At 38.7% G+C, this 41,255-nt stretch carries 36 protein-coding genes and 3 pseudogenes; 16 read left to right on the top strand and 23 right to left on the bottom strand.

Annotated elements, in window-relative coordinates; all coding sequences use genetic code 11:
- Positions 1 to 85 precede the first annotated feature (85 nt).
- Positions 86 to 1,003, top strand: coding sequence for a DMT family transporter (locus tag I8752_RS28555; RefSeq protein WP_214435595.1), 918 nt, complete (start codon positions 86 to 88; stop codon positions 1,001 to 1,003).
- A gap of 806 nt (positions 1,004 to 1,809) precedes the next feature.
- Positions 1,810 to 3,585, top strand: coding sequence for an alpha/beta hydrolase (locus I8752_RS28550; RefSeq protein WP_214435592.1), 1,776 nt, complete (start codon positions 1,810 to 1,812; stop codon positions 3,583 to 3,585).
- 676 nt (positions 3,586 to 4,261) lie between these two features.
- Here I8752_RS28550 and I8752_RS28545 read toward each other — a convergent pair.
- Positions 4,262 to 4,663 carry a type II toxin-antitoxin system VapC family toxin gene (locus I8752_RS28545; RefSeq protein ID WP_214435591.1) on the bottom strand — a complete coding sequence of 134 codons (402 nt, stop codon included), beginning with the start codon at positions 4,661 to 4,663 and terminating at the stop codon, positions 4,262 to 4,264.
- Entirely contained in the window at positions 4,644 to 4,907 is a 264-nt protein-coding gene (locus I8752_RS28540) for a hypothetical protein (protein WP_214435590.1), read from the bottom strand. Before I8752_RS28540 ends, I8752_RS28545 begins: the two co-directional genes overlap by 20 nt.
- 201 nt (positions 4,908 to 5,108) lie before the next feature.
- On the opposite strand from I8752_RS28540, the gene I8752_RS28535 reads away from it, so the two are divergent.
- Positions 5,109 to 5,444, top strand: coding sequence for a DUF433 domain-containing protein (locus I8752_RS28535; RefSeq protein ID WP_214435589.1), 336 nt, complete (start codon positions 5,109 to 5,111; stop codon positions 5,442 to 5,444).
- Entirely contained in the window at positions 5,434 to 5,796 is a 363-nt protein-coding gene (locus I8752_RS28530) for a DUF5615 family PIN-like protein (RefSeq protein ID WP_214435588.1), read from the top strand. The genes I8752_RS28535 and I8752_RS28530 overlap by 11 nt, the downstream gene beginning before the upstream one ends.
- A gap of 173 nt (positions 5,797 to 5,969) precedes the next feature.
- Here the strand turns inward: I8752_RS28530 and I8752_RS28525 are convergent, their stop codons facing one another.
- Both I8752_RS28525 and I8752_RS28520 read right to left on the bottom strand, forming a co-directional pair.
- On the bottom strand, positions 5,970 to 8,066 hold the full coding sequence (locus tag I8752_RS28525; protein WP_214435587.1) for a caspase, EACC1-associated type: 2,097 nt from the start codon (positions 8,064 to 8,066) through the stop codon (positions 5,970 to 5,972).
- A 10-nt stretch (positions 8,067 to 8,076) separates the two neighbouring features.
- On the bottom strand, positions 8,077 to 8,466 hold the full coding sequence (locus I8752_RS28520) for a sugar ABC transporter permease (protein ID WP_318780907.1): 390 nt from the start codon (positions 8,464 to 8,466) through the stop codon (positions 8,077 to 8,079).
- Positions 8,467 to 8,967: 501 nt separating this feature from the next.
- On the opposite strand from I8752_RS28520, the gene I8752_RS28515 reads away from it, so the two are divergent.
- Positions 8,968 to 9,267 carry a hypothetical protein gene (locus I8752_RS28515; protein WP_214435586.1) on the top strand — a complete coding sequence of 100 codons (300 nt, stop codon included), beginning with the start codon at positions 8,968 to 8,970 and terminating at the stop codon, positions 9,265 to 9,267.
- Between the two features lie 544 nt (positions 9,268 to 9,811).
- Here the strand turns inward: I8752_RS28515 and I8752_RS28510 are convergent.
- Positions 9,812 to 10,525, bottom strand: coding sequence for a Ycf66 family protein (locus I8752_RS28510; RefSeq protein ID WP_214435585.1), 714 nt, complete (start codon positions 10,523 to 10,525; stop codon positions 9,812 to 9,814).
- 322 nt (positions 10,526 to 10,847) lie between these two features.
- Between I8752_RS28510 and gndA the strand changes: the two genes are divergently transcribed.
- Positions 10,848 to 12,332: an NADP-dependent phosphogluconate dehydrogenase gene (gndA, locus tag I8752_RS28505; RefSeq protein ID WP_214435584.1), complete on the top strand. Its 1,485-nt coding sequence runs from the start codon at positions 10,848 to 10,850 to the stop codon at positions 12,330 to 12,332.
- Between the two features lie 98 nt (positions 12,333 to 12,430).
- On the opposite strand, the gene I8752_RS28500 is transcribed toward gndA, so the two are convergent.
- The 7 genes from I8752_RS28500 to I8752_RS38210 all read right to left on the bottom strand — a co-directional run bounded on the left by I8752_RS28500 (position 12,431) and on the right by I8752_RS38210 (position 21,415).
- Positions 12,431 to 13,603: a DarT ssDNA thymidine ADP-ribosyltransferase family protein gene (locus I8752_RS28500; RefSeq protein ID WP_214435583.1), complete on the bottom strand. Its 1,173-nt coding sequence runs from the start codon at positions 13,601 to 13,603 to the stop codon at positions 12,431 to 12,433.
- Positions 13,600 to 14,745: a serine/threonine-protein kinase gene (locus I8752_RS28495; RefSeq protein WP_214435582.1), complete on the bottom strand. Its 1,146-nt coding sequence runs from the start codon at positions 14,743 to 14,745 to the stop codon at positions 13,600 to 13,602. Before I8752_RS28495 ends, I8752_RS28500 begins: the two co-directional genes overlap by 4 nt.
- A 283-nt stretch (positions 14,746 to 15,028) precedes the next feature.
- Complete coding sequence (locus I8752_RS28490) at positions 15,029 to 17,722, bottom strand: PAS domain S-box protein (protein ID WP_214435581.1); 2,694 nt, start codon at positions 17,720 to 17,722, stop codon at positions 15,029 to 15,031.
- 586 nt (positions 17,723 to 18,308) lie between these two features.
- A complete protein-coding gene (locus I8752_RS28485) occupies positions 18,309 to 19,496 on the bottom strand; it encodes a DNA double-strand break repair nuclease NurA (RefSeq protein WP_214435580.1) in 1,188 nt (395 codons plus the stop codon).
- 129 nt (positions 19,497 to 19,625) lie between these two features.
- The gene (locus tag I8752_RS28480) at positions 19,626 to 19,778 is read right to left on the bottom strand and encodes a hypothetical protein (RefSeq protein WP_214435579.1); all 153 of its coding nucleotides are present in this window, start codon (positions 19,776 to 19,778) and stop codon (positions 19,626 to 19,628) included.
- 7 nt (positions 19,779 to 19,785) lie between these two features.
- Positions 19,786 to 20,568, bottom strand: coding sequence for an HAD family hydrolase (locus tag I8752_RS28475; RefSeq protein WP_214435578.1), 783 nt, complete (start codon positions 20,566 to 20,568; stop codon positions 19,786 to 19,788).
- A gap of 277 nt (positions 20,569 to 20,845) precedes the next feature.
- On the bottom strand, positions 20,846 to 21,415 hold the full coding sequence (locus tag I8752_RS38210) for a Rieske 2Fe-2S domain-containing protein (protein WP_214435577.1): 570 nt from the start codon (positions 21,413 to 21,415) through the stop codon (positions 20,846 to 20,848).
- Positions 21,416 to 21,551: 136 nt separating this feature from the next.
- On the opposite strand from I8752_RS38210, the gene I8752_RS28465 reads away from it, so the two are divergent.
- The 5 genes from I8752_RS28465 to I8752_RS28445 all read left to right on the top strand — a co-directional run bounded on the left by I8752_RS28465 (position 21,552) and on the right by I8752_RS28445 (position 26,232).
- A complete protein-coding gene (locus tag I8752_RS28465) occupies positions 21,552 to 22,058 on the top strand; it encodes a hypothetical protein (RefSeq protein WP_214435576.1) in 507 nt (168 codons plus the stop codon).
- Between the two features lie 651 nt (positions 22,059 to 22,709).
- The gene (locus I8752_RS28460; RefSeq protein WP_214435575.1) at positions 22,710 to 23,048 is read left to right on the top strand and encodes a hypothetical protein; all 339 of its coding nucleotides are present in this window, start codon (positions 22,710 to 22,712) and stop codon (positions 23,046 to 23,048) included.
- 218 nt (positions 23,049 to 23,266) lie between these two features.
- A complete protein-coding gene (locus tag I8752_RS28455) occupies positions 23,267 to 24,010 on the top strand; it encodes a hypothetical protein (RefSeq protein ID WP_225895971.1) in 744 nt (247 codons plus the stop codon).
- 23 nt (positions 24,011 to 24,033) lie between these two features.
- Positions 24,034 to 24,708, top strand: a complete 675-nt coding sequence (locus I8752_RS28450) for a carboxylesterase family protein (RefSeq protein ID WP_214435574.1) — start codon at positions 24,034 to 24,036, stop codon at positions 24,706 to 24,708.
- 129 nt (positions 24,709 to 24,837) lie between these two features.
- Positions 24,838 to 26,232, top strand: coding sequence for a TldD/PmbA family protein (locus tag I8752_RS28445; protein ID WP_214435573.1), 1,395 nt, complete (start codon positions 24,838 to 24,840; stop codon positions 26,230 to 26,232).
- A 183-nt stretch (positions 26,233 to 26,415) separates the two neighbouring features.
- Here the strand turns inward: I8752_RS28445 and I8752_RS28440 are convergent, their stop codons facing one another.
- Both I8752_RS28440 and coaE read right to left on the bottom strand, forming a co-directional pair.
- Entirely contained in the window at positions 26,416 to 26,739 is a 324-nt protein-coding gene (locus I8752_RS28440) for a hypothetical protein (RefSeq protein ID WP_214435572.1), read from the bottom strand.
- A gap of 824 nt (positions 26,740 to 27,563) precedes the next feature.
- Positions 27,564 to 28,157 (bottom strand): dephospho-CoA kinase, encoded by a 594-nt coding sequence (gene coaE / locus I8752_RS28435; RefSeq protein ID WP_214435571.1) that lies wholly within the window; start codon positions 28,155 to 28,157, stop codon positions 27,564 to 27,566.
- Positions 28,158 to 28,393: 236 nt separating this feature from the next.
- Here coaE and I8752_RS28430 point away from each other — a divergent pair.
- Positions 28,394 to 28,834, top strand: a pseudogene (locus I8752_RS28430) (ISAs1 family transposase); the annotation flags it as partial.
- A gap of 16 nt (positions 28,835 to 28,850) precedes the next feature.
- A pseudogene (locus I8752_RS28425) lies at positions 28,851 to 29,114 on the top strand (IS701 family transposase); the annotation flags it as partial.
- Between the two features lie 114 nt (positions 29,115 to 29,228).
- On the opposite strand, the pseudogene I8752_RS28420 reads toward I8752_RS28425, so the two are convergent.
- From I8752_RS28420 to I8752_RS28390, 7 genes and pseudogenes are all read right to left on the bottom strand, one after another.
- Positions 29,229 to 29,357: pseudogene (locus I8752_RS28420) on the bottom strand (pentapeptide repeat-containing protein); the annotation flags it as partial.
- A 259-nt stretch (positions 29,358 to 29,616) separates the two neighbouring features.
- Complete coding sequence (locus I8752_RS28415) at positions 29,617 to 31,104, bottom strand: IS1380 family transposase (RefSeq protein WP_214435570.1); 1,488 nt, start codon at positions 31,102 to 31,104, stop codon at positions 29,617 to 29,619.
- A gap of 98 nt (positions 31,105 to 31,202) precedes the next feature.
- Positions 31,203 to 31,706, bottom strand: coding sequence for a hypothetical protein (locus I8752_RS28410; RefSeq protein WP_214435569.1), 504 nt, complete (start codon positions 31,704 to 31,706; stop codon positions 31,203 to 31,205).
- Between the two features lie 81 nt (positions 31,707 to 31,787).
- Positions 31,788 to 32,309 (bottom strand): hypothetical protein, encoded by a 522-nt coding sequence (locus tag I8752_RS28405; protein ID WP_214435568.1) that lies wholly within the window; start codon positions 32,307 to 32,309, stop codon positions 31,788 to 31,790.
- A 109-nt stretch (positions 32,310 to 32,418) separates the two neighbouring features.
- Positions 32,419 to 33,654, bottom strand: coding sequence for a hypothetical protein (locus I8752_RS28400; RefSeq protein ID WP_214435567.1), 1,236 nt, complete (start codon positions 33,652 to 33,654; stop codon positions 32,419 to 32,421).
- A 31-nt stretch (positions 33,655 to 33,685) separates the two neighbouring features.
- Positions 33,686 to 35,476, bottom strand: a complete 1,791-nt coding sequence (locus tag I8752_RS28395; RefSeq protein WP_214435566.1) for a hypothetical protein — start codon at positions 35,474 to 35,476, stop codon at positions 33,686 to 33,688.
- Positions 35,477 to 35,616: 140 nt separating this feature from the next.
- Positions 35,617 to 36,282 carry an O-methyltransferase gene (locus tag I8752_RS28390; protein ID WP_214435565.1) on the bottom strand — a complete coding sequence of 222 codons (666 nt, stop codon included), beginning with the start codon at positions 36,280 to 36,282 and terminating at the stop codon, positions 35,617 to 35,619.
- A gap of 1,201 nt (positions 36,283 to 37,483) precedes the next feature.
- Between I8752_RS28390 and I8752_RS28380 the strand changes: the two genes are divergently transcribed.
- From I8752_RS28380 to I8752_RS28370, 3 genes are read left to right on the top strand one after another with little or no spacing between them, the layout of a single operon-like run.
- Entirely contained in the window at positions 37,484 to 38,536 is a 1,053-nt protein-coding gene (locus tag I8752_RS28380) for a mevalonate kinase family protein (protein WP_214435564.1), read from the top strand.
- A gap of 60 nt (positions 38,537 to 38,596) precedes the next feature.
- Entirely contained in the window at positions 38,597 to 39,091 is a 495-nt protein-coding gene (locus tag I8752_RS28375) for a DUF4365 domain-containing protein (RefSeq protein ID WP_214435563.1), read from the top strand.
- Complete coding sequence (locus tag I8752_RS28370; RefSeq protein ID WP_214435562.1) at positions 39,088 to 39,630, top strand: hypothetical protein; 543 nt, start codon at positions 39,088 to 39,090, stop codon at positions 39,628 to 39,630. Before I8752_RS28375 ends, I8752_RS28370 begins: the two co-directional genes overlap by 4 nt.
- A gap of 54 nt (positions 39,631 to 39,684) precedes the next feature.
- On the opposite strand, the gene I8752_RS28365 is transcribed toward I8752_RS28370, so the two are convergent.
- Positions 39,685 to 40,197 carry a hypothetical protein gene (locus I8752_RS28365; RefSeq protein WP_214435561.1) on the bottom strand — a complete coding sequence of 171 codons (513 nt, stop codon included), beginning with the start codon at positions 40,195 to 40,197 and terminating at the stop codon, positions 39,685 to 39,687.
- A gap of 34 nt (positions 40,198 to 40,231) precedes the next feature.
- Positions 40,232 to 41,224, bottom strand: coding sequence for a tyrosine-type recombinase/integrase (locus tag I8752_RS28360; RefSeq protein ID WP_214435560.1), 993 nt, complete (start codon positions 41,222 to 41,224; stop codon positions 40,232 to 40,234).
- Between the last annotated feature and the right edge of the window lie 31 nt (positions 41,225 to 41,255).

The raw sequence follows: 41,255 nt of genomic DNA, 5'->3' as shown, positions 1-41,255 counted from the left end.
CCCTCATCTCCCCCAGCTCCCCCTACCCCTCTGAGGTGTCTCGACCCTTAACCCGAAAAAATCTGATTGATTTATTATGCAAACTATGCATCACAGTTCTGGGCGCTGGCGTTTAGGACTAGCACTGTCACTGTTGACTGTATTGTTGTGGGGAATTCTACCTATCGCAATAGAAGTAACGCTGCAAGCACTTGATGTCTACACCATTGTTTGGTTTCGCTTTTTGACATCGTTTGTGTTACTTGCTCTGTATTTAGGGGTGCGTGGTAAATTACCAAAGCTACAACAATTGCGTTCTAGTTCTGGAAAATTATTAGCGATCGCTACTGTCATGTTAGCGGCTAATTACTTTTTGTTTATGCAAGGTTTAGCGTTAACCACACCTACTAACGCTGAAGTGATCGTTCAATTATCTACCCTTTTATTAGGTTTCGGAGGATTAGTTGTTTTTCAAGAACGTTATACGCTACGTCAATGGATTGGCGTAAGCGTACTGATTTTTGGTTATGTTTTGTTTTTTAACGAACAAATAACCAATTTACTGACGGCTCGTAATACATATCTTTTGGGTAGTAGTTTGATTGTTGTAGGGGCATCAGCATGGGCTGTTTATGCTTTGGCACAAAAGCAGTTATTGCAATCTTTATCCTCTGCTAACATCATGTTGATTATTTACGGAGGATGTGCTTTATTATTTACTCCCTTTGCAAGGGTAGAAACAATTTTGACACTCGATAGTCTGCATTTGGGAATGTTACTTTTTTGTGCTTTGAATACTCTAATTGCTTATGGTGCTTTTGCCGAATCATTGGAACACTGGCAGGCATCAAGAGTAAGTGCGGTCTTAGCTTTAGCTCCTATTGTGACAATCGTATTGGTTGAGCTTCTATCAGTATTTGTACCTTCTCTAATTCCCATAGAACACCTAACTTTAATTGCGCTATTAGGAGCATCTTTAGTAGTAGGTGGTTCTGTGGCGATCGCCTTAGAAAAATCTAATTAAGCACCACATAATTCTGTACTCATCGTAAATAAATATGTTGAAAAAACTACGCTCATCCAAGATGAACGTAGTTTTCAATTATAAAGATAAATTACCACTGATTAATTTGAAACTCTGCCGTAATTCTTCAATTACTACTTAAAGCTACATTCTCAATACTGAGGCAAGTGAATTTTTCATTTGTTATGATTTTACAAGTGAGTGCAAGCAATCGAAGTAATATCATGTCTGTCTAATTATTTATCAAACAGCTCTTAGCGTTTCCAATTATCCCTTCGGGTTAACCAGTTGCCTAACGATAAAAACCATTCTATAGCGCTGGTTCACTGCGTTAGTCCTAATGATAAATATTAAATTTGGCGCGATATAAATCTATTGCTAGGTGCATATTTTCTCTACCGATGTGTATCAATTGCATTTAAGTTTTGACTTTGTTATCAAGAGAAAAAAATCAAGAGAATCTATAAGCGTTGAGGCGAATACTATCAGTTACAGCTATCTGAATGATTTGTGAAATATTTAATGTAGTTTGTTGAACGCTAATTGCTATGTGAGAAGGCATTTTGCCTACAATAGACCTCTTGCAAAAGTAACTTGTTTACTATTGCGGGTAAAGGGAAAAGGTTTTTTCTGATTCCTGACTTTTTTCCCGACTTCTGCAAGAAGTCTAATGCACTGGCTGTGTTTGATTGCCAACAACTACAGTAATCTTTTTCACAAATTAGATAGGATTGCTATCAATAGGGTGTCTGAATAACTACCAAAGCCAACGCCTCGTGAAACAATATCACAGAAACAGTTGAGCGATGAATAGTTTGTTTGGTAAGTGGACTAGTACCCTGAGAAAAAATTCGCTCTTACTGGTTCTATCAATGCTGCTGCCAACATTTGGAATTAGTACTTCTGCAATGGCAGCAGAGCGAATTTATGCATCTTATTCGGCACTAGAAATGTCAATTTCAGTTGCTGCTTTGGAGAACTACGCCACCAAAGGAGTAATTGACGACGAATTAGCAGTTTATCGGCAATACTTGCCACAAAAACAGTTTCAACAATTGCAGCGAATTTTACTTACTTCAGTGAAAGTGAGTCCGGTGGTAGCTTCGCAATTTCTCTACACACCGCAAGGAGAAACTTTGCTACACCGTTTAGCAGAAGCGATTAAAACCAAATCTCTTCAACCAGAACAAGACTTACGGTCGGCGCTAATTTCCGCCTCTGCTGAACCAGGAGGTTTAACGCTATTAAATCTGTTACGCAAGTATCCTAGCAGCAGTATCCGGATTGATTTAGCGCGTAGTTTCGCTATCGCTGCGGAACTGGAGAAAGTGGTGAATGGAACTCAGCAAGCGATCGCCGCGATCGCCAAAAAGTCTAATATAGAAGCTGCCACAATTCCCAAGTCTGTATTCTCTGAGTTACCAGAATTACGGGGTCAGGGAAAATTTAAGTCGCAAAAATATATATTAAAGTTTTTCGACTCGACACGCAATCGGCTTTTACTGACCGATGTTTATATTCCCAATGTCCATCCTGCACCAGTAATTGTAGTTTCTCACGGTCTAGGTTTAGACAGCAGCAACTTTCAATATTTAGCCACTCATCTAGCTTCCTACGGATTTGCCGTTGTTGTTCCCAATCATCCGGGTAGCGATACCAAACAATTGCAACTATCCCTAAACGGACGCACTAATCAAGTAGTAACACCAGAGGAATTTAAAGATAGACCTCTGGATATCAAATTTGTCTTGAATCAACTAGAGAAAAGTAATCAGTCTGATTCGCGGTTTCAAGGTCGGTTAAATCTGCAACAAGTTGGTGTGTTTGGTCAATCCTTGGGTGGTTATACAGCTTTAGCTTTGGCTGGCGCTAAGATTAACTTTGAGCAACTGCAACAAGACTGCAAACCAGAGACACTACGCAAAACCTGGAATATGTCTTTACAATTCCAATGTAGTGCTTTGGCATTAAATAGCAACAAGTCCAGCCAAGAGTATAACTTGCAGGATGAAAGAGTCAAAGCTGCGATCGCAGTTAACCCAGTCACTAGTTCTATTTTTGGCAAAGCTGGTTTAAGCCAAGTTAAAACTCCTGTGATGATTGTTGGTAGTAGTGAAGATACTGTTGCACCAGCTTTATACGAGCAAATTTTACCTTTCTCCTGGTTTGCTAATTCACAAAAGTATCTGGTGATGCTTATCGGTGGAACCCATTTTTCCACAATTGGCAATAGTAACCCCGCAAGCCAACAAGTTTCATTACCTGCTGATGTAGTTGGTGATGCTTCCCAAGCACGTTTTTACATGAATGTTTTGAGTTTGCCTTTCTTTGAAACTTATGTAGCGGGAAGGTCGCAATACAGACCATACCTCAATGCTGCTTATGCCAAAACTATTTCTAGTCAGTCTCTTGGTTTGAGTCTTGTCCAGTCCTTAAGTACAACCGAATTAGCACAAGTGTCTGATTGTGACACTAACAAAACTCAACCTTCTAAACAAAATCTTCCTCAATCTATACTGAATTTTGGATTTTGGATGGTAGATGTTGGTGTTGCACTACTCGATGTCACAATTTTTATTTAGCCTAGTTTTATATATACTCACCCAATGCAAAATTATATTAATAGCTAGTTTGTCCATCCAGGCGATCGCTCTTCATTTAGAGGATGTTTGAAAAGTCCCTAATGATGTATCAAATAGTTTTAGATCCCCCTAAATCCCCCTTAAAAAGGGGAGGCAGTGCGTTGGGCGGCTTTGCCGACTTGAAGCAACTGCCGTGGACTTTGATTCTAATTCCCCCCTTTTTAAGGGGGGCTAGGGGGGATCAATAAGTGTCTAAAATCACAGCTAACCACTTTTCAAACAACCTCTTAGAATGAGGTTAAGCGATCGCTATGAGTTTTCACAATTCCACAAGCAGCTGTCCTTACCACTTGATTCGCTGTTACTTTCAATCCAAGAAGTTTTCTTGAGGATGACTCCAACTTTGTAAAGAAGATTGAAGCTGTCGTTAGCACAGAAACTTCTGTCGTTACTACCGTTAGAGTTTTGTAAATAATATTAAAGCTGTCGTTAGCACAGAAACTTTTGTCGTTACTCCCGTTACTGTTTTGTAAAGAAAATTGAAGCTGTCGTTAGGACAGAAACTTCTGTTGTTAGTAACAGCGATCGCATCTCAATATCGCGCGATCGCATGAGAGAATAGCAATGTTGCAGCCCAAACCCAGTTTTAGAAAGGCTACGTAAATTGCAAGTAGTGTTAACTCCAATCTTGTAATTCTAGTCCTTCAACTCTACTGAAATGACGCTGATTATGAGTGATGAGAACTAAATTGTTGGCAAGCGCAACTCCAGCAATGAGCAAATCAATATCGTCGATAGGAATCCCTTGAAGCCGCAAGTTTGCATAAATATCTGCGGATAGAGTAACAGATTGTTGGGTAAGGGGCAAGACAACATTTTGAGCAGCAAACTCCAAAAACAAAGTGAGTTGCTTTTGAGCATCGCGGTGCTTTAAGCCGCTGAGAATTTCGTAATAGGTGATGATGCTGATGTTGATTTGACGATAGGTTATCAGGTAAGTCTGAAACTGAGCTACTACGTTAACATTGCCTCGGAAGAATAGAGACAAAATATCAGTATCAATCAATGCTGGTTTCACGGTTTCGTCTTTGAGAGAATGCTTGCTGACGACGGATAGCAATTTCGTCTGAAAATTCGCTGTATACTTCGTCTGATAAATCGCTCCAGCAACCTGCGAACTGCATGATGTTAGCAGCGTTGTGGTTATTAGTTTCTGAGTTAAGTCGAAATCCGTGAATCAGTTCATACAGTAGTGCTAACTTAGCATCTGGAATTTGTTGCACTTCTTCTAATACCTTCACTCTCCAATCCGCATCTTTCATCACTTATTTTTCCTGATTTTTCAATTTTTAGTTTTGCATTTTTAGCTTTTCAATTGCTAAATATTTGATTTTATTATTGTACGACGGCAGTTACAGGTAAGCGATCGCCATCTCTTAACCCCATCTCAGTATTGCGCGATCGCTCCAATTGCCTGAATGTTACGCTTGGGGAATACATAATATTATCAGCTTCAGCTAACTATGCAACTTGAAGACTACTTTAACTTTCTAGCTCCTGATGATATTCGGCTTAAGGGTACACGGGTAGGAATTGAGACGATTTTGTTTGATTACCTCTTTCGCGCCAAAACTCCAGAAGAAATTGCCAAAACTTACACTTCATTGACTTTAGAACAGGTTTATGCAACTATTCTCTACTACTTACACAATAAGCAAGCAGTAGATGCTTATATGACAGATTGGTTAGAGTGGGGCGATCGCATGAGAGAAGAGCAACGTCGCAACCCAAACCCAGTTGTCGAAAGGCTACGTAAATTGAAAGCTGAAAAAATGGCGAATCAATTTCATGGTGCTTAAGTATCTTATAGATGAGAATGTCGATCCAATTTACACAATTCAACTACGCCGTCTGAAGCCTGATTTGTTTGTCATGGCAATTGGAGATTTAACTACTCCAAAAAAGGGAACTTTAGACCCAGAAATTTTACTTTGGTGTGAAGAAAATGATTTTGTTTTAGTCACTAATAACCGCAAATCTATGCCAGTTCACTTGGCAGATCATATAGCTCAGAAGCATCATATACCGGGAATTTTCATCTTGAATTCAAAATTAAGCGTTGGTGAAAATCTCGAACAGTTGCTTTTGATAGCGGAAGGTTCCTTTGAGAACGAGTATCAAGACCGCATAGAGTTTCTACCTCTGTTCTAGAAAGTTGAAACTGCTAGTTCTGTAATGATGCGATCGCCTAACAAAAATTTATGATATCTAGGTAGGTCATTCATTCAATAACTAAAAAAATATTTGAGCGCGCAGAGCGCGAGACACAAGAAGGGAAAAGAGGAAGAGAGTAGAGTGCTAAAGGGCAATAGTGTAAAGTGCTATTAAGTCCCGCCCCGCAACACCACAACCCGAAAACCCACGTTGACGTTCCACTCCCGCGCGATATAGTTGCGAAACGCCGAACGGCAATACCTAGGAGAGTCGTACCACGAACCACCACGCAGCAGTCTACGTTGATTCTCATTGTCACTTAGCCAAGCGCTGCCGTCTGTTGGCGCATTGTTATAATTTTCGTGCCACTCATCCTGACACCATTCCCATATATTACCATGCATGTCAAATAATCCAAAGGAATTGGCGGGAAATTTTCCTACTTCTGTTGTTTGCTGACGATATTCACCTTTAGGCCCCTGACCATAATTACCTGGGTACACTCTTCCTTGATAATCCCAATCAGTACCTTGATAATTTGCCAAATCAGTCGTAATTGTTTCGCCAAAATAAAACGGGGTGGTAGTGCCTGCACGACAAGCATATTCCCACTCTGCCTCACTGGGTAAACGATAAATTTTCCCAGTCTTTTGAGATAGTCTGGCGCAAAATTCAACCGCATCATCCCAAGAAACACATTCAACAGGTCGATTCGCTCCTTTAAATTTGGATGGGTCGGGATTTAAATCAATACTTACCTTACCAAGAGCAGCTACGGCTTTCCATTGAGCTTGCGTGACAGGAAATTTACCCATAAAAAAGGGTTGAATGGTAACAGTGTGCTGTGGACTTTCATCACTGATGCGTTCTGGCTCATTTTCTGGCGAACCCATCAAAAATTGACCACCAGGAATTGCCACCATTTCTAGCACTACACCATTACCCAGGTCTTCTCTAAAAAACTCAGCGCGTCCACGACTACGGTTAATTTCATAGATTTTTTTCCCCATACCTAAGAAACCTGAGCTTTTTACCGTTAGGGTGGCGGTGTCGAATTCAAAAGTCTGAGTTTGAATACCTGGAGGAGAAACAGTTTTAGATGATTCTCTTTGTTGTTGTAATTCTGCTTGCTGTATTCGATATTCTTGGCGTAATCTTTCAGCTTCCTGTTGCTGGCGCTCATATTCAGCTTGTTTTGGGGCTAATACGCTTTGTTCTATTGAAGCTATATCTTCATCTCGAAGATTCAAGATATCTTGGAAGCGTTTTAACCCATTGCGGTCTTTGTTTGTAAGTGGATATTGTTTGATTTGAGATAAAGCTTGCTCATAACGTTGCAATTTTTGCTGACGCTGGCGATAAGGTTCAAGAACCTCAAACTCAATTGCATCAGCCTCATCGGCAGATAATCGCAAATTATCCCGCAACTCATACAAATAGAAGCGATTGCCTACAGAAATCTCTCCTTCATCCTCAAGGGCAATTTTATCAAATTCCTTACGATACTTAAGCTTGGGATCGTCCTTGGGCGACTTTGCCAGAAAAATCGGTTCACCCTTTTTTATGTAATATAACTCTGGTGTCATGGCGGGAGATGCTTCTTGCACCTTGCTTTTCGCATACCCATGCAACTCATCCACTGCAATTAAACCATCCCCATCTTTATCCGCTGCACCTTTCTCAATCCCTTCTACTAAATAATGAGTGTAAATCGAAAGTTCCAAGCCTTCAGACTCAAAAGCATATTGCGTAGAAGTGGAAGCCGTGAGAATTGCCCTTCCCTCACCGCCTAATTGCTGTTGCAGGTCAATAGTACCGCTATCTTTAGCTGTCAAACCCCTAGCAAAAGCACCACTAAAGCAGCAATCTAAAATTACCACCTGTCGCTTAGACCTGCTTTGGTTCATCCAACTATGTACACTTGTTGCAGCCACGGCTGTGGTGAGGATTAATTTTCCCTGGTTCTTCCGGCTACGGGGAGTCGAGAAATAAAACTCACCGTTTTCTACTACTACACCATGACCAGAAAAGTAACAAAGCACCAAGTCATCTTTATCACAATTGGCATACAAATTATAGATAGCATCTTCCATAGCCTGCCGTTCGGGATTTTGCAGCACTGTGACATCAGCCGCAGCAAAACCACCCATTTCTGGGTTTACCAAAACTCGCTGCATCGCCTCAACATCATTCACAGCATTTGGTAACGGTGCTAATGTTGGCTCATCATATTCACTAATCCCGATCAGCAGTGCTAGCTTTGCCATGTTAGCCGTTTTATTTATTATTCAAAAAATCCTGTGCTTTCTGTAAAGCAAATTCAAACTCTTCTCGACTACTAGCTTCTACAGTCAATTCTCTGCCGTCAGGTGCTTTGACCCCTATCTTAATTGGTTTGTTGCCGAAGCGATCGCTCAAAAATTTAAACAAAGTCGGGATCTTAGCTGCTTTTATTTGTGCTTTTAACAATCCCCAGACAAAGCCGCTAATACTTTTTGTATTCGGGGGTGCGTTTTCCACTGTAACTAAATTGGCATCTTCTACCCCATCCACTTCTTTTAACTGGGGTAGCAAATTTTCTACTTGTTTTTGCAACTCCTCTTCGTCTAAACCTAGTTCGGCCAGAGAAATCGTCACCTCAACCTCAGATTCCGTTGCCATTTGCATCGCTTAAGTATGATTAAGTCATTTTTAATGATTGTATCGGTTATTTTGGTTAATTTTTATTCAGAAGGCAGAAGGCAGGAGACAGTCCCAATGAAACAAGTTTCACCGCTATGCATGAAAAAGGTTTCTTCCCCTACACCCCACACCCTACACCCCACACCCTTTTTCAAGTCAGAAGGCAGAAGGAACTCATATTTAAAAGGGAGCATCTCACCACTTTGCGCTAATACAATTCTTCTTTTTGAACTGTTGCTCTCAACCCAGAACAAAAGTTTTTATTAATGCTTTTTGACTTCTGCCATCTGCCTTTCTTTAGTGGGAATTAAGTATTAATTGATTCTCCTACAAACTTGAGAATTATTAACAAGAATTTTTGAATTAATGGTTGACAAGTATAAAATTATACTTTAAGATAAAGACATGATAAAGGCGATCGCCTAATCCCGCGAAGAAACAGAGCGATCGCCTTTATGTAACATCCACAACTGGAGTACAACTACAATGATGACACAATCACAAAAGTTCGTAGATAATCAAAAATCTGCCGAATCTAAGTTAGAGCAGTTCTTGCATAGCGAAGATGTAAATACACCAACCGTCAATCAATCAACTGAAAACACATTGCCCAAGAGAGAACCGGTAAAGCATCTACTAATTGGTTGTCCGAAAGCCGTTACCAGTACAATTCACCGTTTGCAAATAGTTGGCTACGCCAGCGTCGGAGACTGGAGTCCACTGCTACCAACTGGCAACCCAGATGAGGTAATGAGTATTTTAATCCGTCAAATTCTGATGCAATAACTTAGATTTCAGCTAGATCCCCGACTTCTTTAAATCGGGGATCTGGACATTTGCACATTAGTAATTAAAAAGGGGTATGCTGGGGGCGATCGCTACGAGTTTTCACAATTCCACAAGCAGCTATCCTTACTACTTGATTCGCTATTACTTTCAATGCAGGAAGTTTTCTTGAAGATAACTCCAACTTTGTAAAGAAGATTGAAGCTGTCGTTAGCACAGAAACTTCTGTCGTTACTACCGTTAGAGTTTTGTAAATAATATTAAAGCTGTCGTTAGCACAGAAACTTTTGTCGTTACTCCCGTTACTCTTTTGTAAAGAAGATTGAAGCTGTCGTTAGCACAGAAATTTCTGTCGTTACTAACATTAAAGCTGTCATTTTTCAGGTAAATGAAGTACACGGGTAGGGGCGAACGGCCGTTCGCCCTTACTTACAATTATCTGTACTCTTATCTAGATTTATTTCAGCGGATTTGTGGCAAAACATTAAAACAAATTGAGTGAAACCCAGCATCATGTTAGGTTCCGGCTGGGTTTCACTCAAATTCAACTACCCTGATTATTTGGCGGTATTTGTTCCGGTGGTGTTTCCGCTGGGGGAGCGAGTACCGCATCTGGAGCAATTTCCTCTGCGGGAATCTGTTCTTTGTTCTCAATATCTGCTTGAGCTGCTTCCACTAACTCCGGCGATGGAGGATGTGGGGGAATAGCCTCCGGTACACTCTCGGTTATTGCCTCTTCTGGTGGTGTTTCTGGAGCGACAATAGTGTTGTCGATAATCTCAATAGTAGGTTTTTCCGTCAATATAGAGGTAATATCTTCAGGCTTGGGGGTTGCGGGTGTCTTTTTACTCCCAGTCTGTTGCACTTTGTTTTTCACGCCGCTGAAGGTACTACCAATACTCTGTTGCAACTGAGCAAGGCGTTCCTGAACAGATAACTTATTCACCTGTTGCTGAATATTAGTTTTCACTGTTTCAGCACTAGGTACTTGGGTTTGTTGTAGCAATGGCGTTAGTTGCCGACGTAATGAAAGAGTTTGCCAGCCAAACCAGACCAAAAGAGCCACACTAGCCACATGACCCAGCAACAAACCTCCAGAAATGTGTGGTGCAAACACCCATAATACTAAAGCGTAGAACAGCCCTATACCACTCCAAACAAAATCATTCTTACGGTGGATTTCGGGAAAAAAGAAAGCTGATATGTAAAGGGCCAAACTACCAAGACCGACCACCAAAGCTAGGACATATGCCAGCATTTTTTGGTTACTCCTTTGACTAGGGATTAGGTACTGGGGATTGGGTATTAGGTACTGGGGATTAGGTATTAGGAAGAAAAACTAATTTAGTGAATTAATTTCTTCCGAGTCCCCAGTCCCCAGTCCCCAGTCCCTCAACTAACAATTTTGCAAATTTTGCAAGTCAATTGTTGATTTAGATACAAATTAAAATTAATTATCTGTGTTAATTGTGGATTTTTGTCGTTTACCTCAACTCTTAAGGTCTTCTTTAGGAGAGAAGCGAAAAACTCGGACTACCCTTAAAGATAAAAGGATCTGCAAGAGTTAGCCAAACAAATTTATGACATTACAAAGCTTTGGTGTGATTGGATTAGCCGTTATGGGCGAGAACATCGCTCTGAACGTCGAGCGTAATGGCTTCCCAATTGCAGTTTACAACCGTTCGCGCGACAAAACTGACAAATTCATGGCGGAGCGTGCGCCAGGACGCAACGTCAAAGCCGCTTTTACTTTAGAGGAATTTGTCGCAGCACTGGAACGTCCTCGCAAAATTCTAGTAATGGTGCAAGCTGGTAAGCCAGTTGATGCGGTGATTTCTCAACTGCGGCCTTTGCTGGATGAAGGCGATATCATTATCGACGGTGGCAACTCTTGGTTTGAAGATACCGAACGCCGTACCAAGGAATTAGAACCGGCTGGATTTCGGTTTATCGGGATGGGTGTCAGCGGTGGTGAAGAAGGTGCGCTCAATGGCCCCTCACTGATGCCTGGAGGTACAGAAAGCTCTTACGAGTATCTGTCACCAATTTTTAATAAAATTGCTGCCCAAGTTGATGATGGCCCTTGCGTAACCTATTGCGGCCCTGGTGGTGCTGGTCACTACGTCAAAATGGTACACAACGGCATTGAGTACGGCGATATGCAACTGATTGCAGAAGCCTACGACTTGCTGAAAAATGCTGGTGGATTAGACCATAATCAGCTACACGAAGTTTTTACTGAGTGGAACACCACCGACGAACTCAATTCGTTTTTGATTGAAATTACGTCAAAGATTTTCCCTTACATTGACCCAGATACAAATCTACCCTTGGTCGATTTGATTGTTGATGCCGCAGGGCAAAAGGGAACCGGACGCTGGACAGTGCAAACTGCTATGGATTTGGGAGTTGCTGTACCGACAATGATTGCAGCGGTGAACGCCCGAATCATGTCTTCCTTCAAAAAAGAGCGGGTAGAAGCATCCAAGATACTTACAGGCCCTTCTGGCAAGTATGAAGGAGATACCAAAGCCTTTATCAACATGGTGCGGGATGCCCTGTATTGCTCGAAAATCTGTTCTTACGCTCAGGGTATGGCACTGTTAGCTACAGCTTCAAAAGCCTACAATTTTAACTTGAATTTAGGTGAATTGGCGCGGATTTGGAAGGGTGGCTGTATTATTCGTGCTGGATTTTTGAATAAGATTAAGAACGCATTTAACGTAAGTCCAGCGCCAGCTAACCTGCTATTAGCTCCAGAATTCAGGCAGACGATTCTCGACAGACAAACAGCTTGGCGCGAAGTGTTGGTAACATCAGCAAAACTGGGAATTCCAGTGCCAGCATTCAGCGCGTCATTAGATTATTTTGACAGCTATCGACGCGATCGCTTGCCCCAAAACCTCACTCAAGCCCAACGCGACTACTTCGGGGCGCACACCTACGAGCGACTTGATAAGCCCGGAGCCTTCCACACCGAATGGACACCGATTTCTGAAGCATCTGTGCAAACTTCTACACCAAGAGAACTGCAAGCTTCAGAACCAACTACACCTACAAAATAGAGAGTTTTAGTTTGTAATCAATGAAAGTGACTCTGAATTTCAGAGTCACTTTTTTGTTAAAACCATTTTCAAGTTAAGCGACTGCGGTAATGTGCAAATCAAGAGTGATTTAGTAAGTGTTCATTAGTTAAGTATTTAGGATCTATTTGATGTTCTCGTGGAAGATAGATTGCAATTTGAATACCTATATCATGCAAATAACGACACATCAAAGGCCCTACTTCAGCCCAATCTAAGTTGCCTAAACCACAACCTAATGCTGGCATTGCCAAAGACTGAATACCAATTTCATTACAATTTTTTCTAACCCAGTCTAAGCCCCCTTCAATGTCTTCTAAACGAGAGTTTTCTCGCCATTTTCTTTTAGTTGCAAACAATAAAAACCACTTTATAGCATTGGAGGTTACAAGTGGAAGGCTAAGATCGGCTAGTTCTTGGTCTAAAGAAGCTTCGCGTTTATAAAGATAAGGTTTTGTAGCAGTAAGCTGTTTATTGCGGCAAGCATCTTGATAAACAACATATACATCGGGAAACTGGTATTTTGCTCGTGATGCCAATCCTTTGCCCATTACACCCTGAAGATTAACACTAATGGTCAACGTTTGCATATTTGAAAAGAACATATCCCCATCAATCAAGGAAATATTATTCCCTATACGTCTAGCAGATATAGGTTGGAAAAACATGTTTGGTTCAGGAATTACAGGTACTTTAGCCGAACCTATAATTGTTTCGACTCGCTCTTTAGCCTTATAATCTGCTACAAAAACTGAATGAACAAGTTCTGGGCTGATTTGTTCGGGAACCAAGCATTCAGCCATAATCTTTCGTTTTGAACCATCAAGCTCATTCCACCACTCATTTTGAATAATTTTCCATTGTTTTAGAAGTATTTCTATCCCTTCCTTAATAAAGAAAAATCGAGTTGGGTCATTGGCAGCATTACCATCCGTAATTAGTCCTCCTGCTGCTGCAAGTACATCCGGTTTTACTCCAACAACAGCAATATCTCTTTTGTCCTTTTCATGAACCACTCGGTACATCATTGGGTTACGTGGCTGAAAGTATAAGTTAGCGTACTCCCATAAACTACTTTTTACAGACGTAGATTTGTCTTTACGCTTACTAACAATTCCACTATCGTAGATTGGTGTATATGAAACTCCTAACTCCTCAACTTTTTTGTGGGATAAGATGCCTCTTTGAAGTATCGAAGGTAGATTTTCAATGTGTGTGATGTAATAAAGGCTTTTAATATCTGGTTTTATCATTGGTTTGGTGTGTTATTTTTACCAAGATATTTAGTTTTCAATTCTTCTAGTTCTAAATCAATTTCGCTTTTACTAGAAGGTTGAGGTTGGGGATTTTGTGGCTGCTTTTTATTCGGTTGGGGTTTACCACCTCCGAGAAATTGAGTTTTCAATTCTTCTAGTTCTAAATCAATTTGGCTAGGAGATTTGGCAACAATAGGTGGAGAAGTTGGTGGTGATTGAGTTAGAGGTTTTGCTGGTGTTGTCGGTGTAGCAGCTACTTGTGAATGTTGATTTAAGTCTTTGAGAACTTCATCTACTGTTTGATAACGCCGTATGGGAATACTTTCTAGCATTTTGTTGAGAATGCGGCTCAATTGATTGCTAACGGGAGTTTGTAAGTATTGCTGCCAAATCCAAGTATCGTTGTTAATATCGTAGGAGTCAAAGGGCGATCGCTGGGTTAATAAATTAATACAAGTAGCACCTAAACTGTAAATATCGCTGGCAAAAGTCGCCCTACCTCGAATTTGTTCGGGGGCGACATATTCGGGGCTACCAATGCTAGTGCCAGTTCGATTTAAGGCTGTACTTGTAGCAGATTTAGAAGCACCAAAATCTACTAAAACTAGTTTGCGATCGCTCTCGCGTAGAATAATATTTTCTGGTTTAATATCTCGGTGAATGATTTGTCTAGCATGACAAAATTGCAACACTGATAATAAATCATTTAGCAACTGCCATATCTGCGTTTCACTGAAAGCACCATTGTGTGCTAACGCTTGAGCTAAGTTTTCCCCATTGATAAATTCCTGTACGAGATACTGGCGATCGTCCTGAGTAAAGTATGCCAGCAGTTCGGGAATTTGAGGATGTTTGCCCAATTCATCTAGTCGCACTGCTTCTTGGTTAAATAACTCCACTGCCTTTTGCACAGTATTAGTGCCTTGAGCTTGGGGATAAAATTGCTTAATGACACAGCGTGGTTTTGAGGGTTTATCTTCATCTACAGCTAGGAAGGTTCTGCCAAAACCACCTTGCCCTATCGGTTTGATAGCACGGTAGCGTTCTTTGAGGAGTAATTTGGAACCACAACTCAAACAAAACTTGACATCACCGGGATTTTCCGGCTTTGGACAACGGGGATTAAGGCAGTAGCTCATTTGCAGGGTGGCGCTTGCGATCGCTCTTATATGTCTTTATTTTGCCCTGTTCTTGATAGAAGAATGTTGATGTTCGCCAATTTCTAACTTACGGCTGTAATCTCATGCTTAAATTCCTTGATAATATCATAGACTGCCACATCAGCGTTAGCGATTTATCAAGCGTCGGCACGAGCATCAACCGAATGCCTTTGATACTCGTGCCGACTTGAAGGAAGTGCCGCCGCGTTGAGTGCATGTGGCGTTAGGGCTTTTAAACCCCCAGTCCCCAGTCCCTTTTACTTCATTTAACTGGAATCTGAATCCAAAATTCTGTACCTTTTCCTAGTTCTGAAAAACACTTCAAAGTTCCATTGTGTTTTTCTACGATAATTTGATAGCTAATCGACAGTCCTAAACCCGTTCCTTTGCCCACAGGTTTAGTTGTGAAAAAAGGATCGAATAAACGCGTTCTAACTTCTTCCGTCATCCCCGAACCATTATCAGCAATTCGGATGGAAATAAAATTGTTATCTAATGTAGTACTAATCCGAATTTGGGGCTTATTGTCTGTTTTATTGTTAGTCGTTGATTCTTCTAAAGCATCAATGGCATTAGTGAGAATATTCATGAATACCTGATTTAGCTGCCCAGGATAGCAATCAACTAAAGGTAAATTTCCATATTCTTTACTGAAAGATATCCCCAGACCATGACCGTTGTCTTTCCATCGGTGATGCAAAATCAGCAAGGTATTCTCAATTCCTTCATGAATATTAACCAATTTTTTTTCTGCTTCATCAAGACGAGAAAAGTTTCGCAAACTCAAAACGATTTCTCGAATTCGATTAGTACCCATTTTCATAGATGATAGAATTTTTGATAAGTCATCAATGATGAAATCTAAGTCAATTTCTTCAGAAAAATCTTGAATTTTTTTGCAGGGATCGGGATAATTTTCCTGATAGAGTTGCACCAGGTTTAGTACTTCTTGGAAGTATTCATTTGCATAAGTTAAGTTACCATGAATAAAGTTAACTGGATTATTGATTTCATGAGCGACTCCAGCTACTAATTGTCCTAAACTAGACATTTTTTCGTGCTGAATTAGTTGAGATTGAGTTTGCTGTAACTGATGCAAAGCTTCAGTAAGTTTTTCTGCATGGGTTTGAGCGGCTAATGTTGCAGCACGGCTTTGAGTATAAAGTTGGGCATGATCGATCGCGATCGCTAGTTGATCGCTAACAGCTTGCAGCAATCCAATGTCACTGTTACTCCAAATACGTTCGCCACTACAATGACTGCAAACAATCGCCCCAAATTCTTCAGAATGACTCTTAACTGGGAGCAACAACCAAGAAGTAATGTCAAACTCACTTAAAAGTGCTTGTATGTTTTGGTTGTTCTGAAACTGCCTGTTAATATCGTCAATACAAACTAGCTCTTGACTAATAAGGGTTTCTCTCAAAAAATCATTGTTTTGCAGCGGTATATTACCTAACATGCTAGGTAAATTATGTTTTCGTGCTTCATGAGTGATAGTGAGACTAGGTTGAGAAGAATGAGGCAAGTACTGAAGGAAATAGCAGCGATCGACTTGCAACAAACTACGGATTTCATTGACAGCAGTTTCTAAAATAGTATCGAGGTCAAGGGAACTGCGAATTTGGCTTGCTAAACCCAGTAATAAAGCTTCTCGACGGCTGAGGAGTTCTTCTCTGGCCCAGACGCGATCGATAGCAACAGCAATATTGTTGGTAATCCAGTTTAATAGGTTATGAGTCGGTTCGGTAAACAATTGTTTGCCAAACAAAGCCACGATGCCAATTAATTGCTGCTCTACAATTAATGGATAGGCAGAAAACCAAAAATTCGAGAATGTGGTGTTGAGTAATTCTTCTCGATCGTTGATTTTGACTTCTTCGTTTAAAATTGCTTGATGGTTGTTAGTCATTACATCAATAAAGTTGTTGGCTAAAACCATGTGATGAGGGAAATCTTGAGTATTACTCAAAGCACTACAGGTTGCATCTGTGCAATGAACGCCGGCTTGCAATTGTAGTTGGTTCGTTTGTCGCTCAAAAGTCCAGATACAAACAAAGGCAACTTCCAAGTACTGCGATATAGTATTTGTACAATGTTGGAGAATTTCTGGCAGCGTACCGCTTTGAGATAAAGCTAAACTGACTTCTGCACTCAATATTGATAGACGCGATCGCTCTAATAAAGCTAACTCTGAAAGTTTCCGCTGAGTAATATCTGTACGAATGGCTACATATTGATCGGGTTTGCCATTAGGGTTTAGCAGTGGAGCAATGAGAGTATCTACCCAATAATAAGAGCCGTCTTTGGCTTTATTTTTAATTTCTCCTTTCCAGATGTTTCCTTGAGCAATAGTTTGCCACAGTTTTTTAAAAAATTCTGGGGAATGATAACCAGAATTAATAATACGATGGTCTTGCCCTAAAAGTTCTTCTCTGGAATATTGAGAAACTTCACAGAATAGCTCGTTAGCATAAGTTATTCTCCCGATTTTATCAGTAATAGCTACCAGAGAATGAGCATTTAAAGCAAATTTAAAAGCCTCTAATTCCCGAATAGAATTTTGTAGTGCTATCTCATTTTGTTTTTTTAAAGTGATGTCACGGGCTACTGCATAAAATAACTTTTCTTCTAGAAACGGAGTCGCATTCCATGATAACCATCTGTAAGAGCCATCCCGGCAAAGATAGCGATTTTCAAAACAAATTGCATCTATAGAATTTGTCAGGTCTTGGGCTGCTAAAAGAGTAGATTCGCGGTCTTCGGGGTGAACAAATTCGATAAAGAGTTTGCCAATTAATTCCTGAGTTTGCCAACCTAGTATTTTTGTCCATGCAGGATTCAAATCCAGAAAATAACCATCAAAATTAGAAATAAACAGCAAATCTAAAGATAGGGAGAAAAATCGAGAGTATTTTTCTTCCACTTGTTTGCATTCATATATCGCTTGTTTCATGAATTTTTGACCTATCAAACCTTTTTGATAATTGTTGGCGGTATACGTTTAAACATTTTCGCTGCTCGAACTACTATCTCTATAAAATACTCTCAAGCCTAAACTCAGCCAATCTACTTTCACGGTCTGTTCGGGATACGAATAAGTACGTAATTACCTGAATATATAAAGGTGAGAAAGATATTTTGTTTACTCAATCCTCTACATAATCTACATAAGTATAGATTTCCCTAAAAAACTGTAAAGTAAACGTTTATCTGGAGAATTTAAGATAAGAAGTGTTACGTAAAATGAATTATTCAAAGATTCTTCCTCCTTCACTGCTTCGCTCAGTGAAAGTGCTTAATTACAAGATATAGTAAATATTAAAATATCTGTATACTTAAAACCAAAACTAGATGTTTTAGCCGTCAGTTTTGTCAAAATTCACTATTTCAAAAATATCAATAAATGAAATTTAAAAACTCATCAAGCAGTGTTATTTGAGTTTCACGAAGGATGTACTGGATAAAGGCGAAGTGTGTTACAAAATTTGTCTGTGAGTCATAGCCCCTTTCATAATTTTTTGCTAATGACTCAGTTCCTTTTATGCAATACTTCCCCGCTTGCGTGCCTCTTTATAAGAAGTTCCGACATTTCTCAAACCTGCTTTAATCATTTGTCTTTCTAGAAGGGCAAAGAAACGCGCTTTATCTCCACCTCTAACTACTGCTTGATTGTGCGCTTCTGCGATCGCCACAGGATAGCCGTATCCTTTTTGTACCTGTGCTAGCATTAGTCCCATTGCTCGATCGAACATCGCTGTATTCTCAGCTACCCATGCAGGAACTTCTATCCGGGCAATTTCAGCACCCACATGAACGTAGCAAAAGTAAATGGTTTGGTCGCCATAGAGTTCTAGAATCCGGGCATTACTGCGCCACAACGGGCCGCGTTGTCCTGGTTTGAGTTGAGTTGCCCAAAGGGCAGTATCTCGCAAAGGTTCAAAAATTTTGCAGGGGACTTTTTCTAGCTGATTTGGACAAAAACTCAGACAGTCGGGTACTGGATGGGTACAAGCTGATAGACGTAAAAAGTTCATACCTTCGACGTTGCGGGAAGCGCTGAGATAGCCCATCAAGGGAATTTGAGCATCACGCATCTGCTGCCAAGCTTCCAGGACGGGGGGTAAAATACGATCGCGCGCATCAAGAGGCAATTGTTCTAAAAACCAGTAAATTAACGAACCATCCACCATTGCTAGGGTAGGGATATCTTTGTCTGAGGGGGATGCACAAGAACACGCAAGTTCTGCTAATACCGTTGCTTCGCTAGCAGTACGACGGAAACTCATCCATTCTTCGGTTCTGATTCCCCATTGCCGAGACATGTATAAATCTTCTGGGCGATAAAATACTTCTGGCAAGCTATCGAGTAATGGGTGGCGATTTTGCCCATAGTGCAAGACGACTCTGCCAATGTTCAAGAGATAACAGTAAGCGATTTCGTGGTGATTGGGAGCAATTTGCGAACCGTCGGTAGCGATGACGGTATGCACTTTCGGAGGAACGGGGATATCAATGCAGGTTTCTAGCTTTTCAATGGGGGTAGCATTGGCAAAGAGAATGCGATCGCGCCATTTTTCTTGGCGATCGATTAAATCTTGTTGAGATTTGTAAGCATTTTTCAGGTGTTGTTGCGCTAATTCTAAACGCTGGCGGCTGGCAGCAGCTTCTAAAGTCAGATGCTGACTTAAACCTTGCATTTGCCGTGCTAATTTTGTCAGGTCAAGCATAGATATGAGTGCTGAGTCAGGAGTAAGGACTTATTTTATTTAATACCAATTCTCAAAAAGTAGGGGCGCAAGACCTTGCACCCCCTAAAGATTCAAACAAAAAACCCAGATTCAATCTGGGTTTCTTAATTACCCTTCGGGTGACGCTCGTACCTTGCTAACGCTGCGAAGATCGGCAGTTTGCCAGACGCTCAACTCGCTAACGACGCAAAGCAAAGCCACTGTGTTGGGTGGCTCTGCCGACAGCCGCGCAAGTGGCATCCAAGACGGCAACTGACTCATGAATTACTTAAAGCCAAGCAGAAAAGTTTTTGGCAAACTGCGAAAGTGATAACAGTTCGATCCGCGGATCGTTTTGAGCAGCTTTTCTTTCTGGTTGAGTATTATAACCCCAATCTGCCAGAAATAATTTCACATTTTCAAGGTTTGTTTGCTGTTGAACTAACTGCAATGTCTTGAGTCTGTCTTCTACAAACCATAAACTTACTGTGTTTTCTGCCGCCTGGATTAATTCTTGCAGAATTTCGTATTTGGGGCGCTTTACTTCTTTACCAAAGATTACTGCTGGTGGTAAATTAATTCCTTGTTGTTGCAATAATTGTTGCACAAACCGCCCTTCTTTAGTGGTAATAATGTATAACTTGACTTCACTGGCAACAGTCGCTTGAATTTTTTCCACCACTCCCGAATAAAATCTGTGCAGACTTAGCCAACCATCTAAGTCTGTGTTAATCCATTCGTCTCGCAAATAGTCTAGTTTTGCACCAATTTCTTTTGCCTGTAGTTTATCGTTTAACAAAATTTGTGGGGCAATAGTTAGCCATTCTTGCAAAATCTTCTCATCAGGAATTCCATCTACCAAAGCTTTGATTAAAACGGGCATTTCCCAACCTGTCTCAATTACAGGTCGCAGGCGATAGAATCTTAAAGCTAAATCATCTGGTGGTGTGTCATTAGCAGGCGACCAAATTTGACAGTAGGTACGCCACGCTACCTCAAAATATTCAATTAGTCCGTCGCAAATCACTCCATCAAAGTCTAAGGCTAAAATTGTGGGACTACTTGCTGTCATTGGTTTGAAAATGAAAACTGCTGTTGTCAGATTACTCGACAAATTAAAATTAAGCAGTAATTTTTGTTAATTTTTTGGTAAGAATTCAGCACTCAGGAGTCAGAATTTAGAGAAAATTTGATATTACAAGTACATTCATGAGTAAAATTAATTCCTAATTCTTCCATGATTCTGATTTCTGAATGCTGGCTCCTGAATTCTTACATCTTTTGTAGTTTATCACTTGCTCAAAAAGTATGGTGGCATTTCTCCCGACTCCGAATCTAGTACTGATGAGTTAACGAGGATCTATAGCAGGTTTTTGCTCGACCAGACGAACTTGATTCTGCTTGACGACTACAGTAATTAATGGCAGAGAATGTTTGGCCGGGCCACGAACGACTCGGCCCTGAGAATCGTATTGAGATCCATGACAAGGACAAATAAAGCGATTCTTTTCAAGATTCCACTCAACTGTGCATCCTAAATGAGTACAAATCGGATTAATAGCATACTCAGCAATCTGCGGCCCATCTTTAATTATCAAGTAATCAACGCTGCCATCTGGTAATCCCTTAACGAGAACGGGAATTCCAGGTTTTGTACTTGCTAATAGTGCGTTAGGATCGATCGTCTTGCTGTTTCGATCTAGTGCCACATTTCCTGGAAGGTAATTTTGGCAGCGAGAATTTTTTGGGTATAACGAACAAAGGGTTTCTAAGTCTAACTCATGACCCTGGCTGACAGTTGAAAATAGATATCCGGCAGCTATTGATGTGACAGTAGTGCCTACCATGTAAATTAAAAAATCTCGGCGTGTTTTTATCCTAAGTAGAATTTTGCTATTAGTAAAATCACCTTCTCCCATGACTTAATTTACCAAAAAAGGTCTATTAATATACTACGACGCACTCGCACTATCAAAAATTAGATTGTTATCCTTGTCATATTTATTCGCATAGCTTATGAATTATACATGCAGATTGTAATAAATACAGGAGACTATGCGATCGCAACACGAGCCACAAGTTTTTTCTGCTGTAATTAAATATTCCCAGATGGAGGGAGAGTTTCTGGCTGAAATGTCAAATAATTATCTGATAACTCAAACTTCTTTGAATGATATTACTTGGGAAAATCTTCAGATTCCAGAAACATTAATTCATGGAATGAGAATTAGAGGTTTTCCGAGGCTGCAAAAACAGACTTACGATAATTGGCTCTCACTCAATCATCAACCTTCCTTATTAACTCCATCGATTGCAAATCCTCAAGTTACAATGATTTCCCTAGAAAAGTTTGACAAACTCGCAAACAAATCTGGTTATCAGTGGTCTATTTTATATACTTTCAGTCGTCCAGGCTTTTCTGAAGATTTTTCCCAGGCGTTAATTCAAATAACTGCCTATTGCCCAGCCGGGCCGCCTCAGTACGGAAGTCTACTATATTTAGCAAGAACTGGCGGCGAACTATGGGAAGTCAAGTCATCTTATGGGCTGTACAATCAATAAAATCTATTTAGGACTTACGCAAAATACCTCTCTAACTCTCATTATTCTGTGTCGCACCAGGTGCTACAACGGCGAGGCAGCCGTGTGGGCGGGTTTCCCGACTTGAACAGACTGCCGTGGGAACCCCTGCAACGCACTGGCTTCTCTGAGCCTCTGTGGTACTCTGCGAGAAGCCCTTCGGGTTCGGTAGTTGCTTCAAGTCGGGGAACCCGCCCAACGCACTACCTCACCGCTTGCGCGTCTACGATTCTTCCGTAGTTTATGCATAAGTCCTACTATTAATGAAAGCGCCGCAGTTAGCGGTGCAAGGACTTCCAGAAATTAAATTATTCAATTATAAGAGCGGAGGTGATTGTGGGGTTCTTCCTCCCAGTTCCCGCTGCTTCCCCTGCTCGCCAAAGCGATAGCAGATTTTTTTAGTTGGAAGTCCCCAATAGCATGACCAATATTTTAATCTAGTCCCAGTCTTTAAATCAAATTAGTTATTTCTCAAGAAAGAGGTTATATGTAATTTCTGTTGACTAATATATAACTTTAGGCATGAAAATATGATTTTCAGCGCAAGCTCTCTCTAGAGAAAGAACGCATTACATCTAAGTTTTTTTAAACTGGCTGTTAGTAAATGCATAAATTTTAAGTTCTGAAATAGCCATGACTAAAGAAGTAGAAAAACAAAATAATCAACCAGACACTCATCAACCAGTAAGTGGAGATTGGGATTCCCAAGATGAGCCAAATGTTAAAGATAAAAATTTAACAGCTAATCCAGGCGATCGCATTCACGATTCAGAATCTGTTGAAGAAAAAGCCAAACAAGTTGCTGTAGATTCGCCAGACATTACAGGCGACCATATCACAGTGCCTACTTACTTTGTCGTAGATGAACCAGATGGTGAAAAAAAGGCACTTCACCATGTTAAAGATGCTGAAGAAATTTCTGATGTCATTCGACAGGCACGAGTTGACGAAAATGGCAATAGGATTTGGTAGTAGTTTCTCTGCTAGTGCAAGATAGTTAGTGAGGACAGAAACCTTAAAAATTAACCTCTGCACCATCTATAACTTCATAGGTATTTTTCCTATGCTTGCACGATTTGAGTAGAGACGTAATAAATTGCGTCTCTACTTGTATATCCGCAATTTCATTATCTAGAAACTAAATATTTTGACAGCAAATTTAGTAAAACCAAATAATAATCTGAGAGTAGATGATGGTAGTAGATATCACTAAAACAAAAGACTTAAACGATTGGAATACAGAAGCAATTAAAAATAAAATCTTAGAGATGGTTACAGGAAAAGATGTAGAGTCTTTAAGAGACAAAGTACATTTTTATCAAACCGAGTTAGTACCATATTTTCAGGAATTAAGTCAACGCAATCCTTTACCAAATATTGCCGATCAATTGCCCATAGTTCTTGGAGTTTGGATACCAATCTGGTCTACTATACCTTTTCAAGATATTGTACCAGGTAGGTTACAACAGCAGTCTTACCAAATCTTTCATGATGATGGTTACTATGCCAATATAGCTCGTTATGCACCAGGACATCAGTCTGCTGTATGGCGCAGATTTGCATCGAAACTGCCAGCTTTCGACTTAATGGTGATGCAAAAGTATTCTGTTCGAGATGAAAATTGGCACATTCAGAATGTAGGGATATTTCAAGCATTAGGAAATAGAGAAAAAGTATTGACAAGTGACAAGGCTGACGAGTGGTTTACAACCATAGTCAAATCTAAATTTCCAGAACCAGAGGCAAAAATAGACCTCAAAAAAGAACTGCAATTCTATGAAATGGACAGAAATACTATCAAAAAATTTGAAAAAGCTTATTTAAACACTCCTGTTCTAGAACATTTATACATAGATAATGATTTTCGGCTAGTGAAGAGTCAACGCGAGGCCAAACAGCGACCGAGTTATACAATTGCCGTTCGGAGATATTGAACTTATAAAACTTGTCAATAATTATGGACTCTAAACAAGAAAAAGTTACTGACACTGATACTTACAATTATTTACTGTTTTTACCCAATGTCCTGCGACAAAATACTTCGGGTCAAAGCAACGGAACTAAACAGCAGCTTTTTCCGGCGATCGTATTTTTGCACGGTGCAGGCGAACGCGGCTCTAACTTAGAGGATGTGAAAAGGCAGGGTCTAGCCAAAGTTGTAGAGGAACAGCCAGATTTTCCTTTTATTGTTATCTCCCCTCAATGTCCGCTAAGTAAGTCTTGGTTAGTAGAAAAATTGAGTCCCCTGTTAGATCGGGCGATCGCTTCTTATCCTATCGCTCGCGATCGCATTTATTTGACTGGCTTAAGTATGGGTGGATACGGAACATGGCGTTGGGCAACTGCCGAACCAGAACGCTTTGCCGCGATCGCGCCTATCTGCGGTGGTGACAATCCATTGAAAGCATCTAACTTACAAAATCTTCCTGTATGGGCATTTCACGGGGCGCAAGATCGAATTGTTCCCTTAAGAGAATCTGCAATAATGGTTTCTGCACTGAAAGCCCATGGCGGAAACGTGAAATTTACAGTTTACCCAGAAGTTGGTCACGATTCATGGACGCAGACATACAATAATCCAGAGTTGTATGAATGGTTTTTGCAACATCGACTCCATCATCCTGTGGGTTAGAGTTGCTGATACATACAGTATTATCTTCTCGCAAAGATGAGGTTAGCAAAAGCCGGATCTTCAAAAGAGTAGCCGACATCGACCAAATAATTGCAAAATAAAATTAGTTCGTCATGGTTACTACCGAGAATGTCGAATAAAATTGCTGACGCACAAAATTTACTTTCTGACCTCATCGCCCGCTACTCATCCCGTGTGGATTATCTGATGATTCGCCTTGAAGAAGCAGAAGGGACTGATATCTTGTTGCGTGGTGACAAGGTAGAAACCCTTAGCGAAGGTATCTCAATTGGTGGACATATTCGCGCTTGTTATAAAGGCGGCTGGGGATTAAGCAGTTTTAACGAACTGGAGACTATTCCAGAACGCATACAAGAAGCGATCGCTGCTGCACGAATGGTTGGTGATGAAGAAACTCTCTTAGCTCCCATTAAAGCGGTACAAGCAGTATGCCAGCTCCCCCTAACAGGAACCGATCCCCGCAAAATTTCCCTTAAGAAGAAAAAAGAGTTGTGCGATCGCTACACCGAATTGCTCAAAAGCGTTGACCGTCGCATCACCACAACTTCCGTGCGCTATGGTGACAGCACCCAAAAAGTTATCCTCGCTACCTCAGAAGGTACTCTCATCGAGCAATCTTGGGTAGATATGGAAATGCGCTTTGCTGCTACGGCAAAAAACGGCGAAACCATTCAAACCGGCAGAGAAACTACCGGCTCTCGTAAAGCCTACGAAGATTTAACTAATTTGGACGAACAAGTCAAAAGTGCTGCCCAAAGGGCTATTGCTGCTTTGTCTTTACCAGCGGTGAAAGGTAATACCTACACTGTTGTCATCGACCCAATTCTCACAGGTTTGTTTGTCCATGAAGCTTTTGGTCATCTTTCCGAAGCCGATATGGCTTACGAAAATCCCGATCTTTTGGAAGTTATGACCATTGGACGGCGGTTTGGCCCAGAAGAACTGCAAATTTTTGATGGTGCTGCCCCAACAGGGCATCGAGGTAGTTATTTTTATGACGATGAAGGTACGCCTGCCACTACTACCCAATTAATTAAAGATGGGGTTTTAGTAGGACGTTTGCACTCCCGTGAAACTGCTGGCAAATTAGAGGAAGCACCTACAGGTAACGCTCGCTGTCTCAATTATCATTTTACTCCAATTGTGCGGATGACAAATACCTGGATTGAACGAGGTAAAACACCTGTTAAAGACTTATTCACAGGTATTCAAGAAGGAGTGTATGCCCGTAATTGGTTGGGTGGTATGACGAATGGAGAAATGTTCACTTTTAGCGCAGGGGAAGCGTGGATGATTAGAAACGGTAAAATTGCCGAACCAGTGCGAGATGTGACACTTTCAGGCAATGTTTTCCAAACCCTGACAGATATTGAAGCAATTGGTGATGACTTCTACTGGGATGAATCTGGCGGTTGCGGTAAGGGCGGACAAAATGGCTTACCTGTGGGTTGTGGCGGGCCGAGTCTGCGAATTCGAGATGTAGTCGTTGGTGGAGAAACATAATTAACAAGAGCAGAGGGGCGAAAGAGCAGGAGGGACTTCCAACTAAAAAAATATTCCATCGCTTTGGTGAGCAGGGGGAGCAGGGGGAGCAGGGGAGGAAGAATCTCACAATCGTTTTTGCTCTCAAAATTGAATAGTTTAATTTCTGCAAGTCTCGGAGTATACCCCTGATCTCTTTTGTAACTAAACTATTACTCGTTTTAGTAAAGCCATCCACATATCTGACGGTTCAGAGTAATAATCGATTTGCACAATTTGATATCTACAAGTTAAGGACCCATGCTTTAAAATGATGTAATCTTGAGCTTTGAGTCCTTTTCCTATGCCAGTCATTTGTGCTTCTGTTCCTTCAGTCAGGAACTCAAACACGTAGTCTTTTCCCCTTACCAATCGGCTATAATCGTGTATTTTATAATTCTTGTGTGATTTATTGATTGGCTGTTTCACCGGGGGAAGCAAATTTAAAATACCGGAACTAAAGTTAAGACCTATTTTTATAAAAGACATAAATGTTTTTTCCAATATCGTGCTAACAAAAAATTTTGGATAAACGAATCTCAATTTCTGACAAAAACCTATCTAGAAGACATTGGTATAAAATCTAGAGAGTAATTATCTTTACCTACTTATAATAAAAACAATAGATTTATTGCAGAAGAAGGTAAAAGTGGGTTTTCCTTTGAGGATAAGCAGCAGGGAAAAGGATTAAAGAGATTGAATTTTTAGCCTTTACCTCCGTATAGTGATTGCAAAAAGTATTTTTGCAAAATTTTTAATCTGCTAACCGATCGCAAACAACTAGCCTCACCCGTAGATACCTTTTTTGAAATACAAAAACAATTTTAAAAGCAACATCCAAAATCAAAATTAATTTTTCTTAAGACTTAATTCGGAACTCTTAATTTTTAATTTTTACCAGACTTAATCAGCATCATTAAAAATGCTGGTTAAGTGTGTATTAATTGAACATTGATATAATTCGCTATGCCTAACCTATACCCCCAATATCGAACATATAATTCAAGATTTTTTAGGACTCTAATATGGGAAATTTATTACATATTATACATTGCTTTCAATTCAGTAAACTACAGTAGAATTACGAATGCATTAGACAAGGTTTATAAAAACTTACTAGAAGCTTTGTTGACAACAAAGGGTGAGAATCTAGCTGACAATATCTAATGATGTCACTTATTTGAAACCGATACAACCAATTAAGGCAATGGCTCTACAATGCTGATACTTTAAGATATGTTAATTAATAAAGCTTACAAAAGGTGTATGTATTTAGAGTATCATTAATGTGAATTTTCAAAGGAGAATTAGCTTTAATTTATACTTATTTTTGTTACGGCAGCATGAATTTGTTTCAGTAATACTTCTAGGGTAGAAGAGTTGTCTAACACAACATCTGCAAGAGATGCCTTTTTTGTAAGAGATAATTGGCTGTCGATCCGTGCTTGTGCCTGTTGTTGACTTAAATTGTTTCGCTGTATTAATCTTTGTAATTGTTGTGATTCTGAACAAGACACAACCCAGATTTCTGTAACTAAATTGGTCATTCGGGCTTCAAACAGTAAAGGAATAACTAACACCAGCCTTGGCGAAGAGGATTGAGCGATCGCTTCTTTAAAACGATCGGCCACATAAGGATGAATCAAGCCTTCTATCCAATTGCGTTCGTCTGGCTGCTGAAAGATAATTTCGCCTAGCTTTTGACGGTTGAGGCTGCCATCTGGTAGTAAAATTTGTTCGCCAATTCTTAAGGCGATCGCCTTAAGAATTGGCGAACCGACAGTGACTGCATCTCTGGCATAAATATCTGCGTCCAGAACTGGCAGACTATAAGTGCTGGCCAAATAATTGGCGACAGTGGTTTTGCCTGTGGCGATACCTCCAGTTAAACCAATTAATCGTTTCATTAGCGACCCGTTATCAGCTTTTATAACCAGCGTATGTTAAACAGCTCGCGATTTCAGAAAACAACATAGAAGTTCTTATGCATTCAGAAAATCCTCCCATTGAAATAGCAAATACATTTTTGTGTCAGAGCGTGGTGAGGTGATGTCCACTGATGTGGTATGGAAACTGATGGGGCGGCTGGCAGTGTAGGCGGGGCTTGAGATCAAAGTTCACTGTCACATGATGCGCCATGCCTGTACCCATTGCTGCTATTGGCCAGCTTTATCAACCCAAATTATGGGCAGGTTTACAATCCCTAGTTATGGTTGTCCGTGTACGTCATCTTTGGAATAAAACCACTCGTGAGATGCAGTTTTATCTCACTTCTTTAAATAGTGATGCTCAAATTATCGGTCGTGCCATCCGACAACACTGGGGCATTGAAAACCAGGCTCATTGGACTCTCGATTCTACTTTTGCCGAAGATGCTTGTCGCATTCGTTCTCTCCACAGTCCGCAAAATTTTGCCCTTTTACGACGTTTTGCTCTCAATGCCCTTAACTGTGAACAGACCTACAAACGCAGTCTTCGTCAAAAAATTAAACGCACCGCTATGGATAATAATTATATGATTCAGGTTCTCAGTTGTTTCATTGACAATACATTAAATTCTTCTGATTCCTTATCTCAAGCCTGATTTAGATGCTCTTACCCTGGTACAACAAGTGTGTAAGGAACGATTGCAAATTGAGGAGTTTCACCGCGAACTAAAGCAATTGACTGGCATTGAATCATGTCAATGTCGTAAGGGTCGTATTCAAAGAAATCATATTGCCTGCGCTATTTTAGTCTGGCTTAGGCTCAAAGAGATAGCTTATAAAACTGGTCAAACAATTTATCAAATTAAGCATGGATTGTTATCCAATTATTTAGTTGAGCAATTAAAACGTCCGGCTATTCCCTTGTTTATCATGTAGTTGTTTGGTGCCGAGCGTAGCTACACCACGCCATTACTTGTGACAGTTGCGTAAGTCCTGTTAGTTTCTCTCGTAATGCCCCAATCTTCAATGTAAGCTCCGGTGAGGGTTGCACGCTCCTCTCAAGTTGGCATTGGTGAAGTTTGCCCCTCGGATGTCGGCATAGCTAAAGTTTGCACCCGCAAGGTCTTGTCTACCTTTGAAGTTGCGTCCTCGGAGATTTTGACCGGAGAAGACCCGGATTTCTCACAAGCAGTAAAAAATCAATTTGTATGGCTTGATGTGAGGTAGTTTTCTGATACATCACCAATCAAAATTTATGCGCGGAGTTAAATTAAGCATAAAACCGTAGATACAAAGCTAAAATAGCTACTTTTTTTTTATTAGTACTAAAATCAAAATGTTATCTTCATAAAATTGAGCATTCCAAAACAAGACTTGAATTAATCCAAGCTCAAAGTATCATTAGTTAGAAATAAGTAAAAGACAACTAAACTTTAAACTATGCGGTATTAGAGAGCATTTTTAAGCGTTTATGGGCAATAGCAAAAATATGTTTGTAAGGGCAAGAACTAGTAATCGCAATTAAAATACGACGTGTAGTTACAGTAATCAAAGCTCCTAACTTCAATAATTTAGTACGAATAGTCCCAACAGTAGCATTTTGGAATTCGGTTTTAGCTAAACATTTTTGACGCAAAGCATTCATCAAAACGTAAGCAAGAGAAGAGAACCATAAACGTAATTGATTTCCGGCAAATGTATGGGTGCTTGTTCTATCACTAAAAAGTTCTAATTGTTGTTCTTTAAAACGATTTTCTATCTCCCCTCGTTGACAATATTTTTGTTTATATAATTGGCTAGGAGGTACTTTATTCGGAGCAAGGGAAGTTACAACAAAACGAATCTTTGCTGCTTTGGCTCCATATTCAACCTTACAAACAACACGACGACTTTGACTCCAAGATTCACGAGTCTGATAATCTAACGACTTATACCAAATTGAGTTATCAATCAAGTCAGACGCAAGCCTTGGAAGCTGTTCATCTGGTTTAAATACGGTTTCCAAAAATGAAACTACTGTTGATAATTTCTGCTCAAATTCAATCCTGGCTCTCTCTTTAGTCTTCATAGCCATTTGAATTAAACGACTGTTTTGTGCTAACCCAAATACATAATCGACTCTTGCTTGAGACTCACACCAGTCCATTATATTTTCTCGTGAATATGCACTATCTCCTCGTACTAAAATTTCAACATTCTGCCATTTTTGACGTATTTGTTTAATTACTCTCTGTATTTCTGATAATGCCCCAAATGCTGGATCTACATTTGAGGGTCTTAATTTAGCTGCTAATAAATGTTTTCCACAAAAAATATATAGTGGGGCATAGCAGTATCCTCCATAATAAGTATTGAAGAAAACTTGCTCCTGATTGCCGTGTACGAGGTCATCAGTTACATCCAAGTCTAAAATAATTTGTTGTGGCTCTTTCGAGTAAGATTCTAGAAATAATTTGACAAATAAGCTTTCAATTTGCTCTGGAGAATGCCCGATTTTATGGTAACGGTTATCTCCTCCTTGTTCCACATCTTCAGGACAATGTTCTAGCCGATTTAATGTACTCTTCCCTGCTAAAATTTTTTGCTGCTGTTCTAGTCCTATTTTTTTCCCTAATGCTAGAGCAAACATCGGGTCATGACGTAATTTTTCATGGTCATTTAAGTCTTCGTATCCCATGATCAACCCATATATTCGTTGTGTAATTAAGTCTTTTATTGAATGGTCAACTCGGTTTGGTTTTCGGTAATCTTTAAAACACTGTGCAAGCTGTGACGTGATTTGTAGTTTTCTGTCTATTTCAGCAATTAAGCTTAATCCGGCATCAGATATTACTCTTCCACCCTGGAAATTAACTACTACTGTAGGTAGTTTTGGCTGTTCAAATTTGAACTGTTTTGCTATACGATCTGTTGAAGCTGGGGTCATGCTTTACAACTGCTGAAATGCATGTTATATATACATTTTTGCAGTTTTTGACCCCTTTTTTATATCTTTGTGAGAAATCCGGGCATTGGGAGCTCACGTTAACTTCTCACGAGTGGGGGATGAATAAACAGTTGTAGCATTTGTGTATTGCAACTGGATGGATAAATATTACCAACCTGCATAAAGCCAAACTTAGAAAGCATGTAGACTATATTCCTGCGGCGCGAGGTGGCAAATATTCCTTCACCATCAATAGATAACATTGCAGAGCGTATAAGTTGAGTCGCATAATTACCACCACGCGCAGTAGGTACAACAAAGAGCCAACCAAGCTCGAACAAAATTTTATAATCATCTAAACTAATACTCGACATACTTGAAACATAGTTACGATAACCATGAGAAGGACATTTTACTGCTATAATGCCTTGCAAACTGTGTTCTTCATAGAGAAATACTAAGTTTTGAGCAGACAAAACTCTAGATTCAAGATTTAAGAGAGATACTTCTTCTCCAGCAGAGATAAGACATATAAATTCTTCAATTTCTTTGGCTGAGCAAGAATGTGGATTCTTTACAACTATTTTAAAATCGCTTTTCATAAATTTGTCATAAAAGTGCAGTTAATAACATGCAAACTAAAGACTGCTCTTGACTATACCTATTTTTTGTCAGTAATTAAGTTATAATTTTGTCTGAATATACTTATAAATAACTTCACGAAATGATGATTCAAAAATTCCATCTATCCTGATACTTAATGACGGAAAAATAGAATTTTCAGTTCCATGCAAGGATCGGCTATCAAACCAAACACAGGAGCATTCAACAAAGTGTTTAACACCCAAAAAATCCTTAACATAAAAACGCTTATTGTTATCTAGCCTAATCCATATAAATTCTTGTAAAAAATCTGAATAGCTATGATCTACATGTTCAGGAGTTTCATGTTTAGTCGAGTATAAAATAAGTATACGACCAGTTTCTAAAAAGAGAGAAAAATTATTTATTAACGAAATTGTTTCAGAAAAATAGTTTACATTTTCATTACAAATACTCCAATATTTTGATTTTCCTCTTATATAACGTTCATCACCACAATAGGTTAAGTTATTTCTTCGGGTTAGCTGTATTTTATGCACTCCAGTATCTCTATGATTTAGCTTAAAGTTTTCAATCTCTAAACTACTATTCATAAAACTCATAATATTTTGTAATGTTGTGTCACCCAGTTTTGATAAAAAAACTGATATGTCAAAATATTGATTGAGACAAAAATAAGGATACTTTATTTGGCACATAGCACTTATTGAACTATCTAAATATATCTTGTATAAAATCTGAAACACGCGGATTTATACAACAAAATCCAAAATATTTTTCTGTATTTTCAGAAATAAGTATTTTAGAGCTATCGGGAATATTTTTAATATGTTTATGCAATATAATTAGCTTATTTTCTACATTATATAAAACTTTTTGAGATATATTTATATTTCCAAATTTGATTTTATCTCTAAGCATTTCTAGGCAATATATCTCCTCTTCTAAAAGTTTTAAACGACAAAGGAGATTTTGTAAATAGCGTCTAGATTTAGGTTTAATTCCATGTTTTATAGTTAAACTTTTGAAGTTATTCTCATAAACTAAATTGGCAGATCTATTAATAAAAAATAAATAACCCATGAAAGTCATTCGATCTTTAGAGGAATGTACCGGAAATAAATACGAGGTATCTGTTTTGTAAATACGATCAAATTTAGGATTCAAGAAAACCTGATAAAATACTTTCAGGCATTTTTCGCAATATTGAATAGTTTTATACAAACTTGTGTCATCTTGTACTAAGAAAGCATTTAATTCATTCAAATGAATTGGTAATTCTCGCTCTGGATTTAGTATAAAGTCTTTAACAATATTTTTAAAATCAGCACTATAGAAAAATTTTCTATTCATCCAGTTTTGCTTATTATTATATTTTTCTTCAAGGTATTCTAAAAAAAGCTCTGCACCATTACCACTAACCAAAGATGCTATAATAACATATCCCATATAGTCAAAAACTGTTTCTGAATTAAATTCATTAGTCAAGTAAAAATTTCCTTCTTCCAAAACTTCAAATAAAATAGGAAAGACACGTTTCGGCTGATTTTTTTTCCTAACACCAAGTTGTAATATGGGTAATTCTAAATATTCACCCTTTGGTAATCCTTCTTGCTCTCTATGTACATAGATTAGCTCATTTTTTAAATTTCCAAAAAATCTGGTACAAAGTTCAATAATAGACTCGCCATGATATGCATAGCTCGAAAAATTTTCTAAGATTTTACCATTTCTACCTTTGTAAGTATCATGTATCCAGCCTTTTTCAAAAATAAAGTGAAAGATATCATGATTTGGAAAAAATTTTGCGTTTGGAAATTGTCTACCATTACAGTTAGAACGAACATTTTTATTAACTTTTAGATCAGATGGAGATGGTTCAGATACTACCAAAAAATCAGAGTATTCTTTATATTTAGTAAAAGTATCTTCTTTTGTACAAGTCATAAATTTTAAATTTATAATTCAAATATTAATACTAGGGGATGAAATTAAAAATTAGCTCTTGCTGTCTATGTAAATTTTCTACTACCTCATTTTTAGATATAGAAGAATCTATGAGATAGCAATAGCTAATTCTTGAAGAGATCAAGTCCATCTGGTAAGAAATTAACATGAAGTCTAACTCACCCAAATTTTTTTGAAGATAAATCATAAGCTTTTTTGCAAATAATTTTCTTGCAGCTTTAGATTTTAATAAGTTGCTGCAAACCTTGGTCGGATTAAAATAAAAAGTTAAAGATACTATACTTTTTTCTTTCGTGATATCATCAAAACTTACATTTCTTTGCTTGGATTCTTGCATAACTCTTGCTAAAGCTTGAATACAACCTGTAAATCTTGGATTTATTTCGACGATTTTTACCTCCTTAAGTCCATTTGGTGCAAACTTTACCATTAAATCAATACCACTGTATAAAATTGGAATTGAGTTAAAGTCAGACAGTGTATTTACTAAAAAAGCGTTATTTATTTTACATGGAACTATAGACAATATAAGATAAACTAAGGTGGAATAAGCAGCACCAATAAGATGAAGTCTATCTTGTATGTTGGTGCCATAAAACATTTTTTTCATTGACAAGTAATTTTGATCATGTAACCGAATTATATTGCCAACATGCATACCATCTATAATAATTTGATCGGATATAATGACTGGAAAAAACTCCCAACAGCTTAATTTTTCAGAAAAGAGTTTAACTTGTATAAAATTTATACTTTTTTCAACTTTTACATTGTTATCATTTGCTAAATATTCTTGAAAAGCTACTCCATTGTTTACAATAAAGTCCTCTATATCATTTTCTGACATTAGTCTTGGAGATTTAAACTTAGATCGCATGAAATTAAGAAATTTCTGTGAAATTTTTTTGATCGCTGTTTCTGATAAAGTTTGCTCTTCGTCAAAGTTATATATACCGGAAGCTAATTCAGATAGAATCTGTTTACTCCACTCTATGACACCTAATCCACCTGCTGTGTGGTTAATTTTAGAAACGAATTTATCGCTGTTTCTTAAAAAACCATCTTCAGATATATATTCATTCAATACAGACAAAACAAAATCTGTTAAGCTTCTCGGCTTACAATCTTTGCATTCAGGTAGTAAATCTTTTACTAATTGTAAGATTGCAAATGTTTCCGATTCTGTATAACCACAAGCTAGTAAATAATCAATTGAGCTTTTGATTGCAACTGGAGTCATCTCTCCTTGTATATTTATATTTTGAATATCAATATTTTTGAGTATGCTAGCAACAGATGCTAATACAGATTTTGAGTCTAATAAATTAAAAGATATTTGGTCATGTGAGAAACAGATGCTCCCTTTTCCGACTGGATTATTTTCGCGGTAGCTATTGTACACATCTATGATTTTTTGCATTTCAACAGATATGCTCCCTGGATAAACCCAATTTATTTTAATCTCTTCACCTTTTTGTAGTCTTATTAAAAATTCAGGTATAAACTCATCTATAGTTTTGTACTTAGCAACTTCTAACTTCTGCATTCTTAAAATTTCTTGAGAAATATGTAGAGGATTAGTAATAAACTTTCTGTTCGAATGTAATACTATATTTCCTGTAAAAGCAGATCGATTAATTCGTAGACCTTCTTTAGAGTCTGCATCTTGAATTGTATGCTTTTTAGTAGCTACAACTACACCTGAAAAAACATAGTTATGAAGTAAGAAGAAAGCTTTACGATACATTTGTTCTTCTTTGAATACTTGTTTTATTTTTTCAGTCAAGTTAACTTTAATCATGTAATAATATATTTCCTTTTCTTTATACAGATTTTTATAAAAATAAGTTGCTTAAAAGACCTGAAGCAGTTCGTTTCAAGCATATATCTCAGAAATCAACTCAAATTATTTATAAGTTGTATACGTTATATACGTTGTTTTTATCGTTTCAGAGCAAGAGTTAATCCATCAGAAATTGGAATTACACAAAGCGTTACTCGCTGATCGGAATGTAACTTTTCATTGAGAGTACGAATAACTAGCACTTGGGGTGATTGCTTTTCCAGATTAGCAACATTGCCACTTTGAAATACATTATCGATCGCAATTAAGCCACCTGGACGAACTAGTTGTAATACTCGCTCGTAATATTCGTTATAATTCACTTTATCTGCATCAATGAAAGCAAAGTCAAATGTGTTTATCCGTCCTTCTAATATCAGATGATCAAGTGTTTCCAGTGCAGGAGCAAGGCGAAGATCTATTTTATTGAAAATACCTGCTTGTTTCCAGTAACGATGAGCAATTTCTGTGTATTCTTCATTTACATCACAAGCGATAACACTACCATCTTCTGGAAGTGCCAGCGCTACACAAAGTGTACTATATCCTGTAAAAGTGCCAATCTCTAAATAGGTTTTAGCTCCTATTAATTGAACTAAGAAAGCCATTAATGCTCCTTGTTCTGGTGCAATCTGCATTCTTCCTAAAGGCAACTGAAATGTTTCTTCACGTAAATTAAATTGTAAATCAGATTCTCGTAAGCATATAGAAAGAAAATATTCATAAAGACAGTCGGTTAGACGTGTTTTTTGGGTAATCTGCATTGTTTTGTCCTATAAACCTTCAATAACGTTCAACAGTATCTTCACTAATCCGACCCCTACATCTCCCATCCGCTTGTGAGTGCTCAACTTGCCTTTCTGGTAGCGTTTCCACAGACTTCTCAATATCAAGGTTATTATCGGGTATTATTTCCGCTCAAGTGTAATTTCCGGGGTATACAAAATTCTGCAACATTAGATTAATGAGCGTGCCAGTTAGTAATAAAAAACTTACTCTCAACATTCGGTAGTAATGTCCCCAATACCAAGTTTTTTTGGACATTTAACCCCAAAAAACCGGATTGCAGTCGAAAAGGTTTCTTATACGTTTCCATTTATGGATAAAAATAATTGTTTTGACGACAGTAAAATTACTCAAGAAACTTTTCCCGGAAGCATCTCACTTTTGCAAATATAAGTGTAATTGAGGGAAGATATAGGAATCATACTTAATTTCTGAAAAAGACCAAGAGATAATATGTAGGCAGATTTTGTCTAAAATAAAACAGGTATAAATCAGCATCTACAAGCTAAAGAACTCTTGCATAAATATTTTGTGGTATGATTGAGGGCTGTTTTTATCTCAATTTTAGTAAGTCAAAATAGTAATAGCTTACCAAGTTTTTCCATTAAGTATTATCTGGCGATGGCTAACTAAAAAATTGCAGCAAACATGGTTCCAGTTATTAATAAATTACTGAAATTATTTGATTAATTTGGTTTTTCAATTGGACTTTCCATAACATCTATCACAACCAAATATTCTTCAGATGACATTTTCTATAATTCTTTCTTACCCTGACTTTTTCGTAGTAAATTGCGATCGCCATTTACAGTATCGTTACCCCAAAGATTGCTGCACCACATACCCCACTTTTAGCTATCAATTTTGATATCAAAGCAGGAAATTACAGACTCAGCATCACTAATTGACACCTGCCAACTTCCGCAAGTAGTATTTTGCTCTCTACGGAATGTTTTGATTGATGCTCCCTCTTGCGGATGTATGATAGACGTTATTGGAAAACTGTATTATCTGTAAGCATTTATGCCTAATGAGGCGAACAGGGGGAGTTAGGTATAGTCTGCACCAATAGGATTCGCTAATATTGCGGCTATCTCAACTGACAACATCCTCGTGGTCACTTGTTGATTGAAGTTAATCAGGATAGCATATACCCCGATTAACAACAGGAAACTGAAAATGAGAATTTTTGTGACAGGTCGTCTTTGTTTGTTCGGAGAACATAGCGATTGGGCAGGAGAATATCGGCGGATTAATCCTCAAATTGAAAAGGGCTACACCTTAATTGTTGGTACTAATCAAGGAATTTATGCCTCGGTTAAACCTAATTCAACTGAGTTAATTATTCGCCCTTCTCTTAATGAAGGCAGATATCATGAACCGCTCAGATTACCTATGGAATCTAATACCTTGTTGTGCGTAGCTCAAAAGGGCGGTTTTTTTAGTTATGCTGCTGGTACAGCTTATCAATTTCTGACTCGTTATGGTGTTGGCGGACTTGAAGTTGATAATTATCTAACCGACTTACCCATCCAAAAGGGATTATCTTCAAGCGCTGCTTTTTGCGTTCTCATGGCGAGAGCATTTAATCGTCTGTACGACTTGAAGATGACAATTCGGGAAGAAATGGAGTTGGCATACCAGGGAGAAAGAACCACCCCTAGTCTTTGTGGTCGGATGGATCAGGCTTGTGCTTATGGAAATCGCCCAATCTTGATGATATTTGATGGGGAACAAATTAACATAAGGGAGCTTACAGTTAGCAAAGATTTGTTTTTTGTAATTGTGGATCTCGGTGGCAGCAAAGACACACAAGAAATTCTCAGACGATTGAATGAGTGTTATCCAATAGCTACTAATCCAATAGGGCAAAATGTGCAAAAATACTTGGGTTCTATTAGCGCGGAAATTACCCAGGCGGCAGCTGAAGCCATACAAGTTGGAGATGCCCAACTTCTTGGGGCTTTAATGACAAAAGCCCAAGCTGAATTTGATCGCTACGTAGTTCCGGCTTGTCCAGGAGAATTAACTGCAAATCAACTGCATCTTCTTCTTAATCACGAGCCTCTGAGTCCCTATATCTTTGGAGGAAAAGGCGTTGGTTCTCAGGGTGATGGTACTGCACAACTGATTGTTAACTCTCAATCAAGTCAAACAAAAGTTATCGAAATTATTCAGCGCGATTTTCCGCAAATGCAACTCTTAGAGTTAACTATTTCAAATTCAAAATGACCCGTATGATTAACTTAACTGAAATCAAAGCATTAAGCTTGACAGGTAATTTCTAAGTTAATGGATATTAATCAACAAAAAGAACAATTTAGCATCACCTATATTAGAGCCATTGCCGCCGTTGCTGGTTATTCTTTATATAGACCAGAAGTAGATAACGATAGCGTAGATTTAGGTATAGTTAGCAGAGGTGGCACAGGTAAAATCCTTTCCCCTAGACTAGAACTACAACTAAAATGTACAGCCAGAGATATTATTGAGGAAAACTATATTAAATATCCGCTCTCTCTCAAAAATTATAATGATTTAAAAATCAATGCCCTTGTCCCTCGGATCTTAGTAGTTGTTTTAGTTCCTGAAAAAATAACAGATTGGATCAAACAAACTGAAGACGAACTTTGTATTAGACATTGTGCTTACTGGGTATCCTTGCGCGGGATGCCAGATACAGAAAATACAACCAATGTTACTATTGAAGTACCCCGTAGTAATCAGTTGACACCTGATGCACTCCAAGCCATTATTGAACGCATTAGTTTTGGAGGATTGCCATGAAAGTTACTATTAAAGATAGCCAAATCCTCAAAACCGTTAACCCTGATGTTATCCAAGCACACTTGCAAGCAACAGGCTGGCACGAGACAGGACGTATTTATAATGATGCAGGGGCAATTTGGCGACTAAAAAAAGATGCCGCTCCTGAATACGAAATTTTGCTACCTCTCCAACATAATTTAGGAGATTATGCCGAAAGAATCAGCGATATATTAAAAACATTATCAACAGTAGAAAATCGGGATCAAGTTGATATAGTAAGCGAATTTATTACCAATTATCCCAACTTCACCTTTCTTGGTGTAGTCATGCAAATTGCCACTCCATCAATTGATAAACTGAGTGGAGAAATTACTTTACTAGGTGAAGTTTTTGATAAATTACGATTAATCAAAACCTCACTTGCTGACCATGATTATATCTTAGCCATTAAAGGTTATCAGGAACGTTTCCCAATTCGCTGCACAGGTGATTTAGTCAAAGTTGACAATCATTTTATCCTGAGAAATCCCCATAATTTTCAAATTGACAATATCTAACTCCGGCAGTTAAAAAGTTTTAGGTTATTTTCTAAATTTGATGAAAGGTTATTGTTAAAAACTAGCTATGAACTGCAATAAATTACCAATAATAAAAAATACAATTCCCCAAAATGTTAGCCAAGATAAAAATGTGTCGTCTTTTTCAAGCTGGTGTTCTAATCTACTCATTCCGAATAAAATAATGATTAAAAAAAAAGTAAAAATTATTAGCATCAACATTGAAATAACAATAAAAAGCAGAATGCTTATTATTGTTCCGAATATACCCATGTCACCTATAATCGATACTTTAGGTACTATATAAAATACAAATATTAAACTAAGAGATATTAATATAATGAGAAATATCCGAAGTGGTTTATAAATCTGTAATTCAAAAGCGGATGCAAAAGAAAAGAAAATAAAGTTTTTCAAAAATGAAACTATAATTTTTAGTTTTGGTTCCAACCAGTTTTCAAACCTTAATATTTTATCTTTACCTATTAAATCTGGTGCAAGCATAAAACCAGCGAAGAAATTAAGAATAATTCCTATGCGATTTAGCCAATCTAAATCTATTTTCATTCTTAATACCTATATCTAAATTTTTAAGTCTTTCCTAAATCAATTCTGATATTGAGTCACTCATCTGCTTTTGTAAGCGCTGGCGGTTATCATCATATTTCAAAACAGTTTGTACTTGGGCGTGTCTGCTGAATCGCTGAGTAGCACGGTAGTTGCCATTATTGAGATCCAATACTGTAGTAATCGCACTGTGGCGGATGCGATGCGGCGACATCTTCTTAGTAATTCCGGCTTGCTTACATAGCCCATCCACCAGTCGCCTGATTGCCTCCCCGGTTAATCGAGCTCCATTTTTGTGGTATGCCAGCACTGTAAAAAGCGGGTCTAACCCGCGTTTCTTCTTAGAAGCTTTAATCCAACTGGCAAGAGAAGAGGCGGTTTTATCCGATAAGTCAAGCACTTCCTTCTGGCTACCCTTGCCTTTACCCAAAATCAAAAGCGTTTTCTCCTTGGGGTTAAAATCACTTACATTTAAGTTGACTATCTCATTGCGGCGCAAGCCATTATCCCAAAGTAACCGCAGAATGGCATAATCACGCTTACCCTTTAAAGTGTTCTGGTCAACTAGCGCTATAACTTGGGCATAGTCAGTCGCCCCAATTCCTGTAGTGTCACGGTAGGTTTCGACCCTTTCACCTTTGACATCATCTAAAGAGAAACTGCACACACCCAGCCGTCGCCCCATTGCCACCATCGACTTGATAGCACTGAGCCGACGATTTACCGTAGCTTCAGCCAGTTTTTTCTTGATGAGGTGCGCTTTGTACTTGAGAACCACAGCAACGGCATGACGCTGTTCCAGGTGAAGAAACTCTAACACTAAATCCCGGCTTGGTTCTTTCTTGGCAACGAACAGAAAGAAATCTTTCAAGTCTTTTTGGTATTCGCGCTTAGTGTTGAGCGATCGCTTATCCCCAATCAGCTGCTGAATAACGTCGGGGTCATTTTCTAAAGAAAAGTCTTCACCGATCGCCAAGGAGAGAGAATTTTCTAGAACGCTGAGATTTTCGGGGTGGATCGGGTTCATGGTTTTAAGCAGGGGGGGCAGGGGAAGCAGG

The sequence above is a fragment of the Dendronalium phyllosphericum CENA369 genome, assembly GCF_016056275.1.
In the GTDB taxonomy this organism is placed as follows: Bacteria; Cyanobacteriota; Cyanobacteriia; order Cyanobacteriales; family Nostocaceae; genus Dendronalium; species Dendronalium phyllosphericum.
This window is presented reverse-complemented; position numbering and strand designations above follow the sequence as displayed.

Bases quoted from the DNA above. Each gene is read 5' to 3' on its own strand.
- I8752_RS28555 (WP_214435595.1), top strand. From the start codon at position 86: ATGCATCACAGTTCTGGGCGCTGGCGTTTAGGACTAGCACTGTCACTG.
- I8752_RS28550 (WP_214435592.1), top strand. From the start codon at position 1,810: ATGAATAGTTTGTTTGGTAAGTGGACTAGTACCCTGAGAAAAAATTCG.
- I8752_RS28540 (WP_214435590.1), bottom strand. From the start codon at position 4,907: ATGAAAGATGCGGATTGGAGAGTGAAGGTATTAGAAGAAGTGCAACAA.
- I8752_RS28535 (WP_214435589.1), top strand. From the start codon at position 5,109: ATGCAACTTGAAGACTACTTTAACTTTCTAGCTCCTGATGATATTCGG.
- I8752_RS28530 (WP_214435588.1), top strand. From the start codon at position 5,434: ATGGTGCTTAAGTATCTTATAGATGAGAATGTCGATCCAATTTACACA.
- I8752_RS28525 (WP_214435587.1), bottom strand. From the start codon at position 8,066: ATGGCAAAGCTAGCACTGCTGATCGGGATTAGTGAATATGATGAGCCA.
- I8752_RS28520 (WP_318780907.1), bottom strand. From the start codon at position 8,466: ATGCAAATGGCAACGGAATCTGAGGTTGAGGTGACGATTTCTCTGGCC.
- I8752_RS28515 (WP_214435586.1), top strand. From the start codon at position 8,968: ATGATGACACAATCACAAAAGTTCGTAGATAATCAAAAATCTGCCGAA.
- I8752_RS28510 (WP_214435585.1), bottom strand. From the start codon at position 10,525: ATGCTGGCATATGTCCTAGCTTTGGTGGTCGGTCTTGGTAGTTTGGCC.
- gndA (WP_214435584.1), top strand. From the start codon at position 10,848: ATGACATTACAAAGCTTTGGTGTGATTGGATTAGCCGTTATGGGCGAG.
- I8752_RS28500 (WP_214435583.1), bottom strand. From the start codon at position 13,603: ATGATAAAACCAGATATTAAAAGCCTTTATTACATCACACACATTGAA.
- I8752_RS28495 (WP_214435582.1), bottom strand. From the start codon at position 14,745: ATGAGCTACTGCCTTAATCCCCGTTGTCCAAAGCCGGAAAATCCCGGT.
- I8752_RS28490 (WP_214435581.1), bottom strand. From the start codon at position 17,722: ATGAAACAAGCGATATATGAATGCAAACAAGTGGAAGAAAAATACTCT.
- I8752_RS28485 (WP_214435580.1), bottom strand. From the start codon at position 19,496: ATGCTTGACCTGACAAAATTAGCACGGCAAATGCAAGGTTTAAGTCAG.
- I8752_RS28480 (WP_214435579.1), bottom strand. From the start codon at position 19,778: ATGAGTCAGTTGCCGTCTTGGATGCCACTTGCGCGGCTGTCGGCAGAG.
- I8752_RS28475 (WP_214435578.1), bottom strand. From the start codon at position 20,568: ATGACAGCAAGTAGTCCCACAATTTTAGCCTTAGACTTTGATGGAGTG.
- I8752_RS38210 (WP_214435577.1), bottom strand. From the start codon at position 21,415: ATGGGAGAAGGTGATTTTACTAATAGCAAAATTCTACTTAGGATAAAA.
- I8752_RS28465 (WP_214435576.1), top strand. From the start codon at position 21,552: ATGCGATCGCAACACGAGCCACAAGTTTTTTCTGCTGTAATTAAATAT.
- I8752_RS28460 (WP_214435575.1), top strand. From the start codon at position 22,710: ATGACTAAAGAAGTAGAAAAACAAAATAATCAACCAGACACTCATCAA.
- I8752_RS28455 (WP_225895971.1), top strand. From the start codon at position 23,267: ATGATGGTAGTAGATATCACTAAAACAAAAGACTTAAACGATTGGAAT.
- I8752_RS28450 (WP_214435574.1), top strand. From the start codon at position 24,034: ATGGACTCTAAACAAGAAAAAGTTACTGACACTGATACTTACAATTAT.
- I8752_RS28445 (WP_214435573.1), top strand. From the start codon at position 24,838: ATGTCGAATAAAATTGCTGACGCACAAAATTTACTTTCTGACCTCATC.
- I8752_RS28440 (WP_214435572.1), bottom strand. From the start codon at position 26,739: ATGTCTTTTATAAAAATAGGTCTTAACTTTAGTTCCGGTATTTTAAAT.
- coaE (WP_214435571.1), bottom strand. From the start codon at position 28,157: ATGAAACGATTAATTGGTTTAACTGGAGGTATCGCCACAGGCAAAACC.
- I8752_RS28415 (WP_214435570.1), bottom strand. From the start codon at position 31,104: ATGACCCCAGCTTCAACAGATCGTATAGCAAAACAGTTCAAATTTGAA.
- I8752_RS28410 (WP_214435569.1), bottom strand. From the start codon at position 31,706: ATGAAAAGCGATTTTAAAATAGTTGTAAAGAATCCACATTCTTGCTCA.
- I8752_RS28405 (WP_214435568.1), bottom strand. From the start codon at position 32,309: ATGAGTTTTATGAATAGTAGTTTAGAGATTGAAAACTTTAAGCTAAAT.
- I8752_RS28400 (WP_214435567.1), bottom strand. From the start codon at position 33,654: ATGACTTGTACAAAAGAAGATACTTTTACTAAATATAAAGAATACTCT.
- I8752_RS28395 (WP_214435566.1), bottom strand. From the start codon at position 35,476: ATGATTAAAGTTAACTTGACTGAAAAAATAAAACAAGTATTCAAAGAA.
- I8752_RS28390 (WP_214435565.1), bottom strand. From the start codon at position 36,282: ATGCAGATTACCCAAAAAACACGTCTAACCGACTGTCTTTATGAATAT.
- I8752_RS28380 (WP_214435564.1), top strand. From the start codon at position 37,484: ATGAGAATTTTTGTGACAGGTCGTCTTTGTTTGTTCGGAGAACATAGC.
- I8752_RS28375 (WP_214435563.1), top strand. From the start codon at position 38,597: ATGGATATTAATCAACAAAAAGAACAATTTAGCATCACCTATATTAGA.
- I8752_RS28370 (WP_214435562.1), top strand. From the start codon at position 39,088: ATGAAAGTTACTATTAAAGATAGCCAAATCCTCAAAACCGTTAACCCT.
- I8752_RS28365 (WP_214435561.1), bottom strand. From the start codon at position 40,197: ATGAAAATAGATTTAGATTGGCTAAATCGCATAGGAATTATTCTTAAT.
- I8752_RS28360 (WP_214435560.1), bottom strand. From the start codon at position 41,224: ATGAACCCGATCCACCCCGAAAATCTCAGCGTTCTAGAAAATTCTCTC.